58 protein-coding genes (2 of these 58 cut by a window edge) are annotated in these 56,071 nt (G+C 58.5%); 27 read left to right on the top strand and 31 right to left on the bottom strand.

The window, feature by feature from the left end; all coding sequences use genetic code 11:
- The 4 genes from ROO76_16925 to ROO76_16910 form a co-directional block, all read left to right on the top strand.
- Positions 1 to 286, top strand: partial view of a hypothetical protein gene (locus ROO76_16925; protein ID MDT8069848.1) — the 3' portion only. Its footprint begins 251 nt before the window's first position; the window shows 286 of its 537 coding nt (coding positions 252-537); its start codon lies beyond the left edge, outside the window; the stop codon is at positions 284 to 286.
- A complete protein-coding gene (locus ROO76_16920; protein MDT8069847.1) occupies positions 286 to 837 on the top strand; it encodes a hypothetical protein in 552 nt (183 codons plus the stop codon). Before ROO76_16925 ends, ROO76_16920 begins: the two co-directional genes overlap by 1 nt.
- Positions 838 to 855: 18 nt before the next feature.
- Positions 856 to 1,788 (top strand): hypothetical protein, encoded by a 933-nt coding sequence (locus tag ROO76_16915; protein ID MDT8069846.1) that lies wholly within the window; start codon positions 856 to 858, stop codon positions 1,786 to 1,788.
- A 238-nt stretch (positions 1,789 to 2,026) separates the two neighbouring features.
- Positions 2,027 to 2,974 (top strand): Ig-like domain-containing protein, encoded by a 948-nt coding sequence (locus ROO76_16910; protein MDT8069845.1) that lies wholly within the window; start codon positions 2,027 to 2,029, stop codon positions 2,972 to 2,974.
- A 77-nt stretch (positions 2,975 to 3,051) separates the two neighbouring features.
- On the opposite strand, the gene ROO76_16905 is transcribed toward ROO76_16910, so the two are convergent.
- Positions 3,052 to 3,417 (bottom strand): iron-sulfur cluster assembly accessory protein, encoded by a 366-nt coding sequence (locus ROO76_16905; GenBank protein ID MDT8069844.1) that lies wholly within the window; start codon positions 3,415 to 3,417, stop codon positions 3,052 to 3,054.
- Positions 3,418 to 3,734: 317 nt separating this feature from the next.
- Here ROO76_16905 and ROO76_16900 point away from each other — a divergent pair, with 317 nt between their 5' ends.
- Positions 3,735 to 4,004 carry a hypothetical protein gene (locus ROO76_16900; GenBank protein ID MDT8069843.1) on the top strand — a complete coding sequence of 90 codons (270 nt, stop codon included), beginning with the start codon at positions 3,735 to 3,737 and terminating at the stop codon, positions 4,002 to 4,004.
- 120 nt (positions 4,005 to 4,124) lie between these two features.
- On the opposite strand, the gene ROO76_16895 is transcribed toward ROO76_16900, so the two are convergent.
- Positions 4,125 to 6,086 carry a S9 family peptidase gene (locus ROO76_16895; protein ID MDT8069842.1) on the bottom strand — a complete coding sequence of 654 codons (1,962 nt, stop codon included), beginning with the start codon at positions 6,084 to 6,086 and terminating at the stop codon, positions 4,125 to 4,127.
- A 136-nt stretch (positions 6,087 to 6,222) separates the two neighbouring features.
- On the opposite strand from ROO76_16895, the gene ROO76_16890 reads away from it, so the two are divergent.
- Genes ROO76_16890 through ROO76_16880 form a run of 3 tightly spaced genes read left to right on the top strand, consistent with a single transcriptional unit; the run spans position 6,223 to position 7,984 of the window.
- Positions 6,223 to 7,389: a M24 family metallopeptidase gene (locus ROO76_16890; protein MDT8069841.1), complete on the top strand. Its 1,167-nt coding sequence runs from the start codon at positions 6,223 to 6,225 to the stop codon at positions 7,387 to 7,389.
- The gene (locus ROO76_16885) at positions 7,389 to 7,805 is read left to right on the top strand and encodes a DUF6677 family protein (protein ID MDT8069840.1); all 417 of its coding nucleotides are present in this window, start codon (positions 7,389 to 7,391) and stop codon (positions 7,803 to 7,805) included. Before ROO76_16890 ends, ROO76_16885 begins: the two co-directional genes overlap by 1 nt.
- Positions 7,802 to 7,984: a hypothetical protein gene (locus tag ROO76_16880; GenBank protein MDT8069839.1), complete on the top strand. Its 183-nt coding sequence runs from the start codon at positions 7,802 to 7,804 to the stop codon at positions 7,982 to 7,984. Before ROO76_16885 ends, ROO76_16880 begins: the two co-directional genes overlap by 4 nt.
- Positions 7,985 to 8,052: 68 nt before the next feature.
- On the opposite strand, the gene ROO76_16875 is transcribed toward ROO76_16880, so the two are convergent.
- The 8 genes from ROO76_16875 to rimP all read right to left on the bottom strand — a co-directional run bounded on the left by ROO76_16875 (position 8,053) and on the right by rimP (position 18,130).
- On the bottom strand, positions 8,053 to 9,030 hold the full coding sequence (locus tag ROO76_16875; GenBank protein ID MDT8069838.1) for a GNAT family N-acetyltransferase: 978 nt from the start codon (positions 9,028 to 9,030) through the stop codon (positions 8,053 to 8,055).
- Positions 9,031 to 9,313: 283 nt separating this feature from the next.
- Positions 9,314 to 10,912, bottom strand: a complete 1,599-nt coding sequence (locus tag ROO76_16870; protein MDT8069837.1) for a glycosyltransferase family 39 protein — start codon at positions 10,910 to 10,912, stop codon at positions 9,314 to 9,316.
- Between the two features lie 117 nt (positions 10,913 to 11,029).
- Positions 11,030 to 11,983, bottom strand: a complete 954-nt coding sequence (locus tag ROO76_16865) for a bifunctional oligoribonuclease/PAP phosphatase NrnA (protein ID MDT8069836.1) — start codon at positions 11,981 to 11,983, stop codon at positions 11,030 to 11,032.
- 8 nt (positions 11,984 to 11,991) lie between these two features.
- Entirely contained in the window at positions 11,992 to 12,369 is a 378-nt protein-coding gene (gene rbfA, locus ROO76_16860; GenBank protein ID MDT8069835.1) for a 30S ribosome-binding factor RbfA, read from the bottom strand.
- Positions 12,370 to 12,522: 153 nt separating this feature from the next.
- Complete coding sequence (locus tag ROO76_16855; protein MDT8069834.1) at positions 12,523 to 12,813, bottom strand: DUF503 domain-containing protein; 291 nt, start codon at positions 12,811 to 12,813, stop codon at positions 12,523 to 12,525.
- Between the two features lie 91 nt (positions 12,814 to 12,904).
- Positions 12,905 to 15,886 (bottom strand): translation initiation factor IF-2, encoded by a 2,982-nt coding sequence (infB, locus tag ROO76_16850; protein ID MDT8069833.1) that lies wholly within the window; start codon positions 15,884 to 15,886, stop codon positions 12,905 to 12,907.
- A 96-nt stretch (positions 15,887 to 15,982) separates the two neighbouring features.
- Positions 15,983 to 17,545: a transcription termination factor NusA gene (gene nusA, locus ROO76_16845; GenBank protein ID MDT8069832.1), complete on the bottom strand. Its 1,563-nt coding sequence runs from the start codon at positions 17,543 to 17,545 to the stop codon at positions 15,983 to 15,985.
- Positions 17,546 to 17,632: 87 nt separating this feature from the next.
- Positions 17,633 to 18,130, bottom strand: a complete 498-nt coding sequence (gene rimP, locus ROO76_16840) for a ribosome maturation factor RimP (protein MDT8069831.1) — start codon at positions 18,128 to 18,130, stop codon at positions 17,633 to 17,635.
- 341 nt (positions 18,131 to 18,471) lie between these two features.
- Between rimP and ROO76_16835 the strand changes: the two genes are divergently transcribed.
- Both ROO76_16835 and guaB read left to right on the top strand, forming a co-directional pair.
- On the top strand, positions 18,472 to 19,212 hold the full coding sequence (locus ROO76_16835; GenBank protein MDT8069830.1) for a hypothetical protein: 741 nt from the start codon (positions 18,472 to 18,474) through the stop codon (positions 19,210 to 19,212).
- 132 nt (positions 19,213 to 19,344) lie between these two features.
- Positions 19,345 to 20,856 carry an IMP dehydrogenase gene (gene guaB, locus ROO76_16830; protein ID MDT8069829.1) on the top strand — a complete coding sequence of 504 codons (1,512 nt, stop codon included), beginning with the start codon at positions 19,345 to 19,347 and terminating at the stop codon, positions 20,854 to 20,856.
- A 25-nt stretch (positions 20,857 to 20,881) separates the two neighbouring features.
- Here guaB and ROO76_16825 read toward each other — a convergent pair whose 3' ends face one another.
- Positions 20,882 to 21,688, bottom strand: a complete 807-nt coding sequence (locus ROO76_16825) for a hypothetical protein (GenBank protein ID MDT8069828.1) — start codon at positions 21,686 to 21,688, stop codon at positions 20,882 to 20,884.
- Between the two features lie 265 nt (positions 21,689 to 21,953).
- Here ROO76_16825 and ROO76_16820 point away from each other — a divergent pair, with 265 nt between their 5' ends.
- Both ROO76_16820 and ROO76_16815 read left to right on the top strand, forming a co-directional pair.
- Positions 21,954 to 22,418: a hypothetical protein gene (locus ROO76_16820; GenBank protein ID MDT8069827.1), complete on the top strand. Its 465-nt coding sequence runs from the start codon at positions 21,954 to 21,956 to the stop codon at positions 22,416 to 22,418.
- 188 nt (positions 22,419 to 22,606) lie between these two features.
- Entirely contained in the window at positions 22,607 to 23,410 is an 804-nt protein-coding gene (locus ROO76_16815) for a septal ring lytic transglycosylase RlpA family protein (GenBank protein MDT8069826.1), read from the top strand.
- 66 nt (positions 23,411 to 23,476) lie between these two features.
- Here the strand turns inward: ROO76_16815 and ROO76_16810 are convergent, their stop codons facing one another.
- Positions 23,477 to 24,259, bottom strand: coding sequence for a glycosyltransferase family 2 protein (locus ROO76_16810; GenBank protein MDT8069825.1), 783 nt, complete (start codon positions 24,257 to 24,259; stop codon positions 23,477 to 23,479).
- Positions 24,260 to 24,515: 256 nt separating this feature from the next.
- Entirely contained in the window at positions 24,516 to 25,499 is a 984-nt protein-coding gene (locus ROO76_16805; protein ID MDT8069824.1) for a response regulator, read from the bottom strand.
- Positions 25,500 to 25,781: 282 nt separating this feature from the next.
- Between ROO76_16805 and ROO76_16800 the strand changes: the two genes are divergently transcribed.
- Positions 25,782 to 26,621, top strand: coding sequence for a DUF169 domain-containing protein (locus ROO76_16800; GenBank protein MDT8069823.1), 840 nt, complete (start codon positions 25,782 to 25,784; stop codon positions 26,619 to 26,621).
- 456 nt (positions 26,622 to 27,077) lie between these two features.
- Here the strand turns inward: ROO76_16800 and ROO76_16795 are convergent, their stop codons facing one another.
- Positions 27,078 to 27,917, bottom strand: a complete 840-nt coding sequence (locus tag ROO76_16795; GenBank protein MDT8069822.1) for a hypothetical protein — start codon at positions 27,915 to 27,917, stop codon at positions 27,078 to 27,080.
- Between the two features lie 216 nt (positions 27,918 to 28,133).
- Between ROO76_16795 and ROO76_16790 the strand changes: the two genes are divergently transcribed.
- From ROO76_16790 to ROO76_16780, 3 genes are all read left to right on the top strand, one after another.
- Entirely contained in the window at positions 28,134 to 28,646 is a 513-nt protein-coding gene (locus tag ROO76_16790) for a DinB family protein (GenBank protein MDT8069821.1), read from the top strand.
- Positions 28,647 to 28,873: 227 nt separating this feature from the next.
- Positions 28,874 to 29,425 (top strand): TrmH family RNA methyltransferase, encoded by a 552-nt coding sequence (locus ROO76_16785; GenBank protein ID MDT8069820.1) that lies wholly within the window; start codon positions 28,874 to 28,876, stop codon positions 29,423 to 29,425.
- Between the two features lie 228 nt (positions 29,426 to 29,653).
- A complete protein-coding gene (locus ROO76_16780) occupies positions 29,654 to 30,682 on the top strand; it encodes a DNRLRE domain-containing protein (GenBank protein MDT8069819.1) in 1,029 nt (342 codons plus the stop codon).
- Positions 30,683 to 30,938: 256 nt separating this feature from the next.
- Here the strand turns inward: ROO76_16780 and ROO76_16775 are convergent, their stop codons facing one another.
- Entirely contained in the window at positions 30,939 to 31,232 is a 294-nt protein-coding gene (locus ROO76_16775; GenBank protein ID MDT8069818.1) for a hypothetical protein, read from the bottom strand.
- Between the two features lie 159 nt (positions 31,233 to 31,391).
- Here ROO76_16775 and ROO76_16770 point away from each other — a divergent pair, with 159 nt between their 5' ends.
- From ROO76_16770 to ROO76_16750, 5 genes are all read left to right on the top strand, one after another.
- Complete coding sequence (locus ROO76_16770) at positions 31,392 to 31,655, top strand: hypothetical protein (GenBank protein ID MDT8069817.1); 264 nt, start codon at positions 31,392 to 31,394, stop codon at positions 31,653 to 31,655.
- Positions 31,656 to 32,298: 643 nt separating this feature from the next.
- On the top strand, positions 32,299 to 32,601 hold the full coding sequence (locus tag ROO76_16765; protein MDT8069816.1) for a DciA family protein: 303 nt from the start codon (positions 32,299 to 32,301) through the stop codon (positions 32,599 to 32,601).
- Positions 32,598 to 32,927: an Asp-tRNA(Asn)/Glu-tRNA(Gln) amidotransferase subunit GatC gene (gene gatC, locus ROO76_16760; GenBank protein ID MDT8069815.1), complete on the top strand. Its 330-nt coding sequence runs from the start codon at positions 32,598 to 32,600 to the stop codon at positions 32,925 to 32,927. Before ROO76_16765 ends, gatC begins: the two co-directional genes overlap by 4 nt.
- Entirely contained in the window at positions 32,924 to 34,363 is a 1,440-nt protein-coding gene (gatA, locus tag ROO76_16755) for an Asp-tRNA(Asn)/Glu-tRNA(Gln) amidotransferase subunit GatA (GenBank protein MDT8069814.1), read from the top strand. The genes gatC and gatA overlap by 4 nt, the downstream gene beginning before the upstream one ends.
- A 182-nt stretch (positions 34,364 to 34,545) precedes the next feature.
- Positions 34,546 to 34,968, top strand: coding sequence for a hypothetical protein (locus ROO76_16750; GenBank protein MDT8069813.1), 423 nt, complete (start codon positions 34,546 to 34,548; stop codon positions 34,966 to 34,968).
- A gap of 121 nt (positions 34,969 to 35,089) precedes the next feature.
- Here ROO76_16750 and ROO76_16745 read toward each other — a convergent pair whose 3' ends face one another.
- Entirely contained in the window at positions 35,090 to 35,674 is a 585-nt protein-coding gene (locus tag ROO76_16745; protein ID MDT8069812.1) for an FmdE family protein, read from the bottom strand.
- Positions 35,671 to 36,345 (bottom strand): hypothetical protein, encoded by a 675-nt coding sequence (locus ROO76_16740; protein MDT8069811.1) that lies wholly within the window; start codon positions 36,343 to 36,345, stop codon positions 35,671 to 35,673. Before ROO76_16740 ends, ROO76_16745 begins: the two co-directional genes overlap by 4 nt.
- A gap of 230 nt (positions 36,346 to 36,575) precedes the next feature.
- Between ROO76_16740 and ROO76_16735 the strand changes: the two genes are divergently transcribed.
- Entirely contained in the window at positions 36,576 to 37,103 is a 528-nt protein-coding gene (locus ROO76_16735; GenBank protein MDT8069810.1) for a DUF2911 domain-containing protein, read from the top strand.
- Positions 37,104 to 37,328: 225 nt separating this feature from the next.
- Positions 37,329 to 38,504 carry an HRDC domain-containing protein gene (locus ROO76_16730; GenBank protein ID MDT8069809.1) on the top strand — a complete coding sequence of 392 codons (1,176 nt, stop codon included), beginning with the start codon at positions 37,329 to 37,331 and terminating at the stop codon, positions 38,502 to 38,504.
- Between the two features lie 84 nt (positions 38,505 to 38,588).
- Here the strand turns inward: ROO76_16730 and ROO76_16725 are convergent, their stop codons facing one another.
- From ROO76_16725 to ROO76_16705, 5 genes are all read right to left on the bottom strand, one after another.
- The gene (locus ROO76_16725) at positions 38,589 to 39,326 is read right to left on the bottom strand and encodes a DNA alkylation repair protein (protein ID MDT8069808.1); all 738 of its coding nucleotides are present in this window, start codon (positions 39,324 to 39,326) and stop codon (positions 38,589 to 38,591) included.
- 66 nt (positions 39,327 to 39,392) lie between these two features.
- A complete protein-coding gene (locus ROO76_16720) occupies positions 39,393 to 40,661 on the bottom strand; it encodes an MFS transporter (GenBank protein MDT8069807.1) in 1,269 nt (422 codons plus the stop codon).
- Positions 40,662 to 40,678: 17 nt separating this feature from the next.
- Positions 40,679 to 40,975 carry a DUF167 domain-containing protein gene (locus tag ROO76_16715; GenBank protein MDT8069806.1) on the bottom strand — a complete coding sequence of 99 codons (297 nt, stop codon included), beginning with the start codon at positions 40,973 to 40,975 and terminating at the stop codon, positions 40,679 to 40,681.
- Positions 40,976 to 41,314 (bottom strand): hypothetical protein, encoded by a 339-nt coding sequence (locus tag ROO76_16710; GenBank protein MDT8069805.1) that lies wholly within the window; start codon positions 41,312 to 41,314, stop codon positions 40,976 to 40,978.
- Positions 41,311 to 42,030, bottom strand: a complete 720-nt coding sequence (locus tag ROO76_16705; GenBank protein ID MDT8069804.1) for a YggS family pyridoxal phosphate-dependent enzyme — start codon at positions 42,028 to 42,030, stop codon at positions 41,311 to 41,313. Before ROO76_16705 ends, ROO76_16710 begins: the two co-directional genes overlap by 4 nt.
- 240 nt (positions 42,031 to 42,270) lie before the next feature.
- Here ROO76_16705 and ROO76_16700 point away from each other — a divergent pair, with 240 nt between their 5' ends.
- Entirely contained in the window at positions 42,271 to 43,356 is a 1,086-nt protein-coding gene (locus ROO76_16700) for a hypothetical protein (protein ID MDT8069803.1), read from the top strand.
- Between the two features lie 232 nt (positions 43,357 to 43,588).
- On the opposite strand, the gene ROO76_16695 is transcribed toward ROO76_16700, so the two are convergent.
- From ROO76_16695 to tsaD, 3 genes are all read right to left on the bottom strand, one after another.
- A complete protein-coding gene (locus ROO76_16695) occupies positions 43,589 to 43,804 on the bottom strand; it encodes a hypothetical protein (GenBank protein ID MDT8069802.1) in 216 nt (71 codons plus the stop codon).
- A 73-nt stretch (positions 43,805 to 43,877) separates the two neighbouring features.
- Entirely contained in the window at positions 43,878 to 44,402 is a 525-nt protein-coding gene (locus ROO76_16690) for a hypothetical protein (protein ID MDT8069801.1), read from the bottom strand.
- A 130-nt stretch (positions 44,403 to 44,532) separates the two neighbouring features.
- Entirely contained in the window at positions 44,533 to 45,702 is a 1,170-nt protein-coding gene (gene tsaD / locus ROO76_16685) for a tRNA (adenosine(37)-N6)-threonylcarbamoyltransferase complex transferase subunit TsaD (protein ID MDT8069800.1), read from the bottom strand.
- 115 nt (positions 45,703 to 45,817) lie between these two features.
- Between tsaD and ROO76_16680 the strand changes: the two genes are divergently transcribed.
- Both ROO76_16680 and ROO76_16675 read left to right on the top strand, forming a co-directional pair.
- On the top strand, positions 45,818 to 47,200 hold the full coding sequence (locus ROO76_16680) for a CCA tRNA nucleotidyltransferase (protein ID MDT8069799.1): 1,383 nt from the start codon (positions 45,818 to 45,820) through the stop codon (positions 47,198 to 47,200).
- Between the two features lie 132 nt (positions 47,201 to 47,332).
- The gene (locus tag ROO76_16675; protein MDT8069798.1) at positions 47,333 to 47,794 is read left to right on the top strand and encodes a YbhB/YbcL family Raf kinase inhibitor-like protein; all 462 of its coding nucleotides are present in this window, start codon (positions 47,333 to 47,335) and stop codon (positions 47,792 to 47,794) included.
- Between the two features lie 532 nt (positions 47,795 to 48,326).
- Here the strand turns inward: ROO76_16675 and ROO76_16670 are convergent.
- Together ROO76_16670 and ROO76_16665 are read right to left on the bottom strand one after the other, a co-directional pair.
- Positions 48,327 to 48,911, bottom strand: coding sequence for an ADP-ribosylation factor-like protein (locus ROO76_16670; protein MDT8069797.1), 585 nt, complete (start codon positions 48,909 to 48,911; stop codon positions 48,327 to 48,329).
- A gap of 201 nt (positions 48,912 to 49,112) precedes the next feature.
- Complete coding sequence (locus tag ROO76_16665; protein MDT8069796.1) at positions 49,113 to 50,441, bottom strand: VWA domain-containing protein; 1,329 nt, start codon at positions 50,439 to 50,441, stop codon at positions 49,113 to 49,115.
- A gap of 115 nt (positions 50,442 to 50,556) precedes the next feature.
- Here ROO76_16665 and ROO76_16660 point away from each other — a divergent pair, with 115 nt between their 5' ends.
- Positions 50,557 to 51,612, top strand: coding sequence for a VWA domain-containing protein (locus ROO76_16660; protein ID MDT8069795.1), 1,056 nt, complete (start codon positions 50,557 to 50,559; stop codon positions 51,610 to 51,612).
- A gap of 59 nt (positions 51,613 to 51,671) precedes the next feature.
- Here ROO76_16660 and ROO76_16655 read toward each other — a convergent pair whose 3' ends face one another.
- The 4 genes from ROO76_16655 to ROO76_16640 all read right to left on the bottom strand — a co-directional run.
- The gene (locus ROO76_16655; protein ID MDT8069794.1) at positions 51,672 to 52,967 is read right to left on the bottom strand and encodes a VWA domain-containing protein; all 1,296 of its coding nucleotides are present in this window, start codon (positions 52,965 to 52,967) and stop codon (positions 51,672 to 51,674) included.
- Positions 52,964 to 54,076 carry an RluA family pseudouridine synthase gene (locus ROO76_16650; GenBank protein ID MDT8069793.1) on the bottom strand — a complete coding sequence of 371 codons (1,113 nt, stop codon included), beginning with the start codon at positions 54,074 to 54,076 and terminating at the stop codon, positions 52,964 to 52,966. Before ROO76_16650 ends, ROO76_16655 begins: the two co-directional genes overlap by 4 nt.
- Positions 54,077 to 54,151: 75 nt before the next feature.
- A complete protein-coding gene (locus ROO76_16645) occupies positions 54,152 to 55,117 on the bottom strand; it encodes a threonine/serine dehydratase (GenBank protein ID MDT8069792.1) in 966 nt (321 codons plus the stop codon).
- A protein-coding gene (locus ROO76_16640) for a hypothetical protein (protein ID MDT8069791.1) crosses the window boundary here: on the bottom strand, positions 55,117 to 56,071 show its 3' portion. The gene runs 251 nt beyond the window's last position; only the last 955 of its 1,206 coding nucleotides appear in the window; the start codon falls outside the window, past its right edge; its stop codon occupies positions 55,117 to 55,119. The genes ROO76_16645 and ROO76_16640 overlap by 1 nt, the downstream gene beginning before the upstream one ends.

Genomic DNA, 56,071 nt, shown 5'->3' with positions numbered 1-56,071 from the left:
TGTGCGTTACTCCACGATTTCGGAAACACTGGGCGAACTGGCGTCGAAAAACCAGGTGCAGATCTCGGCCATCAAGTACGACCCCAAGGATACGTCGATTGCGGGTCTGCAACGTGTCAACATCGCAGCCCAGTTCACTGGCGATTACACCAGCGAAATGAAGTTCGTTAACGCATTGGAGCGATCCAGGTTGTTCTTCGTGATTAACAGCGTGGACCTGGGTAGCGCCCAGGGCGGCCAGATTCGGCTTGAGATCCACTTCGAAACATATCTGAGGAGCGCGTGATGAAGACCGGAACAGACAGCCCGGTGAAGACCGGATTGGCCATCGTCCTGGTGATCGTCGCGATTTTTTACGTGGCGCGCTGGGTCATGGGCCCGAATAGCGGTCCATCCGGCACAACGTCTTCGGCCGGCACCACGGCCGCAATGAAGGGCCAGACAATTAACTCGCTCGATCCGACTCTGCGCACCGATCTCTTGAAAGACGAAGAGAATACACAATACGAATCGAAGGGAAGGAACATCTTCCTGCTGCAGGCGGAGTTACCGAAGCCCGTCCAGAGTCCGATGGCACAGCAGCAGCAAACTCAGCCGATTTACCAGGGGCCGCCACCGCCGCCACCAATCAATTTGAAGTTTTATGGCTACGGCAACCACCCCGGTCAGCCCAAGCGCATCTTCCTCTCACGGGGAGACGATATTTGGGTCGCAAAAGAGGGTGATGTGGTGGATCGCCGCTACAAGATCATCAAGATCAATCCGACCTCGGTTGAGATCGAGGACGTGCTGAGCAACAATCGGCAGAGCATTCCCCTGTCCCAGGGCCAGGGTTGATTCGGCAAGAGGTATACCGTGCGTCGTTCCCGTCATAGCCAGCGTGGCGTCATTCTCCTGATGCTGCTGATCGCGCTGACGCTGATCATCATCGCGATGGCGGTTGCCGCGCCGAAACTGGCGCAGCAGATCAGGCGCGACCGCGAGATCGAAATGATCCATCGCGGCACGCAATACGCGCGCGCGGTGAAGAAGTACTACAAAAAGTTCGGCCGCTACCCCAACAGCATCGAGCAACTGGAGAACACCAACAACATCCGCTTCCTGCGCAAGGCCTACACCGACCCCATGTCGAAGGATGGCAAGTGGCGCGTGGTGAAGTTCGGGGACGTCCAGTTAGGACAGCAGGGCAGCGGGACCGGAACCATCGGCGGAACCGGCGGCGCACTGCCGCCAGTCGTCGGCGGGGCATTGAATCAGGGTGGAACGAGCCTGCAGGGTCCGGCCACTCAACCCTCGACTGGGCAGCAAGGTCAGCAATCCACATTCGGAACAAGCACTAATTTCGGGCCGAGTACCAGTTTCGGGCCGCAGGGTTCGCAATCTGGATCTTCTCCGACAGGCCAGCCTTCGGGATTCGGACAGTCCGGTTTCGGAAAGCCCGCGGGACAGACCTTCGGCGGTGGCGCCATCCTCGGCGTGGCCAGCACCAGCAAGGCCAAAGGCTTCCACGAGTACAACCAGAAATCGGAATACGACAAATGGCTGTTCGTCTACGACCCCACGCAGGATCGCGGCAACCTCATCACCGGCCCCTATAACCCGAAAGCTTTTGTCGGTAACGCTGCGCCAGTAGGCACGCCCGCAGGACAGATGAATCAACCGGGATCGACCTTCGGAAGCCCAAGCGGTTTCAGCAACAGCCCAGGCGGGTTCTCGAATAACCCAAGCGGGTTCTCGAACAGCCCTTCCACGAACCAGCCTTCCGGCAGCCAACCACACAATCCGTAGCCGGGTATCCGGTTTTGTAGTTTGGGCAGTCGCGGTAGCATGTGATGAACGTCACTGCGCCTTAACACTTTGGTATTAGACCATTAGTGCGCTTTTGCACGTCGCGAAATAGCGCGCCCGCAACGGGTTCCCCCGAACACTCCCCATAAAAGCGCGCCAGTATCGCTTTTCCCCCAAGCACATCGCGAAAAGCACTCCAGAACTGGGATTCCATAATTTTGTCTTTTCAGGAGGCGGTATGAAGGCCCTGCGTCTCATTTTTGCCGTATTGATGCTTGCCTGTGGCGTTATCCTTATTGGGTGCAGTGCGGATCGCACGCTGCAGTCCATCACGGTTTCACCTTCGTCCCAAGAGATGGGTGCGCCCGGTCAAACCGTTCAGTTCCGAGCGACGGCAACCTACACGAAGGGAACACATCCCACCACAACTCGTGATGTGACTTCGGAAGTGCAGTGGAATTCCAGCAATCCCGCTGTGGCAACGATAAATCCAGGCGGATTGGCCACAGCAGTTGCTGGCGGCACGACGGAAATCAGCGCGACGATGGGCGGAAGCCTCGGCGTAGTTACGGGTAAAGCCGAAGTGAAGGTAGATTACGGTGGAACAGACCCACATGAAATAACCTCTCTTACGATAATCCCCTCAAACCAATCGGTCGGAAACGTAGGGGAAACCGCACAGTACTTGGCAATAGGCACGTTCAATTCAGCACCAATTACGGCGGATGTAACAAACCAAGTACGATGGGTGTCGAGTGATGTTCGAGTCGCGACGATCAATTCCACAGGGCTTGCTACGGCAGTCAACAGTGGAACTACTACGATCACTGCTATGACGCAGACTGGCGCAACTATTACACAGACCGCAACTATGACTGTAAGCGCCGACGGTGGCGGGGTGAAGTTGCCATCCCTGACAATCTATAGCGTCGGCCTTGGTTCGGGGTCAGTCGTGAGCGATCCGCCTGGAATCACTTGTACATCGGGTGATGGTTGTACAGGCTACTTCCCAGTTGGGACCGAAGTCACTCTGACCGCGACTGCAGCCGCAGATTCCGCAGTTGGCGGGTGGTCTTCAAACTGCATCCCAACGGCGCCGGTTCCGCCGCCAGTTGCGATTTCGAGTTGCAAAATCTCAAGTGACACGAACAACGATACGGTTGGGGTCATATTCAATTTGAAATAGTAGTTCTGTTTTATGAAGAAATGAGATGAGAAAGCCTCGCCTTTCGGCGAGGCTTTTTCATTTGAACTTTAGTCGGCTTAGACGTTGAAAGACGATCCGCAGCCGCAGGTGCTCTTCACGTTCGGGTTATCGAACTTGAAGCCGGCGCCCTCGAGCGTCTCGATGTAGTCGACATTGACGCCGGAGAGGTACATGAGCGAGGTGGCGTCGACGAACAGCTTCAGGCCGTCGTAGTCGAACACCTTGTCCATGGCGCCCGCGCCATTCTCGAAGTTCATGCTGTACTGGAAGCCGGAGCAGCCGCCGCCGACGACGCCGATACGCAGGCCGGCCGGAACCGGGTTCTGCTGCGCCATGATCTCCTTCACCTTCGCGACCGCATTCGCGCTCAGAGTGATGGGGGCGGACTTCTTGACCTCTGGGGTGGTCGTCGTCGTGGACATTAGGATCTCCTCTGGAACTTGTTCTCGTTCATTTTAGCATAGGGTCACAAGGCGGTGTGATGCCTTAAGGCCGTGCCCGAATGCTTTCAATAGGTTAGATGCCGGTCCGATTCGCCGGGTCGCAAAAGTCAGTCTCCAGGGCCGATGTCGGCCGGGAGAGGCAGGTTGGCTTCAATGTGTCCCCGAAGCGCAAAAATACTTGCTCCCGCCGCCTTTCCGGAGAGCTATAATCGCGCGCAAATGGGGCTCCCTGCCGCAGCACGGACAACTTAAGCCCGCCCGATGCACGCGACAGGAACCGCCGCCCGAGGTGGCGTATGTCGCTCATCACTCTGCTGCTGATAGTTTGGGCCGTTTTAACGACCATCCTCATCGTCCTCGTCATCTATCGCAGCACCCTGACGATGCGTGAGGATGACCAGTTGTTCCTCGATGATTCCGCGTCGCACATGGAAGAGGAACAGAAAGCACTGCTCGCGAAGGTGCACCGCATCAGTCCCTTCGTCAACGTGCTCGGCGCGTCTTCCGGCGTCCTGATCCTCGTGATTGCGGGAATGTGGGTGTACCGGGGCTTGAGCAGCATGTAACCGGCAGTCACGAAAGCGCCAGTTTTTTGAGTGTTCGAACAGAAAACGCCTGAAGTGTGCCGAAGCCCATATCGGGCTTCGGCTTTTCTCTTCAGGGTCAAACTCGACACGGAGTGGACTTTATTTCCGTGTTGTCTGTGTTGTCGAATTTTTCAAATACTTGTTGAACCACTCCAAGCTTCGTTTTGCGGCATCGACCTGGTGCTCGACTTTGTCAAACCCGTGTCCTTCATTCGGGTAGTAGACAACATCGACCACGTTCCCGCGTTCCTTCAGGATTTTGACTAGCTGCTCCGTCTCTTCCTTCGGAACACGCGGATCGTTATCGCCCTGTAGCACCAACAGAGGCGCCTTGATGTTCCGGACGTAATTGATCGGCGAGGTCTCTTCATAAATTTTCCGGTCCTTCTCGGGATCGCCCAGAAGGCTGCGGATGTACTGGTTCAGGAATGGGTCGGAGTGCTGCAGCATCGTGTACCAGTCCAGCGGCCCGAACAGATCCACGGCGGCAGCGAATGTCTGCGGTTCTTTTGCCGCAAGCATCAGCGTCATGAAACCTCCGTACGATCCGCCCCAAACTCCAACCTTCTTTCCATCGACGTAGCCTGTCTGAAGCAGCCATTGCAGGCCGGCCATCTCATCCTTGAGATCGCCGCCGCCGAGATCCTGGTAATTGCCCCGCTGGAAGTCCATTCCGTAGCCGGTCGAACCGCGCGGGTTGGGCTGCAGCACGATGTAGCCATGAGTTGCAAACGTGTTCGACCAGTGGCTCCAATAATCCGTTGTCTGGCCGGTTGGTCCGCCGTGCGGCAGGATGATCGCAGGATTGCTGCCGTCGCGCTTGAGGTTGAACGGGATCTGCAGGATCGCCGAAATCGTCTGCCCGTCAAAAGTCTTGTAGTGAACGACCTCGGACGGCGGGAGACTCGTGGGGCCGAGCCCGGCGACGGCCGTATGCGTGATCTGCTTTGACTTTCCGGTGGAGATGTCATACATCCACAAATCGCCCGGAGCATTTACGGCTTCATGCGTCACAAGAATGCTGCGTCCGTCCGGCGTGAATATCTGACTACCGGGAAAGCCATTTGTTCCGGGAGGCAGATTGAAAGCGACACTGTGCCCCGTCGCGCTATCTCCCTGGTACAACGTGCTTCGGCCATCCGCATTGATGGAATAAGTGAAGTGCGACCCGTCGGGTGAGAACACTCCGGCGCTGACTTCCCATTCTGTCTCGGTGATCCAGCGCAGCTTCTTGGACGCAACATCGAGCAGCGCGAGATTGAGGAATCCACCCTTTTGATTGCTGGTCATGAGGACGGTTTTTCCATCGGGAGAGACATCGCTGCCAAGGTTCAACTGATTGCCCTGGTGCGGTGTCAGGTTCGTCAGGCGGCCGGTGGCTATATCGATGGAATAGACATCCGCATCGTCAAAGCCGGTGTTGCTGCGAGTTGCAAACAGAGTCCGGTTATCGGGGCTGAATCCAATTGCGTCCCAACTCCTCGAGGGGTCTTTCTCGTCCGTCAGCTTGCGGAGCTTATGCGATGAGACATCGATGAGCGCGACATCGTACGACGACGCCTTTCCCGGCTTGTAGGCACACGCGATCTCTTTTCCGTCACGCGACCAGATTGGGTGCTGTTCCCGAATATCAGGCGTGTCGGTGAGATTGATCGGGGTGCCGCCATCGTGCGAAATGATGTAGACGTCGTACAGCTCGTTACCGCCCTTATCCTGCGCGTACGCGATCCAGCGGCTGTCCGGCGACCAGAGTTGGTCGCTTTGGCGATCGTCAGAGTTAATCAACTGAACCGGCCACGACCCTGCGGACGACATCTCCCACAGATTCGTGCGCCCGGTCATGTTCGTTGTTACGGCAATCTCCTTCCCATCGGGAGAAAGAACCGCGCCGCGGATGGTACGGGTTACGAAAAGGTCGTCTATGGTTACAGCTTTCGCGTTCGGATTTGAAATTGAGTTGACGGACTTGGGATCGGTCAACTGGCGATCCTTGGGTCCCGAGAGAGCGGCCGCAAAACAAGCAAGAGTGAGACATACCAGGACGATTCGTAGCAGACGCATTTAGTCCTCCCTATTTGCGCGTGGGTATTCCACCGCAACCCGGCGCGAACGTCAACCTTGCAGGGGCGGCCAGTCTCCGGAGCAAAGGTGGGGAGGGCTCGCCTGATCTACTTTGCTCCTTTACAATACGGGAGACATGGATCTGCAAGCGATTCAGGCTGCTCTGCGCGAACGCAAGTTCGACGCGTGGCTTTTCTACGATCACCATCATCGCGATCCGCTCGCGTACACCATTCTCGGGCTGCCGGAGAAGATGCACGTCACCCGGCGCTGGTATTACCTCATCCCGGCGAATGGCGACCCGGTGAAGCTCAACCACCGCGTGGAACCGAAGCACCTGGACAGCCTGCCCGGCAAGCAACTGCACTACGGGCCCTGGCCGGAGATGCACCAGAACCTGCGCGAAATGCTGGCACCTTATAAGCGCGTGGCCATGCAGTACTCGCCGAATAACAACATCATGTACGTTTCGCTGGTGGATGGCGGGACGCTGGAATTGTTGCGGAGTTTCGGAGTCGAGGTAGTCAGTTCTGCGGACCTGGTGGCGCAGTTCGAAGCCGCGCTCACCGCGGAGCAAATCGCGACCCACTTTGAATCTCGCGACAAGGTGGACCCGATCATGCAAGCGGCGTTCCGTGAGATCGGGGAGCGGGTTCGCAGCGGCGGTTGGGATGAGTACGGAATTCAGCAGTGGCTCGGAGAAGCCTTTAAGCGCGATAACCTCGTCTGGGATGACCTGCCGATAGTCGGCGTGAATGAGAACGCCGGCAATCCGCACTACTCTCCCACGCCCGAGACCTCGAAGCCGGTTCGCCAGGGCGACTGGGTATTGCTGGACATGTGGGCGAAAGTGAACAAGCCCCACGCAGTTTATTACGACATTACCTGGACGGGCTTTGTCGGTAATGCTCCTCCGGATCGGCATCGCGAGATCTTCGAGATCGTGACCGGCGCGCGGAATGTCGGAATCAATACGGTCAAGGACGCGTTCACGGCGAAGCGCAAGATCATGGGTTGGGAAGTGGATGCGGCGGTGCGCTCGTTTATCGAGAAAGCCGGGTACGGAAAGTACTTCGTGCATCGTACGGGACACTCCATTGGCCTAGAGGTTCACGGCAACGGCGCCAACATGGATAACCTGGAGACAAAGGATGAGCGCGAGATCATCGCCAACACGATTTTCTCCATCGAACCGGGCATCTACCTGCCGGAGTTCGGGGTGCGCGCTGAAATTGATATGCTGGTAAGGAACGGCGCCGCCGAAGTGACCGGCAGAATCCAGAACGAGATCGTGACCATCTGATGGCAAACGCAGCTACAACGACGACAACCACTCAGCCGCAGTACCAGACGACGTCATACTCGATCATGATCCTGATCGCGGGATGGCTGGTCCCCGGCCTTGGACACCTGATCCAGAAGAAATGGATTCGCGGAGCGCTGTTGATGGCCGCGATTCTCACCATGTTCATCCTCGGCCTCGGAATGCAGGGCAAAGTGTACTCGTTCAATACGGGCGACCTCCTCGATATCCTCGGATTCTTCGGCGACATCGGCGCGGGCGGACTGTATTTTCTGACCCGGATCTTCGACTGGGGTCAGGGCGCCATCTTCCGCGCTACCGCTGATTACGGAACCAAATACATCATCGTCGCGGGCCTGCTGAACGTCGTCTGCTGCATCGACGCCTACCACATCGCAATCGGGAAAAAGAAATGAACATCCAACTCTCACACTTCAGCGCCGCGCTCATCTTCGCCGTCTGCGCCTCGGTGGTATTCGCCATCACGCAGAAGAACACGCTGAAAGACATGCTCAGCTACGGTGCCTATTGCTTCGGATTGTTTATCGGCGGGGTAATTCTGGCCGGCTGGGTGATGTGGCTGATAAAGAGATAGCCATTAGCAAGTAGCCATCAGCTCAAAATTTCTTGCAAGTGCTCATTGCTATTGGCTAATCGCTTCTTCTACCCTTCCCACACAAACGCATCGAACACATGCTGCACCCGGAATCCCAGGCGGATATAGAGGGCCACGGCGCGTTTGTTCGCTTCGGTCACAGTTAAAGACAACATGCTGAACTCGCGCTTGCGCAGGTTCGCGCGGGTGGCGGCGATTAGGGCTTCGCCGATGCCGTGGCTGCGATATTCAGGCATCAGGCAGACTTGCGTGACGTGGCCAACGTCTTCTTTCACCCGCGAGGTAAGGATCATTCCGACGGTCGTCTTTGACGGCTTGTGAAGCGCGACAAATGACGCTTCGGCATCAAACGTTCCGCAGCCCGGGAACCGGACGATGTTGTTCAGAAAACGCAGCGAACCGCTCAGCGTTCGGTACTGGTCGTTGATCTCGGAATCCACGTGATTACGGTAGGCGTTCGTGATCAGTCCGGCGGCGGCCTGGTAATCCTGCTCGCGCCACGGGCGGATTTCGAACTCGGCGGGCATCTGGTGGATCGGCGCCTGTTCGGCGGTGAGCGGAAGCGTCATGAAGAGGCGCTGGTAACGTGCGAATCCCTCGCGCACAAACGGCGCAGAAGCAGAACCCGCAGTGTGCATCAGAAGCTGGGCCTCTATGCGGTGGACTCCTGGCGAGGACTGCAGGGTTTCGATGACGTGCGTCAGCAACTCGTGCTCGACCAGCGAGATCTGCTGCGCGGTGGTGTAGCCGTTCGCGGTGGCGACGAAGAGATCGCCTATTACCCCCTTGCTGCCCTCATAAACGAAGAAGCAGTAGCCGAAGACTCGCCCACGCTCGATGGCCGCATACCCGGGAAGAATTTTTGAGTCGAGGTAGCGCAGGATCATCTCGGCCGAAGGCGTGTAATCCCATGCGAGCCGGCGCATCCAGAGGTCGGATTCGCGCTCCAGCAGCGGGCGCAGGTCAACGGACGAGAAATGCCTGAGATCGAGAATCTCCACGGGAATGGTGGCGCGGGAAAGCATGACTCATCGAAAGCGCGCCGGAAGAGCGTAGTCTACGGTGCTCCCACTCGGCGAGGCAATCGCCCGGAACATCCACGGGCACGTAGCTATCAGGATACGCCGGGTTGACGAAAAAAGTGGAGTCTGCGTTTTAAGGGGATGGCGCCTGGGGTATTTTTCGAACCCGCTCACCACAGAGACACTGAGTGACAGAAGAACCGATTTTTACAAAACCTAAGCACCGAGATTTTGGTTTTTGCCCATAAATCTCTGTGCATCTGTGTCTCTGTGGTGAGTCGGCCCTTTACGGCCCGACGCGAAAGAATTCGAGGTGTTGGGGAACAAATTCGCCGATTCGCGTGATCGTACGGCCGGGCAGTATTTCGTGCATTTTCTCTTCGCTGCCGGCGCCGGCAACCACTATGTGTTCCGACTTCGGAATCTCCAGGTGGTCGTATACGCTAATCGATTGGTTGCGATACCAGGCGAGGCCGTACCCAACCTCGCGTTTTGCCTGGAAGGTGGCGATGGTTGCGTTTTGGGACACTCCGAACGAGGTAAGCGCGTTCGCGACGGGTCGCTCCGATTGCGTGGAGTTGATGATCGGCGCAACTGTTCTCAGGATGAACGCCACTCCGATAATAACCGGCACCAGGGTGACGAAGCGCAAAATAGGGAATCCGCGGGCGATTACAGCGAGGAATATCCCGAAAAACACGAACATTCCGAGAGCCGACGCGATCATAAGGGCATGAGGTGACGGCGGCACTTTGACGAGTTGGGCAGGCGCGAGAACAAGTGCCGCGATCAGGATTGCAGAGAATGTCGAGTGGATCGCCAGCAGGATAAGGCTTGGCTGGCCGCACTCAATCATCCGGCGTCGCAGGAAATCGGCAGCGAGAATCAGCGCCGGGGGTACCGCCGGCAGGATGTATCCCGGCAGCTTTGACTGTGAGAACGAGAAAAAGACGATCGGGATCACCACCCAGAGAAACAGGTACAGCCACAGTCCGTCGCCGAGGTCCTGCTGATACTTCTTCCGGAAACGCCAGTCGCGAATCACGTCTACGAGGCCGGCGACGACATAGGTCGTCCACGGCATAACCGCAAGGAGAAAAACCGGGATGAAGAACCAGAAAGGCGCGGGATGGTGATAGCGGCCGGTCCCGAACCGCTGGAGGTTCTGTTCCCAGAAAAAGAAGCGGAAGAACGATGGCGTCTCCAGTTGAACCGCGATATACCAGGGCGCGGCGACAAGGAAGAAAACGATGACCCCAATCGGCCACAGCGTTCCAGAGATAATCTTCCAATCGCGCCGAATAACCGCGTAGACGAAAACAATGAGCCCGGCCAGAAATGGCGCGACTGGGCCTTTGGCGAGTGTTGCAATTGCCATCAGAACATAGAAGGCGATGAGCCACCAGCGGCGCCCGTTCTGGTGCCATCCCCACCAGCAGAGCATGCCGGCACAGAACGGTGCCGCAAGCTGCATATCCATGGATGCTGCCCGGCCGAAGGCGATGATCATGGCGCAGGCGGCAACCATGAGCGCGGCATCGAGTTGCGCGCCCGGACGGAACCGGCGCATCCAGAAGTAAACGACGACTACAAGGAAGAAAGCGAATGTGGCCGAGGGCAAGCGCGCGGTGGTGTCGCTGACACCGAACAACTTGAACGCGATTGCGGCGCGCCAGTAATAAAGAATCGGCTTTTCCAGCCACGGCTGGCCATTGAGCTTCGGCGTGATGTATTGGTGGGTCTCCACCATCTCGCGTGCGATCTTGGCGTAGCGAGGCTCGTCAGCGCCGACCAGACCGAAGGCTCCGAGATTGTAGAAGAACAGGAATAAGCAGAAGCCGACGACAATGATGAATTCGTAGATGGTGGCGCGACGGTCAGTCATTCTGAGTAGTGGCTAGAACTACACTACCCCACCCTGACGCAAGAAGCTAGAGTGGCGCACTTTCCGGGGCGAACCACGTCCGCTCAAAAGGGGAAAAGACAGGGCACGGAAGCGCTATTACTGAACTTTTTGGAAGCCGTGCATGCGCAGTTGGGCGAGAACACGTTCGATGGCCACGGAGAGCGGGCCATCCATGGAGCATCCGGAAGCGCACTCGTGTCCACCGCCGCCAAACTTCTCGGCAATCGCGGCAACATTGACCGCACCCTTGCTGCGAAGACTGACCCGGTAACGGTGATCGGGCATTTCGCGGAAGAATAAAGCCACCTCGACGCCCTCAAGCGCGAGGGCGTAGTTCACGAGCCCTTCGCTGTGCTCTTCGAGCGCTCCCGTCCGCTCCATGTCGGCGCGGGTCACGTACATCCAGGCCAGGGCGCCGTCACGATGCAAATTGTTGAGCGCGGCTCCGAGCAGTCGCATTTTCGACGTCGGGTTTGAAAAATAGACATTCTGCGCGATGGCGACGGGGTCAGCTCCGGCGCGCACAAGTTCCTGGGCGAGCACAAAGGTTCGCTCGCTGGTCCCGGCGTAACCGAAAGAGCCTGTGTCGGTGAGGACCGCCGTATATAAGCAGGTCGCGATTTCGGGGCTGAGCTTTACGCCTGCCTGGCATGCGAGGAGGTAAATCATCTCGGCGGTCGCGCAGGCGTGGGGATCGATCCAATTCACATCCGCAAATGGTCTTGCGCTGGAATGGTGATCGATATTGATCAAGTAATGGCGGTCAAGCCCCTCAAGCCGCGTTCGCTGGAGGCTGTCACACTCGAGGATGACAGCGGCTTCGTAATTTTCAGGAATGCGCGCAGTCTGGACGACGCTGTCTGCAAATGGTAGTGGACGATAGACCTGGGGGACGCCGTCGAACAGGAAGACATCAGCCTGCTTGCCCATTGAGCGGAGGATCTGGCTGCAGGCGAGTACGGAACCGATGGCGTCGCCGTCAGGCCGCGCATGCGAGGTGAGCACGAAGCGAGTTCTACGGCCGATCTGGTTCAGAACCTCGTCGAGCATCCGGGCCTTTACCCCTGTTTTTCTTTTTTGGTTCTCTTTTCGATTCGGGTCAACAGCTCGTCAATTCGCTCCGTCACCTGCTCGGAGCGATCCAGGGTCCACAGCAAGTCGGGGGCGCTTCGCAGGCCAAGATCTTCAGCGAGCTGGTGCTTAATGTATCCGGACGCAGCACGCAGACCTTCCATCGTCTCTTCCGCCTCGTGGTCGTCACCGGTGACGGCGACAAAGACGCGCACGGATTTGCCGCCTTCGTTGATAATGAGGTCGGTGATCGTGACCAAGCCAATGCGCGGATCGGCGAGTTCGCCGGCGAGGATCGTGCTCAATTCCTCGCGCAAGGCTTCCGTCAGCCTCTCCCGATGATGCCTCTGTCCCCTTGACTCCATAACTCCATACCCTCCCTGCCCGGAAAACGAGTAGGGGAAAACTGTCTAATGTACACCACTCGGTTGCCAGTAGCCAGTTGCAGTAGCTAGTGAAAAACAATCGTCCCGAATGGAACGACTGGGGAATTGGCAACTCAGAACCGGGAAGTGCTTTTACAGGAATTCGATGACGGAATCGACGACTTCGGCGCCAACGTTGTTGGCCAGCTTGGCGGCTTCCCGTTCGACGTTGTTCATCAGGCCTTCGAGATAGTCACGCGACTCCGAAATGCTCACAACGCCAATGGTCGCGCGCTGCCACACATTGCTGACTTCCATTTCGGCGATCGCAATGTTGAACGAGTTCCGTAAGCGATCCTTCACTGAACGGACCGCTTGGCGCTTGTCCTTGAGGGAGTGCGCACCCTCGATGCGAAGCTCCAGCGTGAGATATGCGATTGGCACGAGAAGCTGCAATCTACCACACAACAGGTGAACGCAAAAGAAATACCCCACCCTGGTCAGCGAAAGAAAACAGGATGGGGCGCTCGATGTTCTAAACCGTCAGCTCGGCGGCGACCTTCTCGGTCACGAAGGCCTCGATGACGTCACCGACTTTAATGTCGTTGTAGTTCTGGATACCAATACCGCACTCCATGCCGTTGGTGACCTCGCGGGCATCGTCCTTGAAGCGTTTGAGCGACGAGATCTTGCCCTTGAAGACGACCACGTTGTCGCGCAGCAGCCGAACCTCGGCATCGCGCTTGATCGTGCCGTCCTGAACGTAGCAACCGGCGACGGTACCGACCTTCGGGATGCGGAAGGTATCGCGAACTTCGGCGCGACCCAGGTACGTCTCCTTGATCGTCGGCTCGAGCATGCCCACCATGGCCTTCTTCATTTCATCCTGAAGCTCGTAGATGATGGAGTGCAGGCGGATTTCCACTTTTTCCTGCTCGGCCATCTCCTGCGCCTTGCGTTCCGGACGAACATTGAAACCGATGATGATCGCGTTCGAAGCCGAAGCCAGCAGCACGTCGGACTCGGTGATGGCGCCCACCGAGGCGCGCATCACGTTAATCTTGACCTTGTCATTCGAGAGCCGGTTCAGCAGGTCGCTAATAACTTCCACCGAACCACCCACGTCCGCCTTGAGGATGATCGCCAGTTCCTTAATACCCGCCTGCTTGATCTGCTCGGCCAAGCCTTCTAGCGATACACGCGAACTCTTCGCGAGTTGCGCTTCGCGGGCTTTCATCTCGCGGTACTCGGAAACCTCGCGGGCCTTTTCGCGATCGCTGACGACCACGAACTGATCGCCGGCCTGTGGCAGACCTTCGAGACCGAGAATCTCGACCGGGGTCGAAGGCGGCGCCGAATCCAGTGCGCGGCCACGGTCGTCGAACATGGCGCGAACCTTGCCAAAGACGTTGCCGACGACAAAATTCTCTCCGACATTGAGCGTGCCGTTTTCGACGAGCACGGTCGCAACTGGACCGCGTCCGCGGTCGAGTTTCGCTTCGAGCACAACGCCGCTGGCGAGGCGCTCGGGCGTGGCTTTGAGGTTCTGGAGATCCGCGACAAGGCAGATCATCTCCATCAGTAGGTTGAGATTGGTGTGTTTCTTGGCCGAAACATCAACGAAGACCGTCTCACCGCCCCAATCTTCCGGAACCAGTCCACGATCGCCCAATTGCTTCTTCACGCGATCGGGCAGCGCATCGGCCTTGTCGATCTTGTTGACGGCCACGATCAGGGGTACCTTTGCCGCCTTCGCGTGGTCGATGGCTTCGAGCGTCTGCGGCATCACGCCATCGTCGGCGGCAACCACCAGCACGACAATGTCCGTGACCTTAGCCCCGCGGGCTCGCATGCGGGTAAACGCCTCGTGACCCGGGGTGTCGAGGAAAACGATTTCGCGGCCAACAGCCGGCGAATTCTCGTCCGTGATGCGAACCTTGTAGGCGCCAATGTGCTGCGTGATGCCACCGGCTTCGCCTTCGGCAACGTTGGTTTCGCGAATCGCGTCGAGCAGGCTGGTTTTGCCGTGATCGACGTGGCCCATGATGGTGACCACGGGCGGACGCGTGACTTCATTGAAAACAGCCTCGTCGTTAGCGGCAAGCGCCTGGCTTTCCAGTTCCTGCTGAATCTGGTCTTCGAAGCTGATGACGCTGGTGTCGGCGCCAAACTGCCGGGCCATATCGCGCGCCAACTCTTCGTCGAGCGTCTGGTTGATCGTGGCGAAAACCCCGCGAGCCAGCAGGCGCGCGATCAGGTCCTTCGCGCGGATTTCCAGCTTCTCGGCCAGATCCTTAACGCTGATACCTTCGGTGATCGTGATCGACCGCGTAATCGGCAACGGCTCCGTAGAGAGCGACAGCCGTGGCGGCGGCACGAATCCCTTCATTGGGCCTTCTTTTTGGCCACGCGGAACATAACGCTGTCCCGGTCGCCGCGAAGGCGCTCCCGGACGCGCGCTCGGACGTCCCGAGGGTGCTCCCGGCGGAGGCAGCCCCGGCCCAACTCCGAGCGGACGGCCCATACCACCGCCCATCGGACGCGATGTCGGGTGCATCGGACGACGCTCTCCCGGGCGCATTGGCGGACGGCTTCCCGGGGCTCCACCTTGCTGCGGGCGCGGGCGCTGGAAGATTGGCTGTCCACGTACAGGCGCGCGCGGGGCAACGGGTGCCTTTACCGCTTGCGGCGGAGCCGTGTATACCGGCCGTGGACCGGTCTGCGGAACGATCAGGCGGCGCGGCTGCGCTCCATGTCCCGGCGCGTGAGACTTAGCCCCTGTGGGCTGTGCTGCCGCAGGACGCTGTGGTTGCTGCGCTGCGGGCGGGGCGGGCGGCGCGGCGACACGTTTTTCCGCTACGGGTGCTGCGGGCTGCTCTACAGGAGCAACTGGCTTGGGTGCTTCGGCGGCAGGTGCTTCTGGCGCTGGCGCAACGGGTTCAGCCGCGACAGGCTTCTCTGGTATTGCCGGCTTGGGCGGCTCCGTCGGTGGCGGCGGCGCAGCGGGCCGCTCAACCTTCGATGGCGGGATGACGACTGCCGCTGGTCGCGCCACGCTCTGCGGCGTAATCATGCGCGGCGTGTGCGCGGGCTTCTCCGGGGCAGGAGGCTCGACAACGGGCGCCGCTGGCTTCTGAGCCGCCGGGGCAGCAGGCTTTGCGGCGACGGTTGGCTTGGCAGGAGCAGTGGGTTTGGGAGGCTCAGCCGGTTTCGGACGCGCGGGTGCTGCCGGATGCGCGGCGTGTTCCTTCAGTTCGGTGATCGCCTTCAGCACATCGCCCGGCTTGGAGATCTTTGACAGGTCGATCTTGGGCTTATGGTCTTCGACCGACTTGGCCGCCGATTTCGCCCCATGGTGCTGCCCTGCGAAAAACTTCTTTACGCGCTCCGCCTCATCGGCTTCGATGGAACTGGAATGCGTCTTCTTCTCGGTGACGCCAACCTTTGGCAGCGCGTCGAGAATTTCCTTGCTCTTGACTTCCAGTTCCCTGGCCAGATCGTTAATTCGAATCTTCATCCGCCCCTTATTTCCTCCGTCGTCCCGCCAACCCGTTAAGCCTTCATGTGAACCTCTCGGTCGGTATTGTAGGAACCCAGTCTATCCATTACTCGGTTATTGCTTCTCCGGCGGGATGTTGTCCTCACCGGCATGTTCCACGTCCGTCGTCACTTCGGATTGGTCCGCGGAAGGCGCATCTTCCACGCCTGCGACGGCTTCCGCTTCATAGTCCTGCCCGGTCTCCTCGAGTTCGGCAACGCTCTCGGGAGCCCCCTCGGCGACATTTGATAAATCGCTATTATCGCCCGACTGTCCCGCCGAATCCGCACCGGTTTCGAGCTCTTCGTTGGCGCCTTCCGGCACAGCCTCTTCAAAACCAGGAGCCTCTTCCGCCTGCGCTTCGCCGGCTTCCAGGCTGGAGAAGTAGTTCTGCACCGCGATGCTGATCTTCTCGACCGTCTTGGGGCCGATGCCGGGCAGCTCTTCGAGTTGTTCCGGATGCATGTCGGCGAGGCCCTCAATCGTGGTGATGCCGGCTTCGCGCAGCTTCTCCAGAACCCCGGCTCCGATCTGATCCTCGAGTTTCTCCAGCGGCGTGGTTGAGCCTCCAACCAGCGCGGTCATCTGCTGTTCGACTTCCTGGCGCTTCTCTTCCTCGCTCTTGATGTCGATTTTCCAGCCGAGCAGTTTCGCCGCAAGACGAACGTTCTGCCCCTTCTTACCGATGGCGAGTGACAGCTGCGTGTCATCGACGATCACTTCAAGGTGCTTCTCGGCCGCGTCGACGACGCTGACGCGGCTTACCTTCGCCGGCTGCAATGCCTTTTCAGCAAAGGTGACCGGGTCTTCGTGATACTCGATGATGTCGATCTTTTCGCCACGCAGTTCGCGGATGATCGACTGCACGCGCATCCCCTTCATGCCAACGCAGGCGCCGACGGCATCCACGTCCTTGTCGCGCGAGAGCACGGCGATTTTGGTGCGCTCACCGGCCTCCCGGGCGATCGCGCGTATCACGACCGTGTTGTCATAGATCTCCGGCACTTCCGTCTGAAACAGGTGCGTAACTAGTTCCGGCGCGGCACGCGACACAATTACTTGCGGACCTTTGGCGGCCTTCTCAACACGCGAAATCACAACCCGTACGCGTTCGCCGATGGCGAACGACTCCAGCCGCGACTGCTCTTTTCGCGGCATGCGCGCCTCAGCCTTCCCAATATCAAAGATCAGGTCCGGGCCTTCCTGGCGCTTCACAGTCGCGTTGACGATCTCGTTTACGCGGCCGATGTACTCGTTGTAAACCGTGTCGCGCTCGGCCTCGCGGACCTTCTGGAAGATCACCTGCTTCGCCAGCTGCGCTGCGATGCGTCCCAACACATCCGTCGGTTTTTCCAGCAGCAGTTCTCCGCCGACTTCCGCTTCCGGGTTGTACTTCTGCGCCTCCTCGAGGCTCACTTGGGTGAGCGGATCCTCGACATTTTCGACGATCTGCTTTACCGCGTACGCCCGAATGTGTCCACTCTCTTTGTCAAGAACGGCGCGAAGGTTTTCCTGCGTCTTGTAGTACTTGCGCGTGGCTACAACGATGGCGTCTTCGACCGCGGACACCACAATCTGGGGATCGATTCCCTTCTCGCGGCTGATCGTTTCGATTACGTTGTACAGTTCACTGGCCATATCGTTTTGCCACCTTGCGCTTGGGGTCTTCCACTTGTTCGTGCCCCGCATCTGCCCTCTTTTGGCAGATGTGGGTTGCTGCTCCCATCAGATCTCCGGAACCAGATTCGCCTTCTCAACGTTGGCGAGCTGGATTTCAACTTTTCCCGCCGGAGCCACCTGGCCCTTCTTCGGCTTGCGATGTGTCTGGCTCAGGTCCAACGTGATATTTCCATCCACGAACTTCTCCAGCCGCCCTTCGAAATGCCGGTTGCCGTCGATCGGTTCGTGCGTGCTCACCTTGAGCAAGCTTCCCTGGAAGCGTTCGTAATCGGCGGCCTTGCTCAGCTTGCGATCCAAGCCCGGCGACGAAACTTCCAGCAAGTAAGCACCGCCCGGGACCGCATCTTCGACGTCCAGAATCGTCCCGACCTCGCGGCTGAAATCGGCGCAATCTTCATGCGTGACGCCGCCCGGCTTGTCGATAAAGAAACGCAGCATCCGATGCTTTCCACCGCCGCGCATTTCCACCTCGACAACCTCCAGACCGCTGGACGCCGCTACGCGTTCCGCGATCTCCTGGACCTTTTGCATGTCGAGCGCCATTCTTCCGTCTCCGATAGCAAACCGAACTGCCCCTCTCAGGCCCTAAAGCCGCCTGTGCTGGCCAATCCACCGGTAAATGAAGGGCTAAATAAAATGTGGGCTTTCGCCCACCGGTGTGGTTCGCCAAACGGGGAACTACAGCAGCTACCGCAGATTCAATGATAACCCCGGCACCTGCAAAACACAACCAAGACACTGTAGGCCTTCTGGAACCCAATCCCGGGCTCTCAACCCAGACCTGAGTGTGTCTTCAGGAGCCTCCAATGATATAGATGCCTTGGTTCTCAACCGGATGCTCAGATCAGAACTCTGCCCGGAGAGTCTTTCTCTACAATGGCTGAATGGCGAAAGACCGGGGCGCCACCCTCACGTCGTTGGCAGTCCTGCTGATATTTTGCGGGGCGGCAGCAGCAGCCCAGACTACTCAGCCCTCTGCCCTGCCCGATGCCCCATCGGCGCAACAGTCCAAAGAATCCGAGCCCAAGCCTTCGGGCGGGCGCGTATTCGGAATTGTCCCTGAATTTAACGTGACGAACACCAGGGACGCGAAGCCCCTTACACCTAAGGGCAAGTGGCGCCTCTTCGTGAAGCAGACTGTCGACCCTTTCACCTTCCTCGGAGCCGCCTTTACTAGCGGCATTGGCCAGGCCACCGACGAATTCCCTGCTTATGGGCAAGGCGCGGCCGGTTACGGAAAACGCTTTGGGGCGGCCACAGCCGATAGCATCGACGGCTCACTCTGGGGTGGATTCCTGCTCCCGGTGCTCTTCAAGGAAGATCCGAGGTACTTTCGCCTGGGCGACGGGACCGTGATGCATCGCGCAACCTATGCCATGTCGCGAGTTGTCATAACACGCACCGATTCCGGCCACCGTACGTTCAACTTCTCCGAAATCCTTGGGAACCTGGTAGCGGGTGGAATCGCAAATACCTACTATCCCGAGGCCGACCGCGGAGCCGGACTGACCTTTCGGCGCGCCGCCGTCGTAACCGCGTTAGGGACACTCGGAAAGATAGGGCAGGAATTTCTTCCCGACATCGACAGGAAGTTCTTTCACCGGCACAAACAGTCGGACAAGTAGCCTGCCAGAGGAACAGTGCGGCGAAGTTGCTAACTGGGGACTGGGACCCGGCAACCGAGAACTGCTTTTTTGCCATCTTCGCCTTCCCTCTCTACAATAAAGATTCATCCTCCCAACGGACTCACATTAGAAATGATCAACTTTCCTGTCCCTGAGGCGCTTACCTTCGATGACGTGTTGCTGCTGCCCGCGAAGAGCGACGTAGTTCCGGCGACCGTCAATACGCAGACACAACTCACGCAGTCGATCCGCCTGAACATCCCGCTGATGAGCGCCGCCATGGACACCGTCACCGAGTCGCGCATGGCGATTGCCTTGGCGCAGCAGGGCGGTGTCGGCATCATTCACCGGAATCTCTCGATCGAACAGCAGGCCGGAGAAGTAGACAAGGTGAAGCGCTCCGAAAGCGGCATGATCGTTGATCCGATCACCATGCCCCCGGACGCGAAGATCAGCGAAGCCCTCGAGGTCATGAAGAAGTACCGCATCTCGGGCGTGCCGATCACGAAGAACAAAAAGCTCGTCGGCATCCTCACCAACCGCGACCTTCGCTTCGAAACCCGCACCGACATTCCCATCAGCAAAGTCATGACAAAGGAGAACCTGATCACGGTTCCCGTGGGAACAACGCTCGAAGACGCCGAGGCGATCCTGCATCAACATCGCGTCGAAAAGCTGCTCGTTGTCGATGACAAGTACGTGCTGAAGGGGCTCATTACCGTAAAGGACATTCAGAAGAAACTGAAATACCCCGGCGCGGCAAAGGACTCGCAGGGACGTCTTCGTGTGGGCGCCGCAATCGGCGCAACCGGCGACTTCCTGGAGCGCGCGCAGGAAATGGTCCGCAACAAGGTCGATCTCGTAGCCATCGACAGCGCTCACGGACATTCCACTCGGGTGCTCGACGCGGTCCGCCAAGTCAAAGCGAAATTCCCCGAGGTCTCTCTGATTGCCGGAAACGTCGCGACCTACGATGCTGCCGCGGAGTTGATCGCCGCCGGTGCTGATGCCATTAAAGTCGGAATCGGTCCGGGATCGATCTGCACGACGCGTATCGTAACCGGCGCGGGCGTACCGCAGATCACCGCAATCGCAGATTGCTATCGCGCCGCGCGCGAGAAGAACATTCCGATCATCGCCGATGGCGGCATTAAATACTCCGGGGACATCACGAAAGCTCTCGCGGCAGGCGCCAGCGTTGTGATGGTTGGTTCGCTGCTGGCCGGCACGGAAGAAAGCCCGGGCGAAACGATTCTCTACCAGGGCCGCACATTCAAGGCATATCGCGGCATGGGATCGCTTTCGGCCATGGCACAAGGCTCCAGCGAACGCTACTTCCAGAGTGTCGAGGAAGAGAGCACGGAATATACGCGTATGGGGGAGAACGGTGACGCCGGCAACCGCCTCGCGAAGCTTGTGCCGGAAGGCATCGAGGGACGTGTTCCCTACCGCGGCACGGTCGCGATGATGGTTCACCAGTTGGTTGGCGGATTGAAGAGCGGCATGGGCTACGTTGGCTGCTCCAGTATTTGCGAGCTACAGGAAAAGGCGAGGTTCATTCGCATCAGTGGCGCCGGCCTGCGCGAAAGTCATGTGCACGATGTCACCATCACCCGCGAAGCACCGAACTATCGGGTTGAATAACGTCAGGACGACGAGCTAGCTGCGACTACTCTTTTGCAACGCTCCGATCTGGTGATTTTTCTTGTGGGTTCGGCAGCCCTTGCGGCCCGATTAGAATATTCCCGAGTTTCCTTAACTTCTTCGAGAAGTGCGGCCGGACCGACGGCCAAAATTCCCGCGCAATGTTGTACGCCGCATCATTTGCCATGTTCAGGAAGAAGTCCTGTGTAACCCTGCCATAACCCCTGTTGCGAATATACGCGTTCCCGATCGCAGCCGAAGCAAACCCGCCCAGGAGGTACGAAGCATTGATCTGGTCGCGGCCATTGTCGCCCTTGGTGAGGAAAAGCCTGCTCACTGCGTACATGCCGCGCCCGACCACGTTCTCTCCCGGCGGCGCCCGGAAATATCTCGGGTCTTCGTGGAACGCGGTCGGCACTACGAATCGCTCCAGCAGCGCTGCTATCTCCCGCTGGCCCAAGGCCGCCGCATAACTTTCGCCGAATCCCGCCGCGCCCGGACCGTACGGCGGATCACTATAGACCTGCCAACTGACGGCCGTGACCAGCGCCGACCCGAATGTGAACGGCGACTTCGCATAATCCGCAAAATACTCAAACTTCTGTTTCGGCGTGAGCGGCTGATATGAAGCCTGATACGAGGGCGCGTTCGGCAACCTGTTATTTTTCTTCCTCTGCGGACGAACGACGACCGGATCCGGTGATCGGAAGATCGTCACAGCAGCACCATCGCTCTGCCGCGACAAAGCCGTCGTCGACGGTAGTTCCTGAGTTCCTGTCTCGCTGCGCGCCTGCCCATGCAACCAAACCGGGATCAGCAACACTAAGATCATCCCCAGAGTTCGCACCCAATGCACCCGCATCTTTCGGTCATTACTTACTACTGGGTTAGAGTGTCATCGACGTTCTTTCGTCGCCCGTCCTCGCCCGAATTCCCCATCGCTTCACAGGCAACCTGTAACTCGACATGCGACGTGCGACTCTGATTCAACCATCTACTCTCGGTCTCCGATTTCCAGCGCCGCGATCACCCGGTCGCTGATGGCACGATCTGTTATCTGACTTCCGATCCGCTGATCTTCCAATTATCCTTTCCTCGTGTCCACCGACCTCTCCGCCGAAATGGTGTCGGCCGCGAACTCTGCCGTTGAGCACGCGCGAAAATACTGGTCTACCGAACTCGACTTCTCTCCGCGCAGCATCGAGGACGTCGAACTCATCCTCGCGCGCATGCACGAATCCATTCCGCGCAAGCTCTACGAGAAACTCTACAAGCGAGGTCCGACTCCCGAGCAGATGGCGACACTCTCTCTCGCCTACGGAGCCTACCTCGGCGAGGTCATCCGCCGCGAATTCGGTGGAACCTGGAATAGAGAAGATGTAAATGGCGAACCCGCATTAGTGTTAGTCTTTGGCCCCGGGCACAAACTCTACCCGCCCGCCAAAGTCTGGAAACGCTTCACGAACGGAGAGGCGGACAACGTCTGGACGTCTTACCAACTCATACGTGAAAAGCTGGGGGGAGTTCGGCCAGGTAAATCGAACGAAGGTGCGGAGCATTAACCCACAACTGGTTTGTTGAACCTTGTACCTTGAGCCTTGCTCCTCGTTCTAAGGTTAATTCTCCGAATACCACCCCGTTGAACCCTTCCTCTCAGCCGAACATAATCGAAAGGCTCTCGATTTCCGTAATCTCTTTGGCGCGTTTAAGTTCATTCCGAACGTTTTGTCTTTCAGGCTTGGTGCCCCAGGTGAACGCGCCGCTTTCGCGCATTAACTTGGGTCTGTTCCGCATCCTCCCGGTTCTCGCGCTCCTTTCCCTCACCATCGCCTGCGGCAGCAAGCGCCCGGTGACGCGCACCGTCCCGCCGCCACCACCCGTTCAGCCGCAACCGCAAGAGCAACCGCCAACCACGGCAACCAGGCCGCCCGAGAAGAATTTTCCGTCAGCGAAGACTCCCGAACCCGAAAACCCGGAAGACGAGTTCGCCGAGTACCGGGACGCTAAGCCCATCTGGTCCCAGGTCGGATATGCCAGTTGGTACGGCCCTCCTTATCACAACCGTCGCGGCGCGAACGGCGAGATCTATAACGAGAACGCGATGACCGCCGCGCACCGCGAGCTCCCCATGGGCTCCATCGTGCGCGTCACGAATCTGAAGACCGGCTCGCACGCCATGCTGCGCATCACCGACCGCGGCCCCTTCATTGGCGATCGCATCATTGACCTTTCCCTCGCTGCCGCTAAGAAACTTGACGTTTGGCGCCCCGGCATCGCCAAGGTTCGCATCGACGTCCTCTACGCTCCCGCCGACATCGAGTCCGGTGGCCGCTGGTGTGTCCAGGTCGGCGCCTTTGCCGACGAGGATGCCGCGATTCACCTCAAGTCCAGCCTTCAGCGGCGCTATCACACCGCGAAAGTCCTCGAGTTCGCCGGCCCTACCGGCTACTGGGTCCGCGTCCGCGTCAAGGACGACGACAAGTCCCGCGCCGAAGAAGTCGCGAAGATCATCAATGTCGACGAAGGCGGCGTTTTCCTCGTCCGCCTCGACTAGTCACTCTTTATTTTTGCTTTTGCGAATTGCGAATTAGGCGTGGCCCCGTTACATCCGGCGCCCGATCTACCTTACCAATCTCTCCACAGGCGCCCCTGCCGGTTCCGCCGCATAGCTGGCCTTCTCATATCTTCCTGAGATGTCGTACCACCTCACGCGGAGCAACTCCATCGCCATCTTCACGCCATCAACCACCGGGTTGATCTTCGACCGGTCATCGTGCGCCCAGCCCACCGGAACCTCGACCGTCTTCAAGTGGAACTTCCTCGCCAGATATAGGATCTCCGGATCGAATCCCCAGCGCTCGATCTGTTGCCGCGGAAAGATCACCTCCGCCGCCCGCCGCGTGAACGCCTTGAACCCGCACTGCGTGTCCTTATACTTCAATCCAAGAATCATCCGCAGCACTAAATTAAAAAGCCTTCCCAGCACTTGCCGATGCAGCGGTTGTCTCTCCGTCTGCAACTCTCTCTGTAGCCATCGCGACCCCAAAGCGACGTCGGCGCCCTCATCCAGCGCCGCAAACAGCTTCTCTGATTCTTCAATCGGCGACGACAAATCCGCGTCCGTGAACAGCAACCGCTCCCCCGAGGCATGCAGCATTCCATTTCGTACGCTGTAGCCCTTGCCACGATTCCCGGGATTCTCGATCAACCGGATCGCCGCATATCGCCTCTCGAACAATCGCGCGATCTCCGCCGTGTCGTCCCGCGATCCGTCATTCACTACCAGGATCTCTGCCTGCCACCCTCGTTGCTGCACAAACGCCAGTATCTTCTCCAGCGACGCGCCTAGCCGGGCGCTCTCGTTGTAGGCGGGAACAACTATGCTGTGTGTGAATTGAGCCATCGAGCAGTTTAGAGTCGCCTCATTGTAGTGTAGTTGTAACACTCACGCGAATTCACGCCCGAGCGAACCCGCGAGGGGTACTATCCTGGCCTCTTGCCCCCGGACGGAGCCTTTTCCTTCGCTTTTGCAAATCGCGAATAGCTTTGCTTTTGCGGATGTCCGAATTACCAATGGTGGGCAGCTCTGGTTTTTGCGGTTGGAGGATTGCCGATCGGCGTTTCTTTCTTTTGCTAATTGCTATAGCTAATGCTTCTTCTCACGCCGCCCGAACCCGTCGCTCCATCATCGCAAAGAACTCTTCCACCAGGGTTGGGTCCCAGAAGCCCTCTTTCGCTTCCTGGACCATTACCTTGTAGGAGTCCTCATGCGTACGCGCCGGCTTGTACGGACGCTCCGTCCGTAGCGCATCGTAAACGTCGACCACCTGCAGAATCCGCGCCAGCAGAGGAATTTCCTCTCCGGCGAGTCCATCGGGATAGCCGCTACCGTCCCAGTGCTCATGATGGTGACGGATGATTGGCAGAACCAAACGCAGCGACCGTAACGGCCGGCAGATGTTCTCCCCAATTTCCGGATGCTGCCGCATCAACTCCCATTCTTCCGCGGTCAGCTGCCCATGCTTCTTTAAGATCGCATCCGGAATTGCCACCTTCCCCAAATCGTGCAGGAACCCCCCGCGCTTGAGCGCGACTATCTCGTCTTCATCCAGGTGAAGATGCTCTCCCAATTTCCCCGCGTACTGTGCCAGCCGCTCGCAGTGACCCTCCGTGTACGGATCGCGCGACTCAACGCTTCGGCCGAGCGTGCACAGCACCGCTTCGGCCTTATCCAGTTCGTCGGTGTAATCCTTCAATTTCAGCAGTGACCGAACGCGCGCAAACAGCTCTTCCGGAAAAATGGGCTTATTGAGAAAATCATCGGCCCCAACCTCAATGCCGCGGATCTTGTCCTCGCGATCGCTCAGGCCCGTGATCATAATCACCGGGATCAGCCGCGTCTCTTCATTCGTCTTCCACTCGCGGCAAAGCTCGTACCCGCTCTTCCCCGGCATCACCACGTCCAGCAGCACCAGGTCCGGCGGATTCGACTTCATCGCCATCTCCGCCTCGTGCGCGTTCAACGCGATAACAACGTCATAACCGTGCGCGCCCAGTAACTCGCGCATCAGGAATGTATTGTCCCGGTTATCATCAACCACGAGAATCCGCGCTGTACGGCGTTGGACAGGGATATCTGGCATCACCGATGTGTGAATCCCCTTCGCCAATTATGGTTGCTTTCGTTTTTTCCGATCTTCGCCACGACCGCTTCTCCTATTTCCGAAACGTAACTCTGGCCATGTACTCATCAGTAAATCGCGAGGTCCCCACAGCGGCACCCCGTTTCCCACGTCCCCTGGTGCCCCTATCCTGCCGCAGTTAGAAAATGTGGGTTCTTTCTCGTTCGAAATCCGTTTTTCTCTCACACCTCCTCGTGACAACCGTCCTCGTCCTCATCCCGACCGTTGGACTAACTTGGCCGCATGAGAACCAACCTCGTCGAAGCCCTTGGCCTTGAAAGTCACCCTGTCGCCCTCATATGGGCCGATACGGCGCCCGAAGGCGCTCTGCAATTCAAGCCCGGACGCTGGGGCTGTGTTATGTCCCTTATTGCCACCGTGGCGAAGAAAGGTCGCGTCGGCGTCTTCGATCGCCAGACCTACGGCTGCTGGGGTGGAGGCGTCGGCCTCGGCTTTGGAAACTGCTACGAAACCTTCCCCGGCGGCCTTGACGGCTTCTGCGGATTCCTCGCCAACGGTAACGACAGCACCGAAGACGGCTGCCGCATCGGCCAACAGGTCGCACAATGGGATCGCCGCCTCTCCGACGACTTCCTCCAGGGCGAACGCTATCTCAAAAGCTCCGACGTCACCCGCCGATTCCTCGACACTCTCCCGATGCGCGACATCCCCACGCACTGCGTCGTCTTCAAGCCGCTCGGCCTCGCCGATCCCGAGAAGGACGACATCAAGAGCGTCACATTCTTTGTTGACTCAGACCAGCTCTCGGCTCTCGTCATTCTCGCCAACTATCTCGAACCCCAACTCGAAAACGTTTCCGTGCCATGGGCCGCCGCCTGCCAGGTGATCGGCATCTTCGGCTACCGCGAACTCGAGCGCGACCATCCGCGCGCCCTCATCGGACTTACCGACATCTCCGCTCGTCTGAACACACGCGCGTCCCTGGGCGCGAACGCTATGTCGTTCACTATCCCATGGCCTTTATTCTTGAAATTGGATCAGAACGTGGACGGCAGTTTCTTCCAGCGCCGAACGTGGCACGAACTCCGCAAACTAAACAGCCAAAAGAAAATAGCTAGGTAGTTCTCTTCGGACTACCTAGCTAGCCAGGGAAGAGTTCAGTACAGTCTCGCCGCGCACACACGCGGTAGGATCGCCTCTGACCCCAGAGTGCCTCCACCCCGAGACACGCAGCCACTGCATCGAGCAGTTAACGCCTGAGCCGTTCGGCGCGCTCTGGCCGCACGACCATTTCCTTCTCTGGATCGTTGGGCCACTGGCAATCCTGCAATCGCCGACCGCCCAATCCGGCTCAAATCCAGGAGGACTCTCTTCCTCAGCAATTCGCACCCTAGCACCAGGCATGTCGAATTGCTGTGACACTCCCGAACTCTATCTCCATTGCCATCAACAGAATTGAATCCGCCCAAAGACTTGGCGCAACTTGTCGTAACACCACGCTCCCTTAGGACACTCACGAACAGAAAGCCCGTCCGAGCGTTCTCGGACGGGCTTTCCTCTCTATCCAGCTCGCTCTTATCAGCGATACGCACTTCCCGCCGAAGCGATCTGGTCGAACGACACATTCGCGGGAATGTTGTACTTCGACATGATCTCCCGCATCTTGCGCTCGTTCTTATCGACGTCGTCCATATCTTTCTTCCGGCGCGCGTCCACCCAGTCGTGATACGCCTCGTCGAATTCCTTCTGGTCCTTCGACGAAAGGCGCTCCGCACCCGGCCCGTAAGCATACCCATCCCGCCCGTACGCGTAGCCATAGGGCGCCGCCCCGTTGGCTCCCGGCCCGTACGCATTCGTCGCGATCGCCGCGAACGGAGTACTCGACGGAATGTTGTATCGCGCCATGATGTCCTGCATTTCGCGTGCGTGCTTGTTGATGTCGTCGCGATCGTTCTTCCGCTGCGCATCCATCCACTTCTCGTATTCCTTGTCGAACTTCTGCTGATCGTCGGCCGAGAGTCGAACTCCAACCTGGCCGGAATACGGATACGCTGCGCCGTTCGGATAAGCACCATCCGGATTATTCGGATACGCGCCAGCGGGGGCGCCATAACCCGCGTACCCCGGAACCGCGTTCGTCGCGATCTGGTCGAACCCGACGCCTATCGGAATCCTGTACCGCGTCATAAGGTCCTGCATGTGACGCGCATTCTTCGCGATGTCGTCCTGGTCGCCTTTTCGCGTCGCATCCACCCACTTTGAGTAATAGTCGTCGAACTTCTGCTGGTCGCTCGACGACAGCACCCCATGCCAGTTCTGCTGCCCGTAGTAGCCGTTCTGTTGGGCCTCAGTCTTTTGCGGAACTCCCACCAGCATCAGCGCCATCAATGCCGTAGCCATTGCAATTAAATACTTCATGTTCCCTCCCAAGTGGCGCAATTCATTCACATTTACCTTGGATGGAGGCTTTATTCCCCAGGATTACCGCAATCCAGCAGCAGCGATGCGGTACATCGTCGCGTATTTCACAGATGTGGGTAGCCCCTGCTCCAGGCCCGACCTTCCCTTCTCGCCTCAGCGTCCTCTGGATTGATGTTTTCGGTTACACTGTTACGCGCTTTACAGGAGAAGAGAATGAAGAAGACGATTTTCGCAGCCCTGTTTCTTTCCGGCTGCGCATGTGCCTGGGCCCAGAACCCCGTCTCCGACGCCCTGCGCAACGACCTGCCGCGCGTCGAAAAGAAGACCGTCGCCGCCGGCGAAGAGATGCCCGCTGACAAGTACGGATTCAAACCCACCGAAGCCCAGGTCCCCTTTGGACACTGGCTCGCCCACGCCACCGGCGCCAACTATTTCTTCTGCTCGAGATTGACCGGCGGAACTGCCCCCGAAGCCGGCGTAAAGGAAACCGATCCCAAGGACAAACTCGTCGACGCGCTGAAGAAATCGTTCGAGTACTGCACCGCGCAGCTTCCCAAACTCCAGGACAGCCAACTCGGCGAAGAAGTCACCATGTTCGGCGGCCGCAAGATGACCAAGGGTGCCGCCGTCCTCGACCTCAGTGCCGACTGGGCAGACCACTACGCCCAAATGGCAACCTACCTCCGCCTCAACGGCCTGCTCCCCCCAACCGCCAAAAAGAAGTAGCGAATGCCCGCAACCGGGTGCCCCGTCCAAGCTCGCTTGGGCGGGGTCGTTGTTTTGGCTGGTTTCCTTCCGTGCTGGGTGCCCGGTCCTTTCCCGTTTTTGGAAAGGGCCGGTTGACCACGAACTTTCCTCTCAGTGGCCGCTTGGTGCTGGTGCCCCACATCTGCGCGCTTTTCGCAGATGTGGGTCTTTCCGTCCGCCGGGTGATATTTTGTTCCTGTCCACCCATGCGTACCCAGAACACCACCACCGTCTTCCGCGAACGCCTCAACTCACCTCTCGCCGCCTACGCAGGCCTCCGACTCCCCGCCGCCGTTCTTCTCGACAACGTTCGCAGCATGTACAACGTCGGCGCATTCTTCCGTGTCGCCGACGGCGTCGGCCTCCAAAAACTCTGTCTCGGCGGAATCACCGCGCACCCGCCCAAGAACGCCATCACCAAAACTGCTCTCGGCGCCGAGCAAACCGTCCCCTGGGAACACGACTGGGATGCCATCAAAATTCTGAGTGATCTCCGCCGCCGCGGCTTCGAAATCGCCGCCATCGAAACCAGCCCACAGGCACTCGATCTCTACGACTGGCAACCGCGCTTCCCTATCTGCGTTGCTTTCGGAAACGAAGTCGAAGGCCTGCGCCCCGAACTGCTCGCCCTCGCCGACACCCACGTCCGAATCCCAATGCTCGGCCAGAAAAGCTCGCTCAACGTCGCCACCGCCGGCGGCGTCGTCCTCTACGAACTCCTCCGCAAATACCGCACCCTGCGCACGACTGCCGAGTGACACTCTTCACCCCCACTTTTGTTGTAGTTATTCAGCTGTGGCCCGAACCCTGTTGTGCGCCGCCGCGATCCCAATTCGCCGTGTCATAACACATCCTAAGACTCTGAATCCCGAGTACTTTTCAGGTCACATCCATTTCATCTGCGTTTCATTTGACCGTGAATGTTTAGCCGGGATATTCCTTCGCTCCTCGGCAGCAGCGCCGACCCAATCCTTCAAGGAGCAAATATGACCATCAGCAGATGGCCTTTACGGCTTGCGACTTTGGCGTTCGCACTCTCCAGTGTCGTTGTACTGGCGCAAGCGCCGCCCGCAGCGGACTCTTTTGTGTCCGTCGCAAAAAACAAGGCCAACTATGGCGGCAACTCTTCACTTGTAGTGCAGGCGGGGGGTGGCGGCACAGCTTTCGTGCGCTTCGATCTCTCCTCGCTTCCAAGCGGCGTCGATCCCGGCCAACTCAATAAGTCCACGCTTCGGCTATTTGTCTCCGGGGTAACCGGCACCGGAACCTTCGACGTCTACCTCATTGATGGCGCATGGGATGAAAACACCATCACGTTTAACAACACGCCGCCCCTTGGTTCCAGCGTTGCCTTAAACGTTCCGGTATCGGCAGGCGCTTACAACAATTTCATTGAAGTCGACGTCACTCCAGCGCTTAAGGCATGGCTTGATGGTACCCAGCAGAACTATGGCTTGGCCCTCGTACCTAGCCCCTTATCGTCGATTTCCGTCGCCTTCGACAGCAAAGAGGCCACAAACACAAGTCACGAGCCGCAACTCATCAACAGCTTTAATGGCCCAGCCGGACCGCAGGGACCAGCCGGACCCACAGGCGCACAAGGTCCTGCCGGACCTCAAGGTCCGCAGGGACTACAGGGCCCCATCGGACCAGTCGGACCGCAAGGTCCGAGTGGAATCAGCCACGCATGGGTTAGCAATGGCACCACGGTCAACATTAATAGCGGTTTCACGACCGTCGCTTCTCTTTCTCTTCCTGCAGGTACCTACCTGTTATTCGGGAAAACTTACGTAGAAAACGACGACACCAGCGCACATTCGGCCAGCTGCGATCTGGCTGGCGATACCTCGGCTGCCGTCGGAATTGGCCCCACCAGTTCGGTGACTCTACCGTCGCAAGCTTACATAACCTTGACTTCTCCTGGTACCGTAACCTTGGACTGTTGGATGACCGGCAGCAATGGCGTTGCCGGTTATGCAGTTTTGACGGCTATTGCAGTGGACCAAATCAACTGATCGTGAACTCACGGCAACCCGGGTAAAGGCTTGTACTTTCGCACTGTGGCGAAACGTAGATATCTTGCCTTCAGGACTGCGATATACGAGGCTACCCTGTAAACCTGTGCGATCGACCATCCGTCCAGATACCCTGGATAAAATGGTCGGTCGCACCTTATATTTCGCCTCACGGTTCGGACACATTGTGGGCGCGCAGCTCCGACGCCCATGCGACAGCGCTGCAGCAGCACCATCGGCTAAAAGGAAGATGTTCCTATTCCGGCTCTGTCCCTCTTTGCAGCCGAACGAGCAGCAAGGTAATCGTCGCCCACGTCACAAAATTAACAATCACGATCACCAGACACAGCGGCCAGAACCCGACAATATCTATCAGCGGCACAAATCCGACCACCGCGGATCCCGGCAGCAACAGGAACATCCCCGATAGCAGGAATGCGATGTCCCCATGAACATTCGAAAAACCTGCTATTGCAAAGCCGACCAACTGAAAGCTGCCGAATACCAACCACCATCGCTTGCCCATCCACGTACTCAACCGTGGGTTCATCGTGAAACTCTAGCGCGATACAGTGAACTCAGGAAGCGAATCGTTCGCGCCCGAATCCGAGCATCGCCCAAATCGCCCGCCAAAGGGGTCGCCGGATAAGCCGAGTGCCCAATCCATATTTGTGCTCTCGACCTTAATCGAACTTCAACGTGGTTGCGGGTGTTCGACGTAAAGCTCGCTGTCCCCATCAAGTTCAACGAGCGCGTCAAACTGGAACCCTCGATCAATGTGTACAACCTCTTCAACTTCGCCAATTTCGCGAACTCGCCGAATACTCTGGTCAGTGGCATTCTGAGCGGAGACGCGGGAGCGGCGAACGGAACCACCTATGGCGATCAGGCTAACCGGGCAGGTCTGGGCAGCGGCGTATTCCAGTTAGGTGCGCCACGCCAGATGGAGTTCGGATTACGGTTAACCTTCTAAACTGCTTCTTCTTTTCCGGGCAGAGCTTCGGCTCTGCCCCTTTTTTGTTCCCGTTTTGGAACTCCCCAGAAATTTCCCCATCCCCAGCCACCAACACTCTTGATCCCACGATTTATAATAGTTCTGGACACAGTGTGTCGAGCGGCGCCCCCAGCGGGCGCCGCAGGTTTTCCTGCTCTACCCTTCTCGCGGGTGTTGGTGCCCCACATCTGCCGCAGTCAGCAGATGCGGATCGCGTCGCCTTTGCGCGATAAAGCGCAGGGCTTTTCGCTCTTTCACAATCCGACTTCGTTATCAGGGCACGCTTGATGCCCACATCTGCCGCAGTCAGCAGATCTGGGCTTCTCAACACTGAGGTTGTCTCTCTGTTCGATCTTCGACACCTGTTGCACTTCCCCTTGCTTTGTCTTTCGGCGAACGTAGAACCGACAACGGAGAACCAGCACGGAATTCCCAACCTAAATTCCTGAAAACAAAGAAATTCCTGGTATTTTTAGATTCAAGATCTTTGTTTTCATACACCTCCGGTTGAAATTTCCGCAACTCGCTGAAAACAGGTGAAGCGAAAAATAGGGGGTGGGTTTTCCCGGCACCGGGCGCCGGGCACGGTACCCGTTACAATAGAACTCCCTCGGAGAACCTCATGGAACTCGCGCGCGGAACGCTGCAGAAGATCGTCGCGGAAATGCTCGCGCACGTTCCGCCTGAGCAGGCGCCCGTCGTTGCCTGGCAGTTCATCTGCGGCAAGACCGTCGCCGACCGTACCGAAGCCCTCGCCTTCGCCGACGGGGTGCTCCACGTCGAGGTACCCGACGCCACCTGGCGCGCCCAGCTCGCCGGCCTTATGCCGCACTACCTCAAGCTCCTCAGCGACTACACCGGACAGAAGGTCGAACGCCTCGATTTCGTCCTCGCAAAAGAAAAAGGAAAATCAGCAATTCGATGAAAGTATCGGAAAAAGACGTTCTCTACGTTGCCGAACTCGCGAACCTCGAGCTCACCGACGCCGAACGACAGCGCATGTTGAAGGACCTCAACTCCATCCTCGACTACATCGACATGCTCAGCCAGCTCGACACCAAAGACGTTCCTCCGATGACGCAAGTCACGACCACGCGCGAAGGAACCTCTCAGTTCGACTACGCGATGCGCTCCGACGAAGTGAAGCCTTCTCTTACGCACGAGCAGGCCATGATGAACGCTCCCGACACCGACGGAACCTACTTCAAGGTCCCCAAAGTCATCGACAAGAGCGGAGAGGCGACCGAATGAACATCGAGCCTCTCACCATCGACTTCGTTCGCGACCTCATCCTGCGTAAGGAAACCACCGCAACGGCGCTCGTCGAGCACTTCTACCGCAAGATCGAATCTGACGACCCGAAGATCCACGCTTTCCTGACCTTGACCCGCGAGCGCGCACTGGCGAAAGCCGCCGAGATCGAGGCGATCGCCGATCGCGGCGACGAACTTCCGCCTCTCGCCGGAGTTCCTGTCGCGATCAAGGACGTCCTGATGACCCGCGAAGTCACGACCACCGCGGGTTCGCGGATACTGGAGAACTTCATCGCTCCCTACGATGCAACTGCGGTAGCGAAGCTGGAGGCCGCTGGCGCGATCATCCTCGGCAAGCTCAACTGCGACGAGTTCGCCATGGGTTCCTCGAACGAGAACTCCGGTTACGGACCAGTCCACAATCCACGCGATCTCTCCCGCGTTCCCGGAGGTTCTTCCGGAGGTTCTGCCGCCGCAGTCGCCGCCAACATGGCAGTCGCGACTCTCGGTTCCGATACCGGAGGTTCCATTCGCCAGCCCGCAGCGTTCTGCGGCGTTGTCGGACTGATGCCGACCTACGGACGCGTCTCGCGCTATGGCCTCATTGCCTTTGCCTCCTCGCTCGATCACGTTGGTCCGTTAACCAAGACGGTGAAGGACGCCGCGACCGTCCTGCAGGTCATCGCCGGACGCGACGAGCGTGACTCGACCTCCGCGAACGTTCCCGTCAGCGACTACGTCTCCGAGATCGGCCGCGACGCGAAACGCTTGCGCATCGGTATTCCCGACGAATACTTCCCGCCGGAACTCGACCCCGAAGTGAACGCAGCGGTGCAGAGGACGATTGACGATCTTCGAGCCGCAGGCTGCGAGATCAAGCGCATCTCGCTTCCGCACACCAGGTACGCGATTCCGACTTACTACATCGTCGCGACCGCCGAAGCCTCGGCGAATCTCGCCCGCTTCGACGGCGTTCGCTACGCCTTCCGAGCCAAAGGCACTGCAACGCTTGCCGAAATGTACCGCAAGACTCGCGACCGCGGCTTCGGACCGGAAGTGAAACGCCGGATCATGCTCGGCACTTACGCGCTAAGCGCCGGCTATTACGACGCCTATTACCTGAAAGCGCAGCAGGTTCGAACGCTGCTCGCACGGGACTTCCAGCAGGCCTTTGCCGAAGTCGACGCCATCGTCACGCCCACAACCCCAACTCCAGCATTCAAGCTGGGCGAGAAGATCGACGATCCCGTTTCGATGTACCTCGCCGACATCTTCACTGTCACGGCCGATCTCGTTGGTATTCCCGGAATCTCCGTTCCCTGCGGCGTAACGAAGCAAGGCTTGCCGATCGGCGCGCAGATTCTCGGCAAGCACTTCGACGAAGGAACGATTCTGCGTCTAGGACACGTTGTCGAACACGAAAGAGCGAGGTGATTTGCTCGGTAAAAGCACCGATAGCCAAACCCACCCTCTTGGCGTAATTCTTTCGCCACGCGGAGGGACATGTCCCGCCCTGGCGCACGAAGTAACTGGCGGTCATCCAGGTACTTAGGGTTTAATAGGCATTCGGTGGCCGAAATGCACTGTACACTGTCGTTGTTCGGAGAGGCTCAAGAATGGATTTAAGGACAGGGTTGGCAATCACAGCAGTTGTCGTGGGATTGGGAGCGAGTTCCGTGGCAATGAATCACGGCCGCGATCGCAATCGCGACCACGGACTGTTCCATCGCGCTGTGTGGCATCAGGACAAAGACCTGGGCAAGAAAACAGGCTGGAACGATGGCGCCTTGCCGCCCGGAAAAGCGAAGAGCGAAAGCAAGATGTGGCAGAAGGAGCACAAGCGCGAGGCGAAAACTCATCAGAAGGAGATGAAAGAACGCCAGCGCGAGGCTCGTGCGTACCGTCATTACAGCCACCCGGCGATAACTCACAGGCAACCGAAGCCGCCAGTGAACGCGCAGAAGAAGGCTGGCCTCGCCGGCGTACTCGAAGCAAAGCGCGCGAACCAGCAGCATCGGCAGGAAGTTCAACACAAATAGATTTTGTTTGCGCAAACGGGGCTCTCCGCGAGGAGGGCCTTTCGTTTTGCGCGATTCGCGAAACGCCTTCCCAGTTCGCTACTCGCGAACCGAACACCCACAGCCAAACTGATCAGAATGGTTACTTGATTGGCGTGTAGTAGCGTTCACCTGCGCACGCTCGACATAGCGTTCTTCCGTTGCGTACAACTTCGCGCCGGAAGGCAATTCCCTCACCGCAATCTGCGCAGACCACGCGCTCGCCCTTGTAGCCTGGGAACTCGTGCTCGGGAAGTTCCACGCGGACCCACTCGTGCGTAAACAACTGCTCGTCGGTCATTTCTCGGTACGCGAGCATCTGCTGCTGATTCTTGTTCGCGAGTTCCGGATGCAGTTCGCGCGCCAGAGCTTTCGACGACTCGCGGGCAGCGATACGAACCGCTTTGCCGGACTGCACGTCGACGAAAGTCGCCGCCATTTTTCCCCAGTCGCGAAACTTCAGCGCGCGCTTTCCCAGTCGGCATCCGGTCACCAGCGATACGGCATCGGTTGCGCAGCGGTCGATCTCGACAAAGGTGACGGTGCGTTTTCGGTCGGCGCCATGTGGGTCCTGAATTCCTAAAAGGTTCAGCCCGTGCATGGCAAGACGCACCCCTAGCACCTGTCCGGCGCAGAGATGTCCGTGGGCTTTTGCGGCCTCCTGCAGGTACTCGTCGAGCGACTTCATTGTTCCTTGCTGGACTCCTCTTCCCCGGCCGGCAGTACAGCGACGCTGCGATCCGGGAGTGTGAACGTGAGTTTCTGTGCGTTTTTGGGGTTGAATGTTACCTTCGCCGGGTTGCGTTCCCAGGTGGGCACATCGCACTCCGAATCACGATGCGGGCCGTTGGTTGCGGCAGCGAGTTCTCGCCGCAAAATCGGCTTCTTGCGCCCGATCGCGGTTACAACCGCGAAAACCTTGGTGGCGTTTTCATTGATGCCGCAGTAGGCAGCGTAGTCGCGATACCAGGCGACATCGGAATAGAACGGATCGAACTCGGGCAACACGAGTTGTGTCACGCGACCGGTCGAACGGTCAACCAGAAGCCAGCCACCGAGTTGCCACAGCCACTTCGGTGGTTTGCGCGGCTCCGTGGGCAGGCCATCGTTGATCCGAAAAGCACGCCGCACCACGAATAGCCTGTCGGTGACGTCATGAGGATCGCCGGTTGTGAACTCTCTCAACTTCGTATCGACGAACAAGGAGCGGATGTTGATCTCGACCGTGTGATTTTCGCTCGGTCCGAGGAAGAGCTTCACCTGCATTGGCTTCCCGAAGGTGATTACGTGCGGCTTGGATGCAGCAAAGGCGAACGACGAAAGGAAGAGAGCAACGACGAATACGACGGGGCTGCGCATGGTTCTAGCCTAAGCACGTTTTCCGTTGGGCGCAACTGCTCGAACATGGTCTGGGCCCATAATGGGAAATCTTTGGTACGGCAGGGAGATTAGGATCACGGAATCGAGGTCACTGTGCGCTCCACTCCACCAAGCGAGGCCGCATTTCGGTATGGAAAGTCGAGTCGCGGACGGAGTATTCTGTCTCACGCTTCAGTTCTACTCCTTGTCCCCCGGGGGAATACAGAAAGATGCGTCGACTATTTCTTTTCACTGTTTTGATCTGTTCGCTTTCACTCGCAAACATCGCATTCGCGGGAGACTCGAAGTCCTCTCCGCCAAGCGAACAGGTCACAAGTTGCAACTTCGACAACGGCAACCAGGTTGCGGTTCGGTATCTGCCCGTGACCGCCAAGAAATCAGAAGGATTCGGTCGATCGGTTCGCTACGGAACGGTTTGGACTCCGGATAACCAGGCGATGGTGATGTTCAACAGCGGGCCAACGGCGATCGAAAACAAGGATCTCGCGGCCGGTGCGTACACGCTTTACCTGATGCCGAACAAGAATGACTGGACACTGATCGTCTCCAAGGAGACCGATACGAAGACCAAGTACGACGCATCGAAGGACGTCGCGCGCATTCCGATGGATATTGGCGACCTGCCGTCAACGCATAATACGTTCGAGGTTTTTCTCGGCAAGACCGGTCCGAACCGTTGCAGCTTACGAATTTATTGGCAGGACAAGGGCGCCTTCGCAACGATCGACGGCAAGTAAAACCACAAATTGGGCGTTGAGGCCACGGCTGCGGCCACAGGTTCCTCGACGCCCACGATGCTCCTATTTCGATTTTGATGTGTGCTCAGGGTAGACACCCACAGAGAGCCGCCTCGCAAGATCCAGAAAACAAAGGCAGTTCGGGCAGTAGCTGGTTCTCTGATTTCTGCCGAAATTTCTCTTCACTGCGATAAGTGGCGGACGCGTTTACAATGAACCTTCCTCATGGAGAAATCGAGCCCACCTTATGTCGATTCGCCAGCCAAGCTGGCCAAACTTGTCGACGAACTTCGCCCCTGCAAGCAAATCGGTATCGATACGGAGTTCATCTCGGAAGGCCGTTACGAGCCGCATCTTTGTTTGCTGCAACTCGCGGCTGATTCGCGCGTCTGGATAGTCGATCCGCTCGCAGTTGCGAATCTGACGGAGCTTTGGACGGTACTCACTGAACCCGATTGCGAACTCGTCGCCGTCGCTGCGCGCCAGGAAATCAAGTTCGTGGAGAAAGGCGCTGGCAGGCCTCCCGCGAAGATCCTGGACCTGCAGATCGCGGCGGGGCTTGTCGGTTACGGATATCCGCTCAGCCACACCAATCTCGTTCTGCGCATTCTTGGCGAGAAAATTCACGGCGGAGAAAGCTTTACCGACTGGCGAAAACGTCCTCTGACTCCGGTGCAACTGAAATATGCCGCCGACGACGTTCGTTACCTGCTCGCCATGCGGGAGAAGCTGCTCGCGCGCGCCGATAAGATGCATCGGCGGTCGTGGGTTGAAGCCGAATGCGAAAGACTCGTCCGCGACGTTCTGCGCGAAGAGGAGCGCTGGCGTGTCTCCGGAAGCGCGCGGCTGAGCCGGCGTCAACTCGCGGTACTGCGCGAGCTGTGGCGCTGGCGCGATCGCAGCGCGCGGAATATGAACCTGCCTGCGAATCGTGTTCTCGGCGACAGCATGTTGGTGGAGGTAGCGAAACGATCGCCCAAGACTTCGGAGGACTTGTTCGCTCTGCGCGGGCTCGATCGCAAGGTGTTGCGCGAGGCCGAAAACCATATACTCGAAGCCGTCAATGCCGCGCTGCAACTTCCCGATTCACAACTTCCCGGACACATACGGCGAGACGATCCGCCGCAGGTCAGCGTCCTCACAAAACTGTTATCGGTCGCCGCAAACGGTCTCGCGGCAGAACACCAGGTCGATACGGCTTTACTTGCCACGACTGCCGATCTGCAAGATCTGGTTCGCTGGAAGCTCGATGCCGACGGAGCAGGCGATGCCGCACTGCTGGAAGGCTGGCGGGGGGAGATTCTGCGCGAGCCGCTCTTGGGAATCCTCGAAGGAAAGCGATGCGTGAGGGTCGGCGACCTCGCCGAAGACAATCCACTCAGTTTCGAGCCCTGCGAATAAGCCGTTGTTGGTCGCTGGCGACTAATGCTGTCCGTTGGTCCATAACACAAGAAGGTCTTTGCTTGCCAGATCAGGCACGTAGATTCAGCAAGCAGCGGCGCGCTTGGAGTCGCTCAATATCTCCGCTCTGAGTTCGTTCGGAAGAGTTTCACAGGCGGTTCGCAGAACCAGCCTAGGAGCCTTTGTGCGAATCGAACGCAATAAGGGCAACGCGCGTTCGCGATCGTATTTCGCATGCTCGCGCAGCAGCCAGCCGAGCCCTTTCTGCACCATGAGATCGTCGTCTCCGAGCAGAGCCGCTGTCACTACTTTGGTTTCACGCGCAAACATTTGTTTGCGGACGCCGCGGATGAGCGAGACGGCCGAGGCTCTCCGATGCCAAGTGTCTTTGGCCTTGGTCCAGCGCAGCGCATGCGCGGTTCGCTTCGGTTCGGCGACCATGAGCGGCCCGATCAGGTAGCTGACGAGTCCGTCGTGGTCCGCCCAAGTGCTCACGCGATCAAGCCATCCGACCAGCCGCCTGAAGTGTGCTTCGGTGAGTTCGGCGACTTTGTCCTCCAGCATCAGCACGGCGAGGACTTTCTCTTCGAGGACCTTGTCACGAAACAGGTCGTCGCAGACATCGAAGAGGTAGGCGATTCCCGCGTCGTTCGCAATTGTTCGGCTGAAGCGCCGCGCAAGTTTGCGCAACTCGTGCGTGTACCAGCCGCGCGACTGGACCTCGTTCTTGAAGAAGTGCTCGACCTCGGCGGTGTGGGGCGCGGACGCTCCATTCTTCAGAACGGTGCGCAGATGGTTCGCAATGTATCGGACGGGCTTCATCGACCCATTTTGACGCTTGGTCGCAGTGGCAGCCGTGACGCAAGTCTCAACCGCCACGTACGTGCTTTATGCTGTTTCCGCCTTCGGCCGGAGCAGACGATCGTAGATCCAGAGCAGGACAGCCGTAAGCACGCCGACTCCACTGACCACCCACCACATGCCGGCGGGCTGATGGCGAACTTCGCCGAAGTAATGCAGGAGCGTCCCGCCGAACCAACCGCCAATCAGCGACCCGATGCCGATGGGAAGGAAGGCGAAACCCATATAGGTTCCCTGCTGTCCAGAGGGCGCGAGCCGAGAGATGTACTCGTAGTAGCGCGGCGACTGAATGATCTCGCCTAACGCAATCCCGGCAAGCGTCGCAACCACCATTGGCACGCTGGGGAAGAAAACCAGGATGAGCCACGCCAGTGCGGAAACCAAAGTTCCCAGCGTGATGGCGCTCATTGCCGGAATTTTCCGAGTTGCCAGATTAATCGCAACCGTCAGTGCGATGACGAGTATCGGTCCGGTCGCCAGCAGCCGCTCGGTATCGGCTGTGGGCTTGATGTAACGAACAACATAGAGCGGCAGCGTGATGAACTCCTGCCAGTAAACGATCCAGTAGCCGGTGAAGATGAGCAGGAACCCCATGAACTTCGGGTTTGAAAGTACTGCCCCAAAGTTGCGGGCGGTTTGTGCGAGGCTGGTGACCTGGACCTCACCGGTCTTGCGGGGCTCCTTGAAGAGCAAGAGTACGGCGAAGAACATCACGGCGACGCTGAGTGCCGCCACGCGGAACACGTTCTCGACGCTCATGGTCGAATGTACCCAGGAAGCGACGAGCGGCCCGGCGGCACCGCCGATGTTCACCAGCGTGTAGTAGATTGCGTATCCCACCGAGCGAACTTTTTCGTTCGATGCTCGGGCTGTCGTGCCCACGACCGAAGGCTTCACCAGCGCGATGCCAAGGGCCGGAAGCATCAGCACGAAAACCACGAGCGCGGTCAGTGGTACGACGTTGCGCACCGGCATGATCCACGGTGCCTTCAGCGAGCCGAGCAGGAAGTACGAAATGGAAAGGATCAGGTAGGCGACTGAGAGTGCCCGGCGAAAACCCAGGCGGTCGGCAACCGCGCCGCCGAACGCAGCCATGAACCACACCAATCCGCCGAAAAGGCCGGCGAGGCTGCTGGCCTCCGACGCGGGATATCGGAGCGCCTCGTTCAAGTATCGTGCGAGGGAGGCAAACGCGGCGTAGTAGGAAAGGCGTTCAAAAAGCTCGGTGACGTTCGCGACCCAGAACGGCCGCTCAAAACCGGTTCTAATTTCGTACAAGCGCTTGGAAAAGCTCAAAGGCACTCTCCTGTGGCTCAACCGATTGCCGCGCGCAGGCGTTGTTCGATCTGGCTGGCGCACATGCCGGCAATCCTCACGACTTTGTTTCTGCTGGATTCGCCGCTCGCTATGGTAACGGAGGAGCGCGGGACCTTCAAAAGATTTGCAAGGAAATCGACGCAGGCCTCGTTGGCTTTGCCCCCGACCGGCGGCGCGGTGAGCGCGATCTTCAGCGCGTCGCCCATTTCTCCTGCAACGGCGTTACGGCTGGCACGGGGCTGCACCCGAACGGCGAAGGTCGCGCCCTTGTCGCTGTCGCGGATGGGAATCACTCAGTTGCCTCGGAAGGAAAACAGCAACTCGGCCACGACGACAACCGCCGTCACGAAGAACGATGGCCGGTGAACCAGATGCGAGAACTGGCTCCATCCGACCGAAGCAACGAGAACCGCAAGCAGGATGTTGCCGGCGATCGAGGCTGTTACTGACATTCCCTTCCCGCCGCCGAGGCGCACCACGTTCAGCAAACCACCTTCGATGAGGGCGGCGCCACCGGCAAAGCCCCAGACGGCGCCCACAGGAAATCGACGAATGGAGATCCAGGCAGCTCCGCAATGCAGAACGCCCAGCAGGATCATGATCCAGGCAAAAACGATATCGACTTTTCTCAAGCGTAGTTCCTTGCTCCGAAGATTGCGGTACCGATCCGCACGCAGGTGGAGCCTTCCTCTATTGCGACTTCGAAATCGTGCGACATACCCATCGAGAGTTCATCCATGGTAATTGCGGTCAGGCGTCGCGCGGCAATCTTGTCGCGGAGTTCACGGAGCGCCTTGAAGTACGGGCGAACCTTCTCGGGATCCTCAATGTTGGGAGGAACCGTCATCAGGCCGCGAATCTTGACCGCCGAAAGGCGCGGTGCCGCGAGTAGGATATCGTTCAGAACCGCAAAATCTGGCGGCAGGCCGGGCTTTTGCTCTTCGCCGCCTATGTTGATTTCCAACAGCACCGGCAGAATTTTGCCCAGGCGCTGTGCCGTCAGATTCAAGCGCTCGAGGACGTTCAGGGAATCAACAGAATCCACCGCGTCGAACAACTCTGCCGCAGCGTTCGTCTTGTTCGACTGCAGGTGACCGATGAGGTGGAAACTAGCGTCGCCCTGGTTGGGACGAAGCTCGGTGAGTTGGGCCGACTTTTCCTGGAACTCCTGCACGCGATTCTCGCCGAACAGGCGCTGGCCGGCGTCGTAAGCGGCACGGATGGCATCGACCGGTTGCGTCTTACTGACGGCCATCAGCGCGATACCGTTCGGGTCGCGCCCGCTCCGACGCGCCGCTGCCTCGATCCGCTCACGGACTGCGGCGAGGTTTTCGGCAACCTGGCTCATAGGTTCCAAGGAAGAACGCTTAATCATTATCACAGCGAGGGCAAATGCGCTTCGAGAATTTCCCAGGCACGAAGTCGGGTCGTCGAGTAGTCAACCTCATCGAGAAGCGTGTTAAGGCGTCCGCTGGATTGTAAGAATTGCCGAAGAATTTACTCTGGTAGTGTAATGCTGTCCTCCCCTGCTGCCTCGCCTGATCGCATTTCCACGTTCGCCCGTGTTGCGGCGCTTATCTGCGCGATTATGTTTGCCCTACCAGGCACGAGCGGGACACCCGCAGACGTGCTGGCAGTGCCCACCCACGACGCGGCGAAAGCCACTTATGAACTCAGCGCCGGACTTGATGGCGAAATCTACCCTGTTTTCGCGAACTACGCAGCCTTGCAGAATCCGGCGCGGCGCAAGTGGGGGACGGTGTCCGTAAAGGTGACGAACTCGTCGTCGCAAGTCCTCCGTAACCGCCTCGCGGTTCAGATTCCCGGTTGGAGCGACCCGGAAATCCAGGCAATCCAACTTGGCGCGGGTGAGTCGCAGACCTACATGTTCGCGCCCACGCTTCTCCGGCGAGCGTTCCGGAACCACGAGATCGCGGCGGCTACAGCGACGATGACCGCAACGGGTTCCAATGGCCAGGTAGTCGACCAGGAAACCCTGCCGGTACGTCTCCGATCTGTGGATGATCTCTACTGGGGACGTGACTTCGAGTACGCCTCCTTCATCGCGTCCTGGGTAACGCCGCACGATCCTATCGTCGAGCAACTACTCGCCCGCGCGAAGGAGTACATGCCGGGCCGGCGGCTCCCGGGGTACGAGTCGTCTAACCCAGCGGTGCAGGACCGTTTGACCGTACAGCAGGCGAGTGCGATCTATCGCGCTATGCAGGAGCAGGGTGTCAGCTACGTAAAGAGTTCGATGACCTTGGGCGGGCACGAAGAGTTCAGCGAACGCATCCGAATGCCCGCCGAGTCCATCGACCGCTCGTCGGCAAATTGCATTGACGGCGTGGTGACCTACGCGGCTATGTTCGAGAACCTCGGAATGGAGCCGGTGATTGTGCTGGTTCCTGGACACGCTTACGTCGGGATCCGCCTGGCACCCGGCAAGGACCGCTACTTGTATATCGAGACCTCGCTTACGGGTCGAGTCAGTTTCGCGCTCTCGGTGAAGTCAGCCCGCCAAAGTATGGCCAAGTTCCAGCCGTCCGACTTTTTCCGGATCGACATCCGGCAGGCACGAGTGGACGGTATCTACCCGATGCCCAGCTTCGAGCATCAGCCCGCCGCGCCCGTCCTCGACGCCAGCCGAAACCTGGGGCGAAACGGAACGTAGGAATGGCAAAACGGCAAAAGGAAGAACGGCAGAACCGCCGTGGATCGTGAATCGCCGGTCCCAGGTTCTACGATCCACAATCCACGAACCACGAGCCACTATCCACGCTTTTCAGCTTTGCCGTTTTCGGCAGGACTCCTGCTGTAATTGCAACTTGACATGGGCCGCCGGGGGTTCGAAAATACCGCTCACTCCAGTCTGCGGAGTGAAAACTGCGCAAGAACGTATGTCTTCAATTCAGTTCGAGCTGTCCAACACTTCCCCGAGCAAACCCATGAATCAGCAGTGTAGGCACCCACGCGTCCAGATTGTGTCTCGCGACGAAGACTCCGAATTCGTCGAATGCCTCGATTGCCGCGAGGTCTTTGAATCCAGTGAATTCAAGGACATGGCGATCGAGGAAAAACAAGACACAGACGACGAAGCCTGATTCCGACTGTTGGCGCATGAATTCCCTCCTCCCGTGTCGCGGGAATAGTGTGTCTGCCTAGTTGGAATCTCTGGTACGGCTTTCTTGAGGGTCAGCGACAGGGTGGTTCCGCAAACAGCAGCTCTATCGTGGAGCCGTCAATTCGGAGTTGACGCAGGTCCGCACCTACTCCGAGCAAATCGTCGGGATGGATGAGCAGGTCATTTCCCTGGACATCAACACTGCGCGCTTTTGGTTTCAGGTAGTCGCTCAGCGTCTTCCCGAAAAGGCTCATCATGTTCTTCTCTCCATTCCCGTTCTTCTTTATGTGCTTCGCATGAATCCTGACGACGCCGTCGCTGGTCACGTCGACCGGACCATCTATGGAGACCGATTTTCCATCCTTCTGACCGGTAATGTTCAGCCCGCCGTCTTTCGAGGGCGTTACCACGACGTTCTTGAAGTCCGAGTGAACCGCCGTGAGGCGCTGGTTAATCAGCCGACTGAGAGACTGGGTAGTTATGCTGATGCGATTGCCTCTACGCGTAAAGGCGTGCCGGTTGCAGGTTGGCAGGTTTTCAGCAGAAAGCGGTAACAGCAAGCAGAGAAGTGTGAATACAACGAGCCCGGAGCGCATGATCCCTCGATATAGCCTTATCGATATAGATGCGTTCTTGAGAACAGTGAGTGTTCCTCCTGGTCGGTAGGCTTCGATGGCGGCTGTTGTGAGTTCTTGCCGTCGTTGCGGCGCCAGCGTTTCGTACCTCTCACCGGAGGGGCAGGCTCGCTTCAGCCGAGAGGTGCTCGTCGGCGAAGTCGCGCGCCAGCCACTTGGAGTATGCCGCGGCGGCGATCATGGCGGCGTTATCGGTTGAGAGGGGACGCGAAGGGAAATAGACCTTGATGCCTGCGTCTGCGGCTTCCGCTTCAAACGTGTAGCGCAGTTCGCTGTTAGCAGCCACTCCGCCAGTGACGAGCAGGGTTGCGACCTCGTGATCCCGGGCCGCGGTGAGAGTTTTCCCGACGAGGTCTTCCACCATCGCACGCTGAAAAGAAGCTACAAGGTCGAGGGTCGTGCGATCACAGAGGTGAAGGTAGTCATCGAGCGTCGCCTTGGGAATGTGCAGCAGGGCCCGCCGCCGCTGCTCGATGGCGTCGGCCATGTGGTGCGTCTCCGTGTATCGCAAGACTGCCGTTTTAATTCCACTGTAGGAAAAGTCGCACCGCGGGAAGTCCGTTCCGCTGGGCTTCTCTCCTTTTGCTTTCAGCTTCGCCGTCTCGTTCCGGTCGCGATGCTTGATCTGCACCAGCCCAAACTTCACCGCCGTTGGGTCGCCGTGCCTGGCGAGGCGGTCTATGATCGGGCCGCCCGGGTATCCCAACCCGAGCAGCTTGGCTACTTTGTCGAAAGCCTCGCCAGCGGCGTCGTCGCGCGTGTGCCCTATGTTCTCGTATTTCCAACCTTCACCGACGCGCCCTGCCAGGTAAAGATGCGTGTGTCCGCCGGATACCACGAGCGAGAGTACCGGGAAATCAAGCGTGTGATTTCCTGCCTGCTTCTGTTCGAGCAGAACCGCGTGGATGTGCCCTTCAATGTGATTCACCGCGATGAGCGGCTTATCGAGAGCGAATGCCATCGCTTTTGCATAGCTGACGCCAACAAGCAACGCTCCGGCCAGCCCCGGGCCGCGCGTGACCGCGATTGCATCGATCTCCTCGGGCCTCTTGCCCGCCTCCTGCAAGGCCTGGCGGACCACCGGAACGATATTCCGCAGGTGCTCGCGCGAGGCAAGCTCCGGGACAACCCCGCCGTAAGGCTTATGAGTCGCGATCTGCGAAGCAACGACGTTCGAGATCAGTTCCTCGCCGCCGCGCACTACGGCAGCTGAAGTTTCGTCGCAGGAACTCTCGATAGCAAGGATGTAGGGCGTAGACATTTCAGGCTCACATTCATCTTACAAGAGGTACCGGGCACCGGGTTGCGGGTACCGGGTGTTGAAGCTGCGTCTCACTGCTGGCACCGGGTACCCGGCACCCGGTACCATAAGACCTATGCTCGCTCGCCGCGCCGCCACCGAGGTCGTCCGTACCCTGCGCTCGCAGGGGCACCAGGCCTACTTCGTCGGCGGGTGCGTGCGTGACCTGCTGCTCGGCCGCGATCCCGCTGACTTCGACGTTTCGACCGACGCCACGCCGGATCAGGTAATGCGTATTTTCCCGCAAACTTACGCCGTCGGCGCGCAGTTCGGGGTCGTGCTAGTGCCGTTCCGTGCCGTCGGAGTGGACGGTGGGGCCGCGGAGGGTGAGGAATTGACGGCTGAGCATCCCAAGGTGATCGAGGTCGCGACGTTCCGCAGCGATGGCGCGTACTCCGACGGGCGCCACCCGGATGCCGTGCGATATTCCGCCGACCCACGCGAAGATGTCCAGCGCCGGGATTTCACCATTAACGGGCTGATGCTCGATCCGCTAGATGGCCAGCACGTGCTCGACTACGTCGGTGGCCAGCAAGATCTCCAGCGACACCTGGTGCGGACGATCGGCGATCCCGAGCGTCGTTTTCGCGAAGACAAGCTGCGCATGATGCGCGCCGTTCGATTTGCCGCCCGATTCGAATACAAAATTGATGCTGAGGCCTTCGCGGCCATTCGTCGACTCGCACCGGAGATCCTCCATGTAAGCCACGAGCGCCAGCGCGACGAAATCACCAAGATGCTCACCGAAGGCCACGCGCGGCGCGCCTTCGAACTGCTCGACAGCTCCGGCCTGCTGCATGAGGTTCTGCCGGAAGTCGAAAAAATGAAGGGTGTGGAACAGCCACCGCAATTCCATCCCGAGGGCGACGTCTGGATCCACACCCTATTGCTCCTCGGCATGTTGAAACCCGGAGCGTCGCGCACTCTCGCGTGGGGAGCGCTGTTGCATGACGTCGGGAAGCCGCCGACGTTTCGTATCGCGCCGGACCGGATTCGCTTCGACAACCATGTCGAAGTGGGCACTCGCATGGCCGAAGCCATAGGTCATCGCTTTCGCATGTCGAATGATGACATCGCGCAGATCATGGCGCTGGTCGCGAATCATCTGCGCTTTGCGGACGTGAAAAACATGAAGGAGTCAACTTTCAAGCGCTTCATCCGGCTCCCCCGGTTCGACGAGCACCTTGAACTCCATCGCATCGATTGCCTCGGCAGCCACGGCATTCTTGACCTCTACTGCTACACCCGGGAGAAGATGGCACAACTCGAACCCGAGCAGGTTCGCCCGACACTTCTCATCGACGGGCACGACCTGCTCGCCGCCGGCTACGAACAGGGACCGCGCTTCAAGGAGATATTGAGCGCCGTTGAGGATGCACAGTTGGAAGGGCGCGTGCAGTCGAAAGAAGAAGCCATGGAGTTCGTTCGTCGCGAATTTCCGCTCACGACAGGCGTATAGTCTCCGCGAAGGACGATTATGAACACAAAGAGCTACGTGGTCGCCACCACTCTGCTGCTATCGCTTTTCTACTTCACTCCCGCCAGAAGATTATTTGCGGATCCAGACGTTCTAACGCAAGGAGGTCGCACTATGTCATTTGCTGTTCAGACGAGTGCATTCACCGAAGGTGGCGCTATCCCGAAGAAATACACGTGCGATGGCGCCGACGTTTCGCCGGAACTGACATGGGCCAATGCTCCGGCGGGAACGCAGTCATTTGCACTGACCGTCACCGATCCGGACGCTCCCGCCGGCACTTGGACGCACTGGGTCGCGTGGAACATTCCTGCAAGCACCACAAAACTGTCCGAAGGAGTTTCGAAAACCGAGAAGCTCCCGGATGGCACTCTCCAGGGCAAAAATGACTTCAAACGCATTGGCTACAACGGTCCTTGCCCGCCGCCGGGAAAACCCCATCGATATTTCTTCAAACTGTACGCGCTCGGAACGAAGCTGGACTTGAATCCCGGAGCGAGCAGAGGCGAGCTGGAAAGTGCCCTGAAAGGGCACATCCTTGGGCAGGCGGAAGCGATGGGGAAGTACGGCCGATAGCGTGCTTCGTCCCCCAAATCCGGCGCAGAATCGGGCACATGACTTGCCCTGAGTTGTGTGCTCCCCGTCACGGACGGTTGCCGATATTCGCGGCATGATTCGGCTACAGAGGTTCTCGCCCAAGCCTCATTGGGGGCAAGTACATGCCGAGAGCAGGGGTTGTTGCCACCGCAGAAAAACTTCAAACTGTCCCAGCACCACCGAAAGGCACCTTCAGCCTTATCCTGACAATTCTTCTCTGCCTTCCCAGCCTGATTGGTGTAACCGCGTTTCTCTTGAACTTATTACTCTATCGGGACCCCGAGGAATGGGGCCAGATATCCGGTGCACTGGTTGGGATGGGCGGCATTTTCGGAAGACCACTTGTGGCTTTGGCCGCAGTAGTAGGCGCTTCGGTTGCGTTTCGAACGAATGTGCCTCCACGGATCTTGTATGCACATCTGGTTGTGGTGGGCTTCGGAACGATTGCGTCGTTGATCTTCTTATTCAAGCTTGGGATGTAACGTCGGGCTGGGTGGCTGTCCTGTAACGCTTACCCTTTTTTGAGTTCGATCAGCACCTGCCGCGCAACTTCCTTCAGCGTTTCGAAAACGCCCTGGCCCTGAAAAGCCACCGCTTCAAAAACGGGTTCGTTACGCTTCACGAGTTCTTTCTTCAGATTGTCAACGGCCAGCACGTTGGGCAGGTCTCGCTTGTTCAACTGCAGAACGTAGGGGATCTTATAGAAGTCGTAGCCGTGCTCTTTGAGATTTTCGACGAGGTTGTCGAGCGCTTCGACGTTGGCGTCCATCCGCTCTTCCTGGGAATCGGCGACGAAGACTACCCCGTCAACGCCACGCAGGATGAGTTTGCGGCTGGCGTCGTAGAAGACCTGGCCGGGTACGGTGTAGAGGTGGAAGCGGGTTTTGAAGCCGCGGACGGTGCCGAGATCGAGGGGCAGGAAGTCGAAAAACAGGGTTCGATCGGTCTCGGTCGCCAGCGAGATCATCTTGCCTTTTTGTTTTTCCGCGGTTTTGTCGTAAATGCACTGCAGGTTCGTCGTTTTACCGCCCAAACCGGGGCCGTAGTAGACGATTTTGCAGTTGATCTCGCGGGCGGCGAAGTTGATAAAACTCAAAAGAATCCTCAGTTATCGGTCGCGACGACGCTGTCGGAGGAAGGAGCGGCGCGCGAGGGGATGTTCCGACTGCCTTCCGGCTGAACAACTTGCCGGAAACCAAGGTTATAACATAAGCAAGACAGCTACTCTCCCGATTGTCTCGCGTCGCAACCCGTTTGTCACTCCCTGCACAGGTTACGAAGAGCCAAGTTACTGAAACTATTGCCGCATCGGCGGTAGCGGGTAGTAGCCTTCCTTGGCATAGACCTTCAGGTCCGACCGCGTTACCTGCACCTCGATGCTGCGATAAGCGGTCGAAAGCGCTACTGAGCTCGTGTAACCGATCGTGTACTGGTTGCGGGCATCGTCCATCAGTCTCGAATAGGCGTCCTCGATCGCAGAACGGTCGTTCGAGTTAATCACCTCTCCACCGGTGGCGTTTGCGTACTTGGGGAGAATGTCGCCGTAGGGCTGCCGCGGAAGGCGGAATTTCGAGAGCTTACCGAATAGCGGAGTGGCTGCCTCACTAACCCCGAGGGCATACACCTGGACTTCATTCGAAAGCAGAACCTTCAGGACGTCGCTGTAACTCGCACTGCTGCGGTCCTCCTTACCGTCGCCGATCACGAAGATGACCTTGCGGCGATCGCGCGGACGATGAGAAAGGTCGATTGCGGCACGCAGGATGGCGTCATTCAGCACGTGAGGTGGCTCCAGATTCTTGACACTGGTCGTGACGGGTCGGCTGGGATCACCGGGATTAAAAACCTTGCCGTTGACAGTTGGGCCGGAGACCATGGGACCGGCGTTGGTAGCCGCGCCTCCGGTTGTTCCCTGCTGTTCCTGGACCCGGCGCAGGGTCGTTGACGTGCGCTCACCCAGTGCCGCGTAGTAATCCTGCTGCTGTTTCACGGTGGCGCCATAGGTGTAGATAGAAACCTCGTCGTAGTCACTGAATGCGCCAACCAGAGCGCTGAAGGTCTCCTGGACCTTCTTCAAAGCGATGTCGGACATCCCAACGTCGATCACGATAGCGGCAGAGATACCGAGGGGATCGCTGCTGAAGAAGTTGATCTTCTGTGGCTTTCCGTTTTCCAGGACCCTGAAGTTGTCGACAGTGAGACCATAGACCGGTCGTCCGCTATCGTTCTTTACGGTAACCGGAACCACGACAGCGTTCGTATTTACGACGAAAGTCTTCAGACGTTCCTGCGGCCCTTCCGGCTCTTTGGTCTCGCCACCCTGCGGTACGGTCTTGATAACCGGCTTCTTTGGTGGCGGGGGCGGTGGCGCGGAGGTGTCGGGCATTGCGCCGGATGGTTGTTGCGCCGCGGGTTGTTGCTGCTGTTGCTGCGGAGCTGCCTCATCGCTCGGCGGCGGAGCATTGCTGGTCGAGGGTGGCGGCAAGGGAATGTTCGACGAGGGTTGCTGCTGCGCAGCTCCGGGCTGTGGCTTGGGAGCGTCTGGCAGGCTCTGTTGCCCCCACACTGGAATGGTCAAAATGGATAATGCGATGAAGATTGCCAGGCTGCGCCCAACGGTTCTCATGAAATTAATATCTCCGTTCTCGCAAGCTGCTGTTTCACTCTTTTCTGCAACTAACACTAATATAGACCCCGCTCGTGTCGTAAATACTAGATTACAGTCTTCAGGGAGAGAAGGTATGCCCGTACGTGTCGCCACCGTAGCCGGCCCACATCTGCGAAAAACGCGCAGGTATGGGACACTAAGATTTGCGTTCACTGCGTTGCTCCTTCTTTGGATGCTGCCAGCCCTCGCGCAGGATCAGTCTTCACAGCAGCAATCGCAAGACCAGGAGCAGGGCCCCACGTTCAGGGTTAACGTCAACGTAGTCAACCTGTACTTTAACGTCAAAGACAAGCACGGCGCTCTTATCCCCGATCTGAAGAAAGACGATTTCCAGGTCTTCGAAGACGGCAAGCCACAGACAATCAAGTACTTCAGTGCCAACTCCATCCAACCCCTGACTCTGGGAATCATGATCGACTGCTCCGGGAGCCAGGAGCGTGTGCTGCCAATGACCCAGGAGATTGGGTCGCAGTTCGTTCATGACGTCCTCCGCCCCAAGGATGAAGCCTTCCTCATCAGCTTCGATATTCAGGTCGAACTCATGCAGGACTTCACCGCTGACCCGCAGTTGCTGTCCCGGGCGCTGCACAAGACTCGTATCAATGTTGGCGGCGGATCGTACGGCGTGCCCGGCATCGGCCAGGGCCCCGTGCCGGTCAGCAACCCCAAGGGAACCCTGCTGTATGACGCGATCTATCTCGCTTCAAACGACAAGTTGAAAGAGGAAGTCGGGCGCAAGGCGCTGATCATCCTGACCGACGGCGAAGACCAGGGCAGCAAGACAACTCTGCGCGAGGCCATCGAAGCAGCCCAGAAATCCGACGCCATCGTGTACGTGATCTTCGAGGCTGATCGCGCGGCGACGTGGGGCAGCGGTAAGGGAGACATGAAGAAGGTCGCCGAAGAAACAGGCGGCCGGGTAATCGATGTCGGCGATAATCCGAAGAAACTAAAGGCGGCTTTTGACCAGATATCGAGCGAACTGCGCAGCCAGTACTACATCGGGTATACCCCGACGAACCAGAAGAGCGACGGCACATATCGCAAAGTGGAAGTAAAGCCGGTCAACAAGGACTACAAGATCCAGGCGCGCAAGGGATACTATGCCCCCGGTGGCCATGACCAATAGTCGACAGCCCCACCCTTCTAAACGGCTGCGAAGAATGAGGTTCTCAGCTTTGGGTTTCTTTATTTATTGACAGTTGCGGGCGGCACATTCTGAGAAGTCGCAGAGACGTTCTTTGGAGCGTAGTAACCTTTCTTGGCTCGAACCTTCAGGTTCTTTTTCCCGAAAGCATCGATGGCAATCGTACGATAGCGCCCATCGGCCACAAAATCGGTTGGGTGGTAAGAAATCGCGTATTGGCTTCGCAGCTCGCTCTGAATATCGGTGAAAGCATCCGATACTTCCTGCAACTTGAATGGCGTAAACAGGCGTCCGCCGGTGGTTTCGGCGAAGCGCTCCAACACTTTGTCACCGCGTGTCTTCTGACCGGTAATATTCGTCGAGATGGCGTAGATGATGACGCCGGCTCGCTGCGCCATTTCGACGGCTTCCTCACGAGTTACGCGGCTCTGGTTGTCGTCACCGTCGCTGAGCAGGATGATGGCGCGCCGCGTGCCATCGGGGCTCGACGGTGGGTTCAACAGCTTCTCACGGCAGGCATAGTAAATGGCGTCGTAGAGCGCAGTTCCGCCGCCCGCACGCAGCATGCGAACTCCGTGGGCCAGGTTTTCCGTGTTGTCGGTGTAGTCCTGCGTGACCTCCGCGACCGTGTCGAAACCGATAACAAATGCTTCGTCTTTTCTCTGGCGAATGATCTGGTTGAGGAATTCGATCGCCGCTTCCTGCTCGAACTTGAAGCGATCGCGAATCGAGTTGCTCGCGTCGATCAGCAATCCCACTCGCAACGGTAGATCCGTCTCGCTGCGGAAGCTCAATATCTGCTGTGGCTTGTCGTCGTCGAGAACTTTGAAATCTTGTTTCTTCAGGTCTTTGACGAAACGTCCGTGCTTATCGGTGACAGTAAAGACGATATTTACTTCGTTTACGTTCTTGGTGATAGTCTCCGCTGGATTCTCGGTATTTACATCGGACGGCTTCGACGCGTTCGTTGGTTGCTGCGGATTCGCATTGTCCTGCGCACTGGACTCCGATTGCGTGTTCGATTGCGATTGCGTCGGACTGTCATCGTCTGCAGAATTGTCGGCTGACTTGTCCTGCTGCGGCGCTTGGCCGGGCGCCGCTTGAGGAGCGGGCGGCTGATTGTTCGCAGGCTGTTGCGGCTGCGCCGGCTGCCCCTGCTGGTCAGTGGAGTTGTTCTGAGTTTGCGGTGTTTGTGCTGGCGCGGGAGCGGGTGGCTTGGGCTTCGGCTTTGGTGCGATCGTCGCTGAAGGAGCATCCGGGAGGTCAGCCGAAGATTGGGCAAAGGCGCAAATCCCCAGCGACAAAAGCGCGCAACCGAGTATCAAACGGATCTTCATGAGTGCTGACTCATTATACTTCCGGAACGTCGCTTGCTTCGATGCCCGGAGTCCGATTCGCGCAGCTTTTCGAGAAATCCACTTAGTTCCCCTGGAAGAGCGACATCCAACGCCAGTTCCCGACTAGTGCGCGGATGTGGTAGCCGAATGGAGGCAGCGTGAAGGAAATTTCGATCCAGTTGTAGCACGCTGGTGTCGGCACCCTTCTTCTTCTTCAACTCTGCTCGCTTCGCCTCGGCCCGCGTTGAAATCGCATGGCCAAAGCGTTGCCGTTCGCGCGTGTGGGGAGATAGCACCGCGGGAGCGCCATAAAGAGTATCCCCGACGACCGGATGGCCCAGAGATGCCATATGCACGCGAATCTGGTGGGTGCGGCCCGTCTCGATCTTTACATCGACCAGGGCAAACCTGCCGAAGCGCGAATCAATGCGCTCCAGGACTTTGTAATGCGAAACGGCGTCCCGAGCGCCGTCGCCCCGAATGCTCATGCGAGCGCGGTTGGCGCGATCGCGTCCAACCGGGGCATCGATGGTGCCGCTGTCCGCCTTCGGCCATCCATGCACCAATGCGGTGTACCGCTTATCGACCTGACGCTCAGCGAAAAGCCGAGCCAGTTTGCGATGAGTGCTGTCGCTTTTGGCAACCACCAGCAACCCGCTCGTCTCCTTGTCTAACCGATGGACGATCCCGGGACGCAGCTCATCGCTGCCACTCGAAAGCTTCGCAAATCGATGTAACAGGGCGTTGACCAAGGTGCCTCGGTTGCGCGGATCGTCACTCGCTCCTGCCACCGCGTGTACCGTCATGCCCGCAGGCTTGTTGATCACCGCAATATCTTTGTCCTCATAAACAACGTCGAGCGGAATGTCCTCGGCGAAGGCTCTCAGAGGAGGCAATTCGACTGGGCCAAGTAGAGTGATCGTCTGGCCGCCTTTGAGCCGTAGCGATGGCTTCGCAGGCTTACCGTTGACGACGATCTTCCCTTCCTCGATCAACTGCTGCACCCGGGCGCGGCTGACATCGCCGATGCGAGTAACGAGGAACTGATCGAGACGCGAGCCCGCGTCGTCTGTGGCTGCGGCGAAATCCCGAGGATAGCGGTCTGGCATTGTTGTGTTCTTCGCCACAAAGTTTTCTAACCCAAACTTTCGTGTCTTCGTGCCTTCGTGGTTCTTAGCGCCTTGTTATTCCGAACTGCCTCTCAGCAATTCCGCCAGCAGTTCCGGCTCGATATTGCCACCGCTGACCACCGCGACTGCCTTGGAGGCCTCGGGCAGTTGCGTGCGATGGTAGAGCCATGCCGCGAAGGTCACGGCTCCGCTTGCCTCGGGCGCGATGTGTGCAGTTGTGACCATCCGCTTCACTGCGCCGCGGATCTCGTTTTCGCTCACAGTGACGATATCGTCGACGTGCCTGCGAATGTGCTCGAAGTTGATCGGCCCGACGCTCTGTGTCCGAAGTCCGTCCGCCAGCGTGCTCGTGGCCCGCTCCGGCGGAATGGAAACGATGCTGCCGGAGCGAAAGCTCTGCTGTGCATCGTTGGCAAGCTCGGGTTCGACACCGACTACCTTTGCCCGCGAGCCGCTGAGCTTCACCGCCGTGGCCACACCGCTGATCAGCCCACCGCCGCCGACTGGGCACAGCACGAGATCGACGTCGGGGAGGTCGGTCACGATCTCCAGCCCGACGGTGCCCTGCCCGGCGATGATCGCCTCGTCGTTGTATGGCGGCACGATCATGTATCCGTGCTGTGCGGCAAGCTCTTCCGCTTTCTTTTTTCGCTCATCGCTGCCCGGCCCGACGGTGACGATCTCCGCTCCAAGCGCAGCGGTGGCGTCCATCTTCCCCTTCGGGGCGTTGCGAGGCATTACGATCACGCACTTCACACCGAATGCTCGCGCCGCATAGGCGACGCCCTGCGCGTGATTCCCACTGGAGTAGCTGATGACGCCGCGCTCGCGGTCGGCCTCCGCCGCCGACGCAATCTTGTTATAAGCCCCGCGAAGCTTGAAGCTGCCGATTGGCTGAAAACTCTCTGGTTTCAAATAGAAGGCAGTTTCGTCGCCGGTGAAACAGCGGATGAGCGGCGTGCGCACGGCGATGCCGTGCAGCCGCGAGTGTGCGAGTTGAATGTCGTCTAAGGTAACCATCAGTGCCTTCCGGAAGCTGGGGCTGCTTCAAGTTGCGCAGGCGCGAGTTCGTGATGCGAACGCGCATGTTTGTCGCAATCCTGCAGCACATCCTTCATGAAGTCTACTAGGCGCCACTCGTCCGCAAAAGAGGGCTTGCCCCCGAGTTCGACATGGCTGATCACCGGGCTTATAAGCGCGGCTTTGAGCTTATCCGCTGGAACATCTTTCTTAAGCCACATTAGTTCTGCAGGGGGAATGACATTGTCGGCCTCACCGTGCGCGAGGAAGACATCGGCGCGAATGTGCGCCAGTTTGCCTTCCGGCGACACGGCTTCGGCGTCAGTCTTGTGCTCAGACAGACTTCGGAGAAGGTCGGCGGATAGGCCGCCATCCTTGTGGGCGAGGAGATCTTCCATGCGGGCGCGCCCTGCGGGAGAAAGTCGTTGGGCGATCGCCTGTGCCTGCGCGGTTTTCTCATGCAGTTGCTGGCGAATGGCCTCGCGCGCGCGAGGAACATCGGCGGGCGAGAAGAAGTCCTCCGGATGGGCATAGGCGACGACCAGTATTCCGTATTCGTGAGCCTGCATATGTAGTACGGCGCCGCGGGGTCCCTGGACAGTATTCGTCGCATAAAACCGCAGAACCCGAGGCAGGCTGTCGTAACCGCCGATGGAAATCACTATGCTGACGTCCTTCTCGTACTGTGGTTCGGATGCGGCCACCAGCGCCAATCCCCCGGCGAAACTGAGCCCCAGTACCGCGACGGAGTTCGCCCCGGTGCGCGCCTTGAGATCGCGCGCGGCGTAACCAATCAAGTCAATGGAACCCAATTCGACGTGATAGTCGGCCAAGTCTGCAAGTTCAGGTGTCAGCACGAGCACTCCGTGCGTCGAGAGCGCGCGAGAGAAATTCACCAGGCGTGGCTCGTCAATGCCGAGGTAATGGACGCCATGGAGAATCACCATCGCCGGA

It is taken from the genome of Terriglobia bacterium (assembly GCA_032252755.1).
In the GTDB taxonomy this organism is placed as follows: domain Bacteria; phylum Acidobacteriota; class Terriglobia; order Terriglobales; family Acidobacteriaceae; genus JAVUPY01.
Note: the sequence above shows the minus strand (reverse complement) of the source record. Positions and strands in the feature narration are given on the sequence as shown.

What these genes read in the sequence shown, in the direction of transcription:
- ROO76_16920 (MDT8069847.1), top strand. Translation starts at nt 286, where the DNA reads ATGAAGACCGGAACAGACAGCCCGGTGAAGACCGGATTGGCCATCGTC.
- ROO76_16870 (MDT8069837.1), bottom strand. Translation starts at nt 10,912, where the DNA reads ATGACTGACCGTCGCGCCACCATCTACGAATTCATCATTGTCGTCGGC.
- ROO76_16705 (MDT8069804.1), bottom strand. Translation starts at nt 42,030, where the DNA reads ATGAGCCAGGTTGCCGAAAACCTCGCCGCAGTCCGTGAGCGGATCGAG.
- ROO76_16700 (MDT8069803.1), top strand. Translation starts at nt 42,271, where the DNA reads ATGTTTGCCCTACCAGGCACGAGCGGGACACCCGCAGACGTGCTGGCA.
- ROO76_16730 (MDT8069809.1), top strand. Translation starts at nt 37,329, where the DNA reads ATGGAGAAATCGAGCCCACCTTATGTCGATTCGCCAGCCAAGCTGGCC.
- ROO76_16675 (MDT8069798.1), top strand. Translation starts at nt 47,333, where the DNA reads ATGTCATTTGCTGTTCAGACGAGTGCATTCACCGAAGGTGGCGCTATC.
- gatA (MDT8069814.1), top strand. Translation starts at nt 32,924, where the DNA reads ATGAACATCGAGCCTCTCACCATCGACTTCGTTCGCGACCTCATCCTG.
- ROO76_16805 (MDT8069824.1), bottom strand. Translation starts at nt 25,499, where the DNA reads ATGCCAGATATCCCTGTCCAACGCCGTACAGCGCGGATTCTCGTGGTT.
- ROO76_16880 (MDT8069839.1), top strand. Translation starts at nt 7,802, where the DNA reads ATGAACATCCAACTCTCACACTTCAGCGCCGCGCTCATCTTCGCCGTC.
- ROO76_16885 (MDT8069840.1), top strand. Translation starts at nt 7,389, where the DNA reads ATGGCAAACGCAGCTACAACGACGACAACCACTCAGCCGCAGTACCAG.
- ROO76_16780 (MDT8069819.1), top strand. Translation starts at nt 29,654, where the DNA reads ATGACCATCAGCAGATGGCCTTTACGGCTTGCGACTTTGGCGTTCGCA.
- ROO76_16665 (MDT8069796.1), bottom strand. Translation starts at nt 50,441, where the DNA reads ATGAGAACCGTTGGGCGCAGCCTGGCAATCTTCATCGCATTATCCATT.
- guaB (MDT8069829.1), top strand. Translation starts at nt 19,345, where the DNA reads ATGATCAACTTTCCTGTCCCTGAGGCGCTTACCTTCGATGACGTGTTG.
- ROO76_16895 (MDT8069842.1), bottom strand. Translation starts at nt 6,086, where the DNA reads ATGCGTCTGCTACGAATCGTCCTGGTATGTCTCACTCTTGCTTGTTTT.
- ROO76_16680 (MDT8069799.1), top strand. Translation starts at nt 45,818, where the DNA reads ATGCTCGCTCGCCGCGCCGCCACCGAGGTCGTCCGTACCCTGCGCTCG.
- ROO76_16690 (MDT8069801.1), bottom strand. Translation starts at nt 44,402, where the DNA reads ATGCGCTCCGGGCTCGTTGTATTCACACTTCTCTGCTTGCTGTTACCG.
- ROO76_16785 (MDT8069820.1), top strand. Translation starts at nt 28,874, where the DNA reads ATGCGTACCCAGAACACCACCACCGTCTTCCGCGAACGCCTCAACTCA.
- ROO76_16865 (MDT8069836.1), bottom strand. Translation starts at nt 11,983, where the DNA reads ATGCTCGACGAGGTTCTGAACCAGATCGGCCGTAGAACTCGCTTCGTG.
- ROO76_16695 (MDT8069802.1), bottom strand. Translation starts at nt 43,804, where the DNA reads ATGCGCCAACAGTCGGAATCAGGCTTCGTCGTCTGTGTCTTGTTTTTC.
- ROO76_16790 (MDT8069821.1), top strand. Translation starts at nt 28,134, where the DNA reads ATGAAGAAGACGATTTTCGCAGCCCTGTTTCTTTCCGGCTGCGCATGT.
- infB (MDT8069833.1), bottom strand. Translation starts at nt 15,886, where the DNA reads ATGAAGATTCGAATTAACGATCTGGCCAGGGAACTGGAAGTCAAGAGC.
- ROO76_16740 (MDT8069811.1), bottom strand. Translation starts at nt 36,345, where the DNA reads ATGCGCAGCCCCGTCGTATTCGTCGTTGCTCTCTTCCTTTCGTCGTTC.
- gatC (MDT8069815.1), top strand. Translation starts at nt 32,598, where the DNA reads ATGAAAGTATCGGAAAAAGACGTTCTCTACGTTGCCGAACTCGCGAAC.
- ROO76_16835 (MDT8069830.1), top strand. Translation starts at nt 18,472, where the DNA reads ATGGCGAAAGACCGGGGCGCCACCCTCACGTCGTTGGCAGTCCTGCTG.
- ROO76_16890 (MDT8069841.1), top strand. Translation starts at nt 6,223, where the DNA reads ATGGATCTGCAAGCGATTCAGGCTGCTCTGCGCGAACGCAAGTTCGAC.
- ROO76_16795 (MDT8069822.1), bottom strand. Translation starts at nt 27,917, where the DNA reads ATGAAGTATTTAATTGCAATGGCTACGGCATTGATGGCGCTGATGCTG.
- nusA (MDT8069832.1), bottom strand. Translation starts at nt 17,545, where the DNA reads ATGGCCAGTGAACTGTACAACGTAATCGAAACGATCAGCCGCGAGAAG.
- ROO76_16775 (MDT8069818.1), bottom strand. Translation starts at nt 31,232, where the DNA reads ATGAACCCACGGTTGAGTACGTGGATGGGCAAGCGATGGTGGTTGGTA.
- ROO76_16875 (MDT8069838.1), bottom strand. Translation starts at nt 9,030, where the DNA reads ATGCTTTCCCGCGCCACCATTCCCGTGGAGATTCTCGATCTCAGGCAT.
- ROO76_16655 (MDT8069794.1), bottom strand. Translation starts at nt 52,967, where the DNA reads ATGAAGATCCGTTTGATACTCGGTTGCGCGCTTTTGTCGCTGGGGATT.
- tsaD (MDT8069800.1), bottom strand. Translation starts at nt 45,702, where the DNA reads ATGTCTACGCCCTACATCCTTGCTATCGAGAGTTCCTGCGACGAAACT.
- rimP (MDT8069831.1), bottom strand. Translation starts at nt 18,130, where the DNA reads ATGGCGCTCGACATGCAAAAGGTCCAGGAGATCGCGGAACGCGTAGCG.
- ROO76_16910 (MDT8069845.1), top strand. Translation starts at nt 2,027, where the DNA reads ATGAAGGCCCTGCGTCTCATTTTTGCCGTATTGATGCTTGCCTGTGGC.
- ROO76_16900 (MDT8069843.1), top strand. Translation starts at nt 3,735, where the DNA reads ATGTCGCTCATCACTCTGCTGCTGATAGTTTGGGCCGTTTTAACGACC.
- ROO76_16645 (MDT8069792.1), bottom strand. Translation starts at nt 55,117, where the DNA reads ATGGTTACCTTAGACGACATTCAACTCGCACACTCGCGGCTGCACGGC.
- ROO76_16825 (MDT8069828.1), bottom strand. Translation starts at nt 21,688, where the DNA reads ATGATCTTAGTGTTGCTGATCCCGGTTTGGTTGCATGGGCAGGCGCGC.
- ROO76_16810 (MDT8069825.1), bottom strand. Translation starts at nt 24,259, where the DNA reads ATGGCTCAATTCACACACAGCATAGTTGTTCCCGCCTACAACGAGAGC.
- rbfA (MDT8069835.1), bottom strand. Translation starts at nt 12,369, where the DNA reads ATGGAGTCAAGGGGACAGAGGCATCATCGGGAGAGGCTGACGGAAGCC.
- ROO76_16650 (MDT8069793.1), bottom strand. Translation starts at nt 54,076, where the DNA reads ATGCCAGACCGCTATCCTCGGGATTTCGCCGCAGCCACAGACGACGCG.
- ROO76_16735 (MDT8069810.1), top strand. Translation starts at nt 36,576, where the DNA reads ATGCGTCGACTATTTCTTTTCACTGTTTTGATCTGTTCGCTTTCACTC.
- ROO76_16750 (MDT8069813.1), top strand. Translation starts at nt 34,546, where the DNA reads ATGGATTTAAGGACAGGGTTGGCAATCACAGCAGTTGTCGTGGGATTG.
- ROO76_16800 (MDT8069823.1), top strand. Translation starts at nt 25,782, where the DNA reads ATGAGAACCAACCTCGTCGAAGCCCTTGGCCTTGAAAGTCACCCTGTC.
- ROO76_16745 (MDT8069812.1), bottom strand. Translation starts at nt 35,674, where the DNA reads ATGAAGTCGCTCGACGAGTACCTGCAGGAGGCCGCAAAAGCCCACGGA.
- ROO76_16765 (MDT8069816.1), top strand. Translation starts at nt 32,299, where the DNA reads ATGGAACTCGCGCGCGGAACGCTGCAGAAGATCGTCGCGGAAATGCTC.
- ROO76_16725 (MDT8069808.1), bottom strand. Translation starts at nt 39,326, where the DNA reads ATGAAGCCCGTCCGATACATTGCGAACCATCTGCGCACCGTTCTGAAG.
- ROO76_16905 (MDT8069844.1), bottom strand. Translation starts at nt 3,417, where the DNA reads ATGTCCACGACGACGACCACCCCAGAGGTCAAGAAGTCCGCCCCCATC.
- ROO76_16660 (MDT8069795.1), top strand. Translation starts at nt 50,557, where the DNA reads ATGCCCGTACGTGTCGCCACCGTAGCCGGCCCACATCTGCGAAAAACG.